The organism is Lentibacillus sp. CBA3610 (genome assembly GCF_013373365.1).
Lineage (GTDB): Bacteria > Bacillota > Bacilli > Bacillales > Amphibacillaceae > Lentibacillus.
Genome location: NZ_CP035925.1, coordinates 2,306,611 through 2,364,281 on the forward strand (window position 1 = coordinate 2,306,611; position 57,671 = coordinate 2,364,281).

The 57,671-nt window shown below is 42.9% G+C and carries 53 protein-coding genes, 2 pseudogenes and 1 riboswitch (2 of these 56 only partly in view); of the genes and pseudogenes, 17 read left to right on the forward strand and 38 right to left on the reverse strand.

The window, feature by feature from the left end:
- The 9 genes and pseudogenes from Len3610_RS11470 to Len3610_RS11505 form a co-directional block, all read right to left on the reverse strand.
- Positions 1-1,002, reverse strand: the 5' portion of a protein-coding gene (locus Len3610_RS11470) for a sodium:solute symporter family protein (RefSeq protein WP_176448067.1). 459 nt of this gene lie to the left of the window's left edge; 1,002 of the gene's 1,461 nt are visible here — the first part of the coding sequence; it begins with the start codon at positions 1,000-1,002; the stop codon falls past the left edge of the window.
- Between the two features lie 109 nt (positions 1,003-1,111).
- Positions 1,112-2,587, reverse strand: coding sequence for an APC family permease (locus Len3610_RS11475; protein WP_176448068.1), 1,476 nt, complete (start codon positions 2,585-2,587; stop codon positions 1,112-1,114).
- 273 nt (positions 2,588-2,860) lie between these two features.
- A pseudogene (gene xsc, locus Len3610_RS11480) lies at positions 2,861-4,593 on the reverse strand (sulfoacetaldehyde acetyltransferase).
- A gap of 23 nt (positions 4,594-4,616) precedes the next feature.
- The gene (locus Len3610_RS20970) at positions 4,617-5,243 is read right to left on the reverse strand and encodes a LysR substrate-binding domain-containing protein (RefSeq protein WP_369693692.1); all 627 of its coding nucleotides are present in this window, start codon (positions 5,241-5,243) and stop codon (positions 4,617-4,619) included.
- Positions 5,230-5,553: a LysR family transcriptional regulator gene (locus tag Len3610_RS20975; RefSeq protein WP_255259579.1), complete on the reverse strand. Its 324-nt coding sequence runs from the start codon at positions 5,551-5,553 to the stop codon at positions 5,230-5,232. The genes Len3610_RS20970 and Len3610_RS20975 overlap by 14 nt, the downstream gene beginning before the upstream one ends.
- Positions 5,554-5,598: 45 nt before the next feature.
- Positions 5,599-6,954, reverse strand: a complete 1,356-nt coding sequence (locus tag Len3610_RS11490) for an aminotransferase (RefSeq protein WP_176448069.1) — start codon at positions 6,952-6,954, stop codon at positions 5,599-5,601.
- A 351-nt stretch (positions 6,955-7,305) separates the two neighbouring features.
- Complete coding sequence (locus Len3610_RS11495; protein WP_176448070.1) at positions 7,306-8,028, reverse strand: GntR family transcriptional regulator; 723 nt, start codon at positions 8,026-8,028, stop codon at positions 7,306-7,308.
- Positions 8,029-8,267: 239 nt separating this feature from the next.
- A complete protein-coding gene (locus Len3610_RS11500) occupies positions 8,268-9,269 on the reverse strand; it encodes a YeiH family protein (protein ID WP_176449643.1) in 1,002 nt (333 codons plus the stop codon).
- 249 nt (positions 9,270-9,518) lie between these two features.
- The gene (locus tag Len3610_RS11505; RefSeq protein ID WP_176448071.1) at positions 9,519-10,409 is read right to left on the reverse strand and encodes a DMT family transporter; all 891 of its coding nucleotides are present in this window, start codon (positions 10,407-10,409) and stop codon (positions 9,519-9,521) included.
- A 608-nt stretch (positions 10,410-11,017) separates the two neighbouring features.
- On the opposite strand from Len3610_RS11505, the gene Len3610_RS11510 reads away from it, so the two are divergent.
- Complete coding sequence (locus Len3610_RS11510; RefSeq protein ID WP_176448072.1) at positions 11,018-11,326, forward strand: Uma2 family endonuclease; 309 nt, start codon at positions 11,018-11,020, stop codon at positions 11,324-11,326.
- Between the two features lie 294 nt (positions 11,327-11,620).
- Complete coding sequence (locus tag Len3610_RS11515; RefSeq protein WP_176448073.1) at positions 11,621-12,508, forward strand: fructose bisphosphate aldolase; 888 nt, start codon at positions 11,621-11,623, stop codon at positions 12,506-12,508.
- Positions 12,509-13,035: 527 nt separating this feature from the next.
- Here Len3610_RS11515 and Len3610_RS11520 read toward each other — a convergent pair.
- The gene (locus Len3610_RS11520; protein WP_176448074.1) at positions 13,036-13,767 is read right to left on the reverse strand and encodes an aspartate/glutamate racemase family protein; all 732 of its coding nucleotides are present in this window, start codon (positions 13,765-13,767) and stop codon (positions 13,036-13,038) included.
- Positions 13,768-14,086: 319 nt separating this feature from the next.
- On the opposite strand from Len3610_RS11520, the gene Len3610_RS11525 reads away from it, so the two are divergent.
- A complete protein-coding gene (locus Len3610_RS11525) occupies positions 14,087-15,214 on the forward strand; it encodes a glycerate kinase (RefSeq protein WP_176448075.1) in 1,128 nt (375 codons plus the stop codon).
- A 146-nt stretch (positions 15,215-15,360) separates the two neighbouring features.
- Entirely contained in the window at positions 15,361-16,197 is an 837-nt protein-coding gene (locus tag Len3610_RS11530; protein ID WP_176448076.1) for a YitT family protein, read from the forward strand.
- 216 nt (positions 16,198-16,413) lie between these two features.
- On the opposite strand, the gene Len3610_RS11535 is transcribed toward Len3610_RS11530, so the two are convergent.
- From Len3610_RS11535 to Len3610_RS20985, 7 genes are all read right to left on the reverse strand, one after another.
- Positions 16,414-19,842, reverse strand: coding sequence for an SCO7613 C-terminal domain-containing membrane protein (locus Len3610_RS11535; RefSeq protein ID WP_176448077.1), 3,429 nt, complete (start codon positions 19,840-19,842; stop codon positions 16,414-16,416).
- A gap of 75 nt (positions 19,843-19,917) precedes the next feature.
- On the reverse strand, positions 19,918-20,694 hold the full coding sequence (locus Len3610_RS11540) for a TatD family hydrolase (protein WP_176448078.1): 777 nt from the start codon (positions 20,692-20,694) through the stop codon (positions 19,918-19,920).
- A gap of 473 nt (positions 20,695-21,167) precedes the next feature.
- On the reverse strand, positions 21,168-21,719 hold the full coding sequence (locus tag Len3610_RS11545; RefSeq protein ID WP_176448079.1) for an NADPH-dependent FMN reductase: 552 nt from the start codon (positions 21,717-21,719) through the stop codon (positions 21,168-21,170).
- 142 nt (positions 21,720-21,861) lie between these two features.
- Positions 21,862-22,641: a Cof-type HAD-IIB family hydrolase gene (locus Len3610_RS11550; protein WP_176448080.1), complete on the reverse strand. Its 780-nt coding sequence runs from the start codon at positions 22,639-22,641 to the stop codon at positions 21,862-21,864.
- Positions 22,642-22,788: 147 nt separating this feature from the next.
- Positions 22,789-23,430, reverse strand: a complete 642-nt coding sequence (locus Len3610_RS11555; RefSeq protein WP_255259580.1) for a CAP domain-containing protein — start codon at positions 23,428-23,430, stop codon at positions 22,789-22,791.
- 1,116 nt (positions 23,431-24,546) lie between these two features.
- Complete coding sequence (locus tag Len3610_RS20980; protein ID WP_369693571.1) at positions 24,547-24,681, reverse strand: transposase; 135 nt, start codon at positions 24,679-24,681, stop codon at positions 24,547-24,549.
- A gap of 543 nt (positions 24,682-25,224) precedes the next feature.
- Positions 25,225-25,404 carry a hypothetical protein gene (locus Len3610_RS20985; RefSeq protein ID WP_255259581.1) on the reverse strand — a complete coding sequence of 60 codons (180 nt, stop codon included), beginning with the start codon at positions 25,402-25,404 and terminating at the stop codon, positions 25,225-25,227.
- 106 nt (positions 25,405-25,510) lie between these two features.
- On the opposite strand from Len3610_RS20985, the gene Len3610_RS11565 reads away from it, so the two are divergent.
- On the forward strand, positions 25,511-26,056 hold the full coding sequence (locus Len3610_RS11565) for a hypothetical protein (RefSeq protein ID WP_176448082.1): 546 nt from the start codon (positions 25,511-25,513) through the stop codon (positions 26,054-26,056).
- Positions 26,013-26,969: an acetamidase/formamidase family protein gene (locus Len3610_RS11570; RefSeq protein WP_255259582.1), complete on the forward strand. Its 957-nt coding sequence runs from the start codon at positions 26,013-26,015 to the stop codon at positions 26,967-26,969. The genes Len3610_RS11565 and Len3610_RS11570 overlap by 44 nt, the downstream gene beginning before the upstream one ends.
- Before the next feature lie 151 nt (positions 26,970-27,120).
- On the opposite strand, the gene Len3610_RS11575 is transcribed toward Len3610_RS11570, so the two are convergent.
- From Len3610_RS11575 to Len3610_RS11610, 9 genes are all read right to left on the reverse strand, one after another.
- Complete coding sequence (locus Len3610_RS11575; protein ID WP_176448083.1) at positions 27,121-28,287, reverse strand: MFS transporter; 1,167 nt, start codon at positions 28,285-28,287, stop codon at positions 27,121-27,123.
- Positions 28,288-28,702: 415 nt separating this feature from the next.
- Positions 28,703-29,167, reverse strand: a complete 465-nt coding sequence (locus Len3610_RS20990) for a hypothetical protein (RefSeq protein WP_255259583.1) — start codon at positions 29,165-29,167, stop codon at positions 28,703-28,705.
- Between the two features lie 92 nt (positions 29,168-29,259).
- Positions 29,260-30,315, reverse strand: a complete 1,056-nt coding sequence (locus tag Len3610_RS11580) for a sodium:solute symporter family protein (RefSeq protein ID WP_255259584.1) — start codon at positions 30,313-30,315, stop codon at positions 29,260-29,262.
- A gap of 129 nt (positions 30,316-30,444) precedes the next feature.
- Positions 30,445-30,551, reverse strand: a riboswitch (SAM riboswitch).
- A gap of 206 nt (positions 30,552-30,757) precedes the next feature.
- Positions 30,758-31,198, reverse strand: a complete 441-nt coding sequence (locus Len3610_RS11585; protein WP_176448084.1) for a hypothetical protein — start codon at positions 31,196-31,198, stop codon at positions 30,758-30,760.
- A 114-nt stretch (positions 31,199-31,312) separates the two neighbouring features.
- The gene (locus Len3610_RS11590) at positions 31,313-31,711 is read right to left on the reverse strand and encodes a hypothetical protein (protein ID WP_176448085.1); all 399 of its coding nucleotides are present in this window, start codon (positions 31,709-31,711) and stop codon (positions 31,313-31,315) included.
- Positions 31,712-31,798: 87 nt separating this feature from the next.
- Entirely contained in the window at positions 31,799-32,134 is a 336-nt protein-coding gene (locus Len3610_RS11595) for a hypothetical protein (protein ID WP_176448086.1), read from the reverse strand.
- 21 nt (positions 32,135-32,155) lie between these two features.
- A complete protein-coding gene (locus Len3610_RS11600; protein WP_176448087.1) occupies positions 32,156-33,955 on the reverse strand; it encodes a DUF6792 domain-containing protein in 1,800 nt (599 codons plus the stop codon).
- A complete protein-coding gene (locus tag Len3610_RS11605) occupies positions 33,952-34,551 on the reverse strand; it encodes a hypothetical protein (RefSeq protein ID WP_176448088.1) in 600 nt (199 codons plus the stop codon). Before Len3610_RS11605 ends, Len3610_RS11600 begins: the two co-directional genes overlap by 4 nt.
- Positions 34,552-35,736: 1,185 nt before the next feature.
- Entirely contained in the window at positions 35,737-35,904 is a 168-nt protein-coding gene (locus Len3610_RS11610; protein WP_176448089.1) for a hypothetical protein, read from the reverse strand.
- A gap of 308 nt (positions 35,905-36,212) precedes the next feature.
- On the opposite strand from Len3610_RS11610, the gene Len3610_RS11615 reads away from it, so the two are divergent.
- Positions 36,213-36,911: a copper homeostasis protein CutC gene (locus Len3610_RS11615; protein WP_176448090.1), complete on the forward strand. Its 699-nt coding sequence runs from the start codon at positions 36,213-36,215 to the stop codon at positions 36,909-36,911.
- 308 nt (positions 36,912-37,219) lie between these two features.
- On the opposite strand, the gene Len3610_RS11620 is transcribed toward Len3610_RS11615, so the two are convergent.
- From Len3610_RS11620 to Len3610_RS11635, 3 genes are all read right to left on the reverse strand, one after another.
- A complete protein-coding gene (locus Len3610_RS11620) occupies positions 37,220-37,960 on the reverse strand; it encodes a type II toxin-antitoxin system Phd/YefM family antitoxin (RefSeq protein WP_176448091.1) in 741 nt (246 codons plus the stop codon).
- Positions 37,961-38,220: 260 nt separating this feature from the next.
- Complete coding sequence (locus Len3610_RS11625) at positions 38,221-38,706, reverse strand: hypothetical protein (protein ID WP_176448092.1); 486 nt, start codon at positions 38,704-38,706, stop codon at positions 38,221-38,223.
- A gap of 755 nt (positions 38,707-39,461) precedes the next feature.
- The gene (locus Len3610_RS11635) at positions 39,462-40,379 is read right to left on the reverse strand and encodes a DUF1186 domain-containing protein (protein WP_176448093.1); all 918 of its coding nucleotides are present in this window, start codon (positions 40,377-40,379) and stop codon (positions 39,462-39,464) included.
- A 352-nt stretch (positions 40,380-40,731) separates the two neighbouring features.
- Here Len3610_RS11635 and Len3610_RS11640 point away from each other — a divergent pair, with 352 nt between their 5' ends.
- Together Len3610_RS11640 and Len3610_RS11645 are read left to right on the forward strand one after the other, a co-directional pair.
- On the forward strand, positions 40,732-42,060 hold the full coding sequence (locus Len3610_RS11640) for an IS1380 family transposase (protein ID WP_176448094.1): 1,329 nt from the start codon (positions 40,732-40,734) through the stop codon (positions 42,058-42,060).
- A 262-nt stretch (positions 42,061-42,322) separates the two neighbouring features.
- Positions 42,323-44,185, forward strand: coding sequence for a DEAD/DEAH box helicase (locus Len3610_RS11645; RefSeq protein WP_255259585.1), 1,863 nt, complete (start codon positions 42,323-42,325; stop codon positions 44,183-44,185).
- Between the two features lie 636 nt (positions 44,186-44,821).
- On the opposite strand, the pseudogene Len3610_RS20995 reads toward Len3610_RS11645, so the two are convergent.
- Together Len3610_RS20995 and Len3610_RS11655 are read right to left on the reverse strand one after the other, a co-directional pair.
- Positions 44,822-44,965 (reverse strand): annotated as a pseudogene (locus Len3610_RS20995) (IS5/IS1182 family transposase); the annotation flags it as partial.
- Positions 44,966-45,041: 76 nt separating this feature from the next.
- On the reverse strand, positions 45,042-45,266 hold the full coding sequence (locus tag Len3610_RS11655; protein ID WP_176448097.1) for a hypothetical protein: 225 nt from the start codon (positions 45,264-45,266) through the stop codon (positions 45,042-45,044).
- 649 nt (positions 45,267-45,915) lie between these two features.
- On the opposite strand from Len3610_RS11655, the gene Len3610_RS11660 reads away from it, so the two are divergent.
- From Len3610_RS11660 to Len3610_RS11670, 3 genes are read left to right on the forward strand one after another with little or no spacing between them, the layout of a single operon-like run.
- Positions 45,916-46,365, forward strand: coding sequence for a hypothetical protein (locus tag Len3610_RS11660; RefSeq protein ID WP_176448098.1), 450 nt, complete (start codon positions 45,916-45,918; stop codon positions 46,363-46,365).
- A complete protein-coding gene (locus Len3610_RS11665) occupies positions 46,359-46,505 on the forward strand; it encodes a hypothetical protein (RefSeq protein WP_176448099.1) in 147 nt (48 codons plus the stop codon). The genes Len3610_RS11660 and Len3610_RS11665 overlap by 7 nt, the downstream gene beginning before the upstream one ends.
- Positions 46,505-46,849 (forward strand): hypothetical protein, encoded by a 345-nt coding sequence (locus Len3610_RS11670; RefSeq protein ID WP_176448100.1) that lies wholly within the window; start codon positions 46,505-46,507, stop codon positions 46,847-46,849. Before Len3610_RS11665 ends, Len3610_RS11670 begins: the two co-directional genes overlap by 1 nt.
- Before the next feature lie 47 nt (positions 46,850-46,896).
- Here Len3610_RS11670 and Len3610_RS11675 read toward each other — a convergent pair whose 3' ends face one another.
- Both Len3610_RS11675 and Len3610_RS11680 read right to left on the reverse strand, forming a co-directional pair.
- Entirely contained in the window at positions 46,897-48,303 is a 1,407-nt protein-coding gene (locus tag Len3610_RS11675) for a DHA2 family efflux MFS transporter permease subunit (protein ID WP_176448101.1), read from the reverse strand.
- A 407-nt stretch (positions 48,304-48,710) separates the two neighbouring features.
- On the reverse strand, positions 48,711-49,259 hold the full coding sequence (locus Len3610_RS11680) for a transposase (protein WP_176448102.1): 549 nt from the start codon (positions 49,257-49,259) through the stop codon (positions 48,711-48,713).
- Between the two features lie 580 nt (positions 49,260-49,839).
- Here Len3610_RS11680 and Len3610_RS11685 point away from each other — a divergent pair.
- Entirely contained in the window at positions 49,840-50,763 is a 924-nt protein-coding gene (locus Len3610_RS11685) for an AEC family transporter (RefSeq protein ID WP_176448103.1), read from the forward strand.
- Positions 50,764-50,935: 172 nt separating this feature from the next.
- Here Len3610_RS11685 and Len3610_RS11690 read toward each other — a convergent pair whose 3' ends face one another.
- Positions 50,936-51,586 (reverse strand): GntR family transcriptional regulator, encoded by a 651-nt coding sequence (locus tag Len3610_RS11690; protein ID WP_176448104.1) that lies wholly within the window; start codon positions 51,584-51,586, stop codon positions 50,936-50,938.
- Between the two features lie 135 nt (positions 51,587-51,721).
- On the opposite strand from Len3610_RS11690, the gene Len3610_RS11695 reads away from it, so the two are divergent.
- From Len3610_RS11695 to Len3610_RS11705, 3 genes are read left to right on the forward strand one after another with little or no spacing between them, the layout of a single operon-like run.
- Positions 51,722-52,900: a CaiB/BaiF CoA transferase family protein gene (locus Len3610_RS11695; protein WP_176448105.1), complete on the forward strand. Its 1,179-nt coding sequence runs from the start codon at positions 51,722-51,724 to the stop codon at positions 52,898-52,900.
- 17 nt (positions 52,901-52,917) lie between these two features.
- Positions 52,918-53,808, forward strand: coding sequence for an HpcH/HpaI aldolase/citrate lyase family protein (locus Len3610_RS11700; protein WP_176448106.1), 891 nt, complete (start codon positions 52,918-52,920; stop codon positions 53,806-53,808).
- Positions 53,792-55,090: a 2-hydroxycarboxylate transporter family protein gene (locus Len3610_RS11705; protein ID WP_176448107.1), complete on the forward strand. Its 1,299-nt coding sequence runs from the start codon at positions 53,792-53,794 to the stop codon at positions 55,088-55,090. Before Len3610_RS11700 ends, Len3610_RS11705 begins: the two co-directional genes overlap by 17 nt.
- Before the next feature lie 238 nt (positions 55,091-55,328).
- Here Len3610_RS11705 and Len3610_RS11710 read toward each other — a convergent pair whose 3' ends face one another.
- Both Len3610_RS11710 and Len3610_RS11715 read right to left on the reverse strand, forming a co-directional pair.
- Positions 55,329-55,631 carry a hypothetical protein gene (locus Len3610_RS11710; protein WP_176448108.1) on the reverse strand — a complete coding sequence of 101 codons (303 nt, stop codon included), beginning with the start codon at positions 55,629-55,631 and terminating at the stop codon, positions 55,329-55,331.
- Between the two features lie 187 nt (positions 55,632-55,818).
- Positions 55,819-55,965, reverse strand: a complete 147-nt coding sequence (locus Len3610_RS11715) for an alkaline phosphatase (RefSeq protein WP_255259586.1) — start codon at positions 55,963-55,965, stop codon at positions 55,819-55,821.
- Positions 55,966-56,112: 147 nt separating this feature from the next.
- On the opposite strand from Len3610_RS11715, the gene Len3610_RS21820 reads away from it, so the two are divergent.
- Positions 56,113-56,208, forward strand: a complete 96-nt coding sequence (locus Len3610_RS21820) for a putative holin-like toxin (protein ID WP_369693572.1) — start codon at positions 56,113-56,115, stop codon at positions 56,206-56,208.
- 328 nt (positions 56,209-56,536) lie between these two features.
- Here the strand turns inward: Len3610_RS21820 and Len3610_RS11720 are convergent, their stop codons facing one another.
- On the reverse strand, positions 56,537-57,661 hold the full coding sequence (locus tag Len3610_RS11720; RefSeq protein ID WP_176448109.1) for a tyramine oxidase subunit B: 1,125 nt from the start codon (positions 57,659-57,661) through the stop codon (positions 56,537-56,539).
- Positions 57,661-57,671, reverse strand: partial view of a sodium/glutamate symporter gene (locus Len3610_RS11725; protein WP_176448110.1) — the 3' portion only. It continues 1,333 nt past the right edge of the window; only the last 11 of its 1,344 coding nucleotides appear in the window; its start codon lies beyond the right edge, outside the window — the gene reads right to left on this strand; it ends in the stop codon at positions 57,661-57,663. Before Len3610_RS11725 ends, Len3610_RS11720 begins: the two co-directional genes overlap by 1 nt.

The window sequence follows — 57,671 nt, forward strand, 5'->3', positions numbered from 1 at the left end:
CTTTGATATATTAATCGCTCCGCTGAGCAGGAAAGAGGTTGCTCCAGTTAGAAGAGCAGCTAACAGCGATACCATAAATAGACCGCCGATTGATGCTGGAAAAATCTCTACCATAAAATCTGTATAGACGTTATCAGGCATAGTATCCGAAGCTAACGTATGGATCGCCATAATACCAATCAAAATCGTGAATATTTGTAGAATACCTGATAAAATAAACCCAACGGTCACACCCCATGTTCCTACTTTTGCTGTTTTAGCAGCTGATATTCTTTGCCAGGTTGTTTGCCAAACAATGTAGAAAGGTCCAAAAACGAGAGCCCAATTTAACAATTCTTTCCATCCAATACTAAAGAAATCGAAGTAATGTGCAGACGTTTCCTCTATTAACACGTTAAAGCCACCTGTGTAATTAAGCCCTAAGATAAACATTAAAATAACACCTGCAAAAATAATGACCGTCTGAACAGCGTCTGTCCATGCTACACTATACATGCCACCCATCATTGTAAAAACAACACTAACCAGGAACCCGATTATGATGGCCCCAGTTATAGAAATGTCTATAATTGATGTCAGGAGAGACCCCATTCCAACTAATTGCATACTAAACGTAGGAGTCATATAAAGAAATGCAATGATTAAAGCAGGAATCAGAGCCGCTGCCTTACCAAATCGTCTAACGAATAAGTCAGGGACTGTGTAAAGTTTAAGCTTTCTTATGATAGGTCCAATCGTGACAACAAAAATGATTGTGAAAGACACGAAACTCATCGCGGTTATAAAATACGAAATTCCCATTTCAAACCCTTTTCCTGCTGCACCAATTAATGCTGAAGAACCCGATACAGTGGCAATCACTGTCCCGACTATAGGCATAAAGCCGAGATTGAAGTTTGCCATGACATAATCATCTGAGGTTTTAATCTTTCGAAATGATATAACGCTTATTGAAAAAATTAATACCAAAAATACGGCGATCCAAATTAACCACCAATTCATAGTCACTTCTCCCTTATAAATTTTAGACGTTTTTTTTAGCAGAGAACTTCAGAGTTGACAAAAACAAAGAGCACGTGATGACCATACAAACGTACCGGTTTTTGGGAAATTAGCCACTTTTCTTAACGTTTTTATCAGTTTCTCTCCCAAGAATAAGGTATTCAAGTCTATCACTGGGGATTTTTCTGAACTCTGGACCTTTAATAAGATAGAAAACAATTCCGAGTGTTATCCAGATAAGTAAGGCTATCAAAGAAGGTGTTCCCATGAATGCGGGCGAGCTTGGCATCAGCAGTAAACCTAAAAATACAAATCCTACCAAAGCACCTGCCATACTGAAACTTTTCTTTACGGGTGCAGCCACAATGGGTAAATTTTTATCCTGATTGATCGCCAATGATTCATTTGACCATTTAAATAACTTGAAAGCAACAACACATGCATAAATATATGCAATAGTCACTCCAACAGATGACATATCAACAATCCATGTCAACACCTCACGCCCAAACCAAGGTGAAATTAAACATACAACACAGGTGAAAATAATACCTGCATAAGGGGTTTTATATTTTGAATGTAATTTTCCAAAAACGCTCGGTATAATTTGCGCACGCCCCATCGCAAACAATAAACGACTACTTGATACAAAAAATCCATTTAACCCGGTAAACACACCCATCGATAAAGCTATTGCGAGAATTAAAATACCAATGTTCCCGAACAGGCCCGACATCGCATCACCTGTTCCCCATTGCGGCTGAGAGCTTACCAGTTCCTGCCATGGCATATACAAGGCTGTTGCGGTGATCATAATAATGTAAACAAGACCCGCACAAATAAGTGAGAAAATAATGAGTATGAACCCTTTTTTAGGCGAAAAATTAAATTCCTCTGCCGCTTGCGGTATGTTATCAAAACCCACGAATGCCCACGGCGCGATAGCAACGATAAGAATGATACTTGACCATGCTGTTAGCTCTGGATTAAAAACCGGCTGAAGATTCTCAAATGAGGTGGATGAATTCAGCAGTACTCCAACTCCTAAGATCAGCACGCCTACAATCATGCAAATCACAAATATAAACTGCAATTTCCCAGATACTGTGGCACCGCGTATATTCATGTAAGCAAATAAAATTAAGGCTATACTGGCAATAATAGCTTCTACAAAATAAACATCCCATCCAGCCAGACTATACATAAACCCTTGTTCAGCTACAGCAGGAAAAATATACTTGATCATTAACGCTAACGCGGAAGCATTTAAAGCAACAATACACATATAGCCTAAAACCAAAAACCATCCGGCCACATAAGCGTGATTACGATTGAAACCCAGAAAAGCATAAGCAAACTCCCCACCAGAGACAGGGAATTTTTCAATTAGAAATCCATAGCTTACGGCTATAACCATCATCAGTAAAGCACCTATACCAAAACCAATAATCGCTCCAAGAGGGCCTGCGTCTCCAATCCAAACTGACGGCTGTACAAACGCTCCCCAACCAATTGCCGAGCCTAACGCAATCGCCCAAACCCAATGAGGCTTCAACGTCCTAGCTAATTGCTCCCGTTCTTTCATATTCAATAATCCTCCTATACTGAATTTAAACCTGCAGAGTTATGTTACTCACATTAATGATATCGCTTACATATATAGGGGGGGTTTTCTGATTGTTTTCTATAGTAACGAAGTATATATAATTATACAATAATTTCTCTAATTTTATATAATTGCAAAATTTAATAAGAATTATTTAGAACTTTTATAGTATTGAGTAATCTCAAGGGATGAGCAGAAAATACACAATTGTAAAAAGCCCTCTGCCACGCAGGCAGAGAGCTTCTTCAAGTCTTATTGACCCCACTCACCATAATCCAGATGCTTATACTTATCCAACAAACGCGTCGGCATTTTCAAGGCATCTTTACGGAACGGCGGTGCAAGCTGCGTGCCATCAACATAAATGTTCAGCACGGCAGGCTTATGCTTTTGTAAAACTTCCTCAATTGCTGGCACAATATCTTCCGGTTTATCAATCGTATAACCGAGTGCACCCATGGATTTGGCTACTTCGGCAAATTCAGGTGCATCAATATTGGAGCCGACATAACGATCATCATAGTAGTCAACCTGGTTTTTCTTCTCGGCCGCCCATGATTTGTTATTAAAAACGCAGGCTACCACCGGGATGTTTGCTCAACGGCTGTGCTGACTTCATGCAGGCTCATGCCCAAGCACCATCACAACATGATGCAAACACGGGTGCATCGGGTTCAGCAAGCTGAGCACCAAGCGCTGCCGGATAGGCAAAGCCGGTGTTACCGAATGTCAGGGCCGCAATATGACGGCGGGTCTGGTTAAACTTCAAATAAGCATTCGCAGTGGAAGAAACATTCCCGATATCAGATGACACAATCGCATTCTCCGGCATGGCTTTTGTCATTTCCAAGAGAGCACGGCGCGGATTAATGGGATTGCCATCCTCCATGGCCAGATCCACTAATTCCTGCTCCCACTCTTCTTTCCGTTTGCTCACGGCCTGAAGACGCGCCTCATCTTTTTCCGGTGACGGCAGTTCCGATTTCAAGCGGCGATAAATTTCATCACTTGCCGCTTTCGCATCGCCAATGATGCCGACTTCGACCGGATGGGTGCGGCCAATCTGGCGCGGGTTGATATCAATTTGAATAATGTTGGCATGCTCAGGAAAATAATCGATGTCATAGCACGGCAATGTTCCAAACTGTGACAGACGTGTCCCGACTGCAAGCACAACATCTGCTCCCTGCAAAGAGTACATTGCTGCTTTAGAACCCATATAGCCGATCGGACCGACTGCCAGCGGATGATCAGCCGGGAATGCGTCATTATGCATATACGCCGTAGCAATCCACGGCGGCGAACAGAGCCGCGGCCGGAGATAATCGCCGGATTCCTGGCGTTCTTCAGAAGTTCCACAGCCCGCTCAATCGACACTTGGGATCCCCCGAACACCCCCGCTTATCAGCACGGTACTGATGCGGCTCGAGAATAGATCTCCACTCCCCATAGAACAAAATCACGCGGATATCAAACGCACCGGCCCGCTCGGCATAGGCAAATACGGAAAGCTGTTCCGCAGTTTATCAGCGGACACGAATTCTTATTGGTACCCGACTGTTTTCCTTGGTAATGTCCTTGAAAATCGATACCTGATTGGCTTCCTGGAATCCATCCAAACCAACCGCATTGGTGCCGGCAGATGGGGAAATAACAACCAGTGGGCTGTGCGCCTGATTCGCCGCTGCCACTGATGTCACCATATTAGTGATTCCCGGGCCGTTTTGACCAACAATAACACCTGCTGTTCCGGAAACACGTTCATACGCATCGGCCATATGACCGGCGCTCTGTTCATGACGCACCGGGATGAAACGGATGCCAGCTGCCGGGAATAAATCCAGCATATCCATGAACGCAGAGCCTACAATTCCATAAACTTCTTTAACATTCTCAGCCACAAGTGTTTCCACGATGGCTTCACTCGGTGTCATTTTTTGCTTCTGATTGACTGCCCGCTTCATTTCCTCTGTTTGCTTGACCATTTTGAATTCCTCCTTAGAAATTTTTAATCATCGCCATTTAACAGCTGGATCTTTGCCTCCTCTTTTTTCCTTACAATACTCCGCAATGTCTCCAGAAAAAGCTCAGTTGTCGACTTCAGCACATGCTTTTCCCGATAAGCAATATAGAAATACCGTTTAAGTTTTAAATCGGTGATGGAATAGGCTTTTAACAGTCCCAGTTCCTGTTCTTTTTTAATCGCATTTTTTGAAATGAACGAAACCCCTAATCCTGATTCCACAACTGCCTTAATCGCTTCGGTGCTCCCTAATTCCATCACAATTTGTAAATCGTCACTGGTTAACCCTGCTTTTTCCATATAATGATTGACAACTGAGCGTGTCCCTGATCCCTCTTCCCGGAAAATAAGTGGTGTTTCCTTCACCTGCTCCAACGTCAGATTCTGGTCGACATCCGAAAAATAGTCGGGTGCAGCAATTAAAACAATTTCATCCGCCATAAATGGCTCCAGATTGATCTGGTTATCCTCTATCGGAGTCTCAATTAATCCGACATCAATAAAATGATCCTTAATACTGCTGACAATCGCCTGTGAGTTTTCGATATTCACCTGTATCTGGATTAAAGGATATTTTTCTTTAAATTGCTTAAGAAACTCAGGGCAAAATATATTCGCCGATCGTCAAGCTGCACCCCATCCCTAAATCGCCATAGGTTGTGCTCTCCATATCTGTAATCTCTTTACGTGCAGAATCATTCATCTGGACAATTTCCCTGGCATATTTTAATAAAATCTTAGCTGATTGGGTCATCTCCACTTTTTTAGTTGTCCGCTCAAATAATTTTGTGTTCAGTTCTTCCTCCAGTGATTTGATTTGTGATGTAATCGTTGGCTGTGTGACATACAGTATTTTCGCAGCTTCTGAAAAACTGTTTTTTTCCGCAACAGCGATAAAGGTTTTTAACCGTTCATAATTCACGTGTATAACCTTCCCATCCACCTGATTTGACAGGATCGCCGACTTTTACATACTGTGAATGACGGTGCTGACAGTGTCAATGATAAAATCCAAGTCCTCCTCGGTACTGGTCAGAGGCGGCGCGATGATAAGAATGTTGTTGCCACCCGGTACGGTATCACCGTTCTTGCCGATGATGAGCCCTTTTTGTTTACACTGACCGACAATCTCGCCCATTTTAGTTTCCGATAACGGTTCTTTCGTTACCTTATCTTCAACCATTTCTAATCCCAGCAAGAAACCGACCTGCCGAACTTCGCCCACATTGTCGTGATTCATAAGATCATGCAGCTCAATCAGCTTTGAATTGCCGAGTTCATTAACGCGACCCACAATGTTTTCGTTCTCGATAATCTCAATATTCTTCAATGCAACAGCACATGCTGCAGGGTGACCGCCATAGGTTGATACGTGGCGCAGATGGCTATCTTTTCCTTCTGCTTTAAAGGCTTCATAAATCTCTGCTTTAACGGCTGTTGCAGCAAGTGGCAAATAACCACTTGTCAGTCCTTTCGCCATGGTTATAATATCCGGCTGCACACCGGCCGCGTGCTTAAACCCAAACATTTTTCCAGTACGTCCAAAACCTGCTACCACTTCATCCATAATGAGCAATACATTATACTTTTGGCAGATATCAGCGACACGTTGGATATATTTCATGGACGGGATAATCACGCCTCCACCGGAAATGAACGATTCCATAATAACCGCAGCGACAGTTTCTTCACCTTCCCACTGGATCATTTCCTCCAGTTCATCTGCCGCTCGCAAATCCTTTTCTTCAGGAGATCCAGAAAACAACGACCTGTAACTGTACGGTGGTGCAACGTGCAAGAACCCTGGTGCTGACGGGTCGTATTTAAAACGGCGGTTCGCCTGAGCAGTTGCACTCATAGCTCCCATGGTCGAACCGTGATAAGCCCGATAACGGGAAATAAACTTGTACTTACCCGGATTGCCTGTTTGCATATGATATTGCCGGGCTATTTTAAAAGCTGTTTCATTAGCCTCAGATCCGCTATTCGAGAAAAATGTCTGATATTCTTCACCAAGGAGCTCACTAATTTTACCAGCTAACTGAATAGCGGGTTCATGATTCATCGTCAATGGAAAATACGAAAGCTTTTTCATTTGCTCCGCAGCTGCATCGACGATTTCTTGTCTTCCATAGCCAACGTTCAAACACCACAGACCGGAAACACCGTCGAGATAGTCTTTTCCGTCTGCATCCTTAAACCAGGACCCCTCACCGGAGACAGCTATCATGGCCTTTGCATCCGGATCATAGCGGTGCATGGCATTCCATAACCGTGACTCTTTTTCAGTTACAGCCTTTTTCATATCAGCTTGCGATTTCATTGTCATCCCCCATTTCCTTAATATTGATACGAATCAAAAAGAAACCGGTTTATTCAGTAAAACATCCTTTTCATTTTTTCCTCTCCCTGGGAACTCCAACAATCATTCGAATACCTCCATTCCCATTCAATGATAAAATCAAATACATCAGGACATCCGTACCAATTTTGAATGGTTACGTATAGTATATGGGATGGAAGGTATGAAATTCAATATTTTTTGTCAATTCTGTTATTTTAAAATATGATAAGTCTAATAATGCTTTTTTATTAATACAGATTGGAGGGGAACATAACCTGGGATAAGGGGAGCTATATCCGCTTAAAATTTGGCAGCGAAAGAAAGAACATTTCAGCCAAACTTACGCGACAAATGGATCTGAAAATTATACATATCACTGCGATAATAGGCTTTTTCAAATTCAACCGTGCTTCCGTCCTGCTCTTTAATGACCCGTTCGGCAACTAAAACAGGCAGCTGTTTTGGAACATTTAAGTGGCCTGCATCCTCATCCGGTATTATACCGCCACCAATCGTTTGACTCGCTTCAGCAAACCAAATGCCAAGCTCATTTTGCTCAATCTCATAAAGCGTTACATCATTTAAATCATACTCAGAAAGTGCTTTTCCAATGGCAACCGGATAATAATGGGATTCAACCCCAACAGGTATATTGTCGGCATAACGTACCCGTTTAATGAAATATACTTCTTTACTTCCGATTTTTTCCTGGATGTAAGCTGATGGCGTCATGATATAATGATCAATTAATTTAGCGCCCGGCTCCCATCCCATCTGCCTGATCATGTCAGTCGTACTGGTTAGGTTTCCAAGCCATTGATGAATCGGTTTCAGTGATACGAAAGTACCGCTTCCATGCCTTTTTTCCAAAATACCCTCTCGGACAAGAAGATTAATAGCCTCACGTACGGTGCTCCGGCTGATATTATAATACGCCATAAATTCCCTTTCAGTGGGGATTTTCCCTGTAAGTTCCCCACTTGCAATCTGCTTTTCAATAATTCCCTTCAACTGTACATGTAATGATATCGAACTTTCATAGTTTAATTGCATGAAACAAAGACCCCTCTTCGTTGAATTACAATTGCACACTCTATGTCCTGCAATGAAATTGGTATCACAATCTTAAAAACAGACATCCGTACCAATTCCGCGATTAATAAAACTATAACCTATGACTTCAACTAATTCAATAATTTTTAATCTAAAATTTCAAACTATTATAACACTTACCGTAATTAAAAAGGCTAATACAAACATCAGCAATGTTTGTATTAGCCTAAAACGAATGTTTATATAACCGCCCAAACCAGTCCTGCCCCTACAAAAACCAGAATAACAGTGCCTGCTAAACCAGCTTTAAATGATTTCAAGCCATATTGTTTAAACGAGTTAAGATCGACATTTAACCCGAGTCCCGCCATTGCCATACCAATTAATAAATAAGAAAAACTAACAATCAAATCCGAAACTGCTGTTGGCAATATTCCTGTTGTATAAATCGCACTCGTGGCCAGGAAACCAATAATAAACCAAGGTATTGGCAATGATTTCAGCGAAAATTTCCGATCAGCTGCATTCTCCGTCCGGTTCTTTCTTGCAAACATTAAGCCAATGATAATTGCAACCGGAACAAGTAATGCTACCCGCGTCAATTTCATAATTACCGCGATATCCACGGATGTGCTGCCTCCGGGATCCGCTGCCGCGATAACATGCGCCAGTTCATGCAATGTCGCACCAGCAAAAAACCCATACGTATACGACTCAATATTCAGGAAAGGAAAAATCAGAACATAAATAAACGTAAATAACGTGCCAAGCATTGCAATCGTTGCCACACTGATGGCGACTTCATCATCTTTTGCTTTGACCTGTGGCGCAATGGCCACAATCGCTGCTGCTCCACATATACCTGTTCCGCAAGCTGTTAAAAGGCCGATATTTGGATTAAGTTCCAGTTTACTGCCAATTTTGTAGATGACAAAAATCGTAACAGCAATAACCACGACAGCTGTGATAACAACGCTAAATCCAGCTTCAACAATTGAAAGCAAGTTCAGACGCATCCCCAAGAGAATAATGCCAAGCCGTAATATTTTTTTGCTGGAAAATGTAATTCCCCCAGCCATGTAAGAAGGATAATAAAAAACGACTCTCCAAACAATCCCAAGCACAATGGCTAATACCAATGATCCAATAATTTCAAATATAGGAAGATAGGCGATAAATTGGGCAATTAAGGCCAGAAATAATGTGAGTCCGATTCCCAGAATAAATCCATTTTTTCTCATCCACGATCTTTTTTCCGTCTTCTGCTGCTGTGGCTCTTGTAACCTCAACACCCCCAATGGCGGAAATGATACTCAACAACTTCTGATATATTCCATTATAAGGAGGGTCGCCGGTAAAGTGAAATTACACTTTTTTATGTGACTTATTGTTAAATTAAATAGATGAAATGGGACAAAGGGTCAGACCCCGCGTCCCGAAAAACTGCCCCAACCATCACGATGAATAATGATTGGGGCAGCAATCGTCTTCTAAGATGTTTTCAACTGTTCCTCCTGTTCGGTTTCCTGTTTATCCAGCCGGTTGTTTTTCAGGAACATGTAGAGCGATGCACTGAATATGATGACATAGCCGATCACACTGAGCAGCGTCGGAATCTGGCCGAACAGCACGATGCTTAACAGTGCCGAATAAACGACCGTTGAATAGAAGAAAATTGAAATTTCGTTGGCCGGTGCAAATTTATAGGCGAGCGTGATACCAAACTGCCCAACTGTTGCGAATGCACCTGCCAGAATGAGTAAGACCCATTGCTGCCAGCTCATTGGTTCATACATAAAAATCGTAAACGGCAGCAGGAGCACCGTTGTAAAAAATGAAAAATAAAACACAACGGTATAATGTTTTTCCCTGCTTCCCAATACCCTGAGAAGCGTATAAGCACCGGCGGCAAACACCGCTCCGAGTACCCCAACAATATAAGGGAAAATATCCACGGAAAATTGCGGCTGAATGATGAACAATGCCCCGATAAACGCCACAAGGATGGCGATAATCTGAAACCGCTGAGCCTTTTCTTTCAGGAAAATTGCACAAAATATAATGAGAATAAACGGACTGAGCTTGTTCAGCATCTCAGCATCGGATAATACAAGGTGATCAATCGCGTAAAAGTTCAGAATAATCCCAATTGCCCCAAGCACTGAACGGGACAGCAGCAATTTCTGATTTCCTTTTTTACCGAAGATCCTTTCCTTATGACGCAAAACAATACCTAATGTTATGATAGCCGCTACAATATTACGAAAAAAAGCTTTCTGCATCGTCGGCAAATCACCGGAAAGCTTAACGAAAGCCCCCATGAATGAGAAGCCCAACGCAGATATTAATAATAAAAGTATACCTTTATTACGATTCGACATTGACTGTTCCTCCTGTTGCTAAATCCCTCATCCTAAAGCGCAGCATTCGTGCCCTGTGGCGCTGCGCTCGCACCGATATTCCCTTGACTTAAGTGATATCAGCACCAACTAACCATCCTAATATAAAAACGGGAAAATGGAAAGAAATTTGTTTAGTCAAACCAGCCGAACCGATGACACGTGGCAGATGCAGGGTTGATATACCATTTCACGCCACCCGGAATGTTTAAATTTGAACAAACATTCATCCCCAAATCTACAGCGTTTTTCCATTAATCTGCAGCGAATTTCGTCTGAACTACAGCGTTTTCTGATCGATCTACAGCGACTATTCACTCATCTACAGCGGTGCGCTGCAAACTACAGCGATTTTGCTCCGATCTACAGCGCCACCAGGAAATAAATGGAATTACGTGCATCCTATTTTGCCCTCCCTCACCCCTACAATCGAAACGAATCCGGAAAAAGTGGCATATCCGGCAAAAAAATTTTATACTTTTCATGCCCCCAAATGCATATTTCTTTCGATTGTAGGTATGAATAGAGTCCATATAAAGATACGTTTTCCAGATATAAGCTCCAATCACATCCGGTAAAAAAACGAGGATTTGAAACGAATCTACATCCTGACAAATCGCGGGATCGAGGGAGCTCCGGATCTCGTTATTGAAATTATTTCACCTTCTTCTTTGAAACGGGATAAGATCGACAAGTTAAAAACATACGCTCATTTTAAAATCCCCGAGTATTGGGTTGTTGATCCCAATCTCGGAGCGGTTGAACAATATATTTTGACAAACGAACGCTATGAGCTTATGACCATATTCCAGAACAATGAAAACATCACATCCCCAAACATTACCTGTATGCCATTTACCATGAAAAATGTGATGGACAATATCCCGCGTTTAGACTGAAGACGTCCTGTCCTGAGGGAAATTGAAAAGCCGGAATTATTTATCTCCAATCAACCGAAGTACACAAAAAGTACAGATTGATTCTTTTATCTCCATTAAACCCTCTAATCTGGTTCGATGTTCTTGTGATCTTAATCAACCAAAAACAAAAATAGTAGTGTCAAACATATATAGTACTACAACCTGACCCCCTTTTCATGATATAATGAAAAGGTAATTGACGCTATTGCCGAAATACATAAATTACCCTAATCAGAAAAAGGTAATTTTATCATGATAAAAGGAGTGGAAGTTATGAATCAAAAACACTTTGAACAAATGAAAAACGGTAATGGATTTATTGCAGCCCTCGACCAGAGTGGCGGCAGTACGCCAAAAGCACTTGCCCTCTATGGCGTTACAGAAGATCAATATAACAATGAGGATGAAATGTTTGACCTCGTCCATGAAATGCGGACCCGGATTATCACAGCACCTGCTTTCGATAACAGTCACATCATTGGCGCCATCCTGTTTGAACAAACGATGGACCGCGAAATTGAAGGCATGTATACCGGCGATTATCTGTCTGAGAAAAAAGGCGTTGTCCCATTCTTGAAAGTGGATAAAGGCCTTGCCGATGAATCCAATGGCGTACAGCTGATGAAACCAATCGACGACCTCGATGACAAGCTTAAACGCGCAAATGAGCGTCATATCTTTGGAACCAAAATGCGCTCCGTTATTAAGGAACCCAATGAAGAAGGAATCAAGGCTGTCGTCGATCAACAATTCGAAATCGGTCAAAAAATCATTGATGCAGGTCTCGTTCCAATTATCGAGCCGGAAGTGGACATTAACAGCCCGGAAAAAGAAAAATGCGAGGAACTGTTGAAAGCAGAAATTAAGATCCATCTCGATAATCTCAGCCAGGACGATCATGTGATGCTGAAGCTGACGATACCAACGCTCGCTAACTTGTACAAAGAACTGATTGAGCATCCAAATGTCGTGCGTGTTGTCGCACTTTCCGGCGGCTACGACACAGACGAGGCGAATGAAAAACTTAAGGAAAATAATAACCTTATCGCCAGCTTTTCCCGCGCACTAACACAGGATTTGAACGTCAACCAAACAGATGAAGAATTTAATAACGAGCTTCAGAAAGCTGTCGAATCCATTTACCAGGCTTCGATTACGTAAGCATGATAATCAGCAATTTTTCATGACGGCTATCGGATATAATGCTTAGACAAAACCCCCGAGGAAAATTCTGAGATGACCCCCAAAGTTAGATTTCAGTCTAACTTTTTGGAATCAGCTCATCCTCGGGGGTTTTATTGTTTGAATGTAAACATCAACGGTGAAGTATTGGTTCTATTCTTGGTAGTGGGGTGAGCGGCTCTCGCGCGAATTTGAGGGGTAATCGCACGAGTCGGCGCTGCTCCCACACGAGTTGGCGACACCCTCGCACGAGTTGAAGCCGTTCTCGCACAAGTCGGCGCTGCTCCCGCACGAGTTGGCGACGCCCTCGCACGAGTTGAAGCCATTCTCGCACGAGTCGGTGCTGTTCCCGCACGAGTTGGCGACACCCTCGCACGAGTTGAAGCCATTCTCGCACGAGTCGGCGCTGTTCCCGCATGATTTGACGTTGCCTCCGTATGGGGTTACGGGCATTTAAATTGAAAAATACGCAACAGACAAATTTAATCCAGAATGAACCTTCTTTATTAGAGATACCCATTATACACCGGCTTTCGAAACGTCGAATGAACATAGTCAATCATGGTTTTATAGTCAAATACAGGCAGTTCAACAACATCCTGAATGGCCGCTGCATATGGCGGCAGGAAACTGCACTCAAGTAATATCGCCTTAATATTCGGGTCTTGCTGAACCATATTTAGCGCTGCAGCAACGACTTCCTCTTCTATTTTGTCCTTATCCAACGTCCCGCTCTCGGCAGTACACGCATCATAAAAATACTGTGTGTTTTCCAAGCCACGGATGATGACACGCTCTGTATCAACATGGCCCATCGCCTGCAGCATTCCCGCATCAATTTGCCTGGAATCCGCTGTTATAATCCCCACCTTTTCATTGCTACTAAGCATCAGAAGCATAAACGGCAGCTGCAGCAAACTCGACAGAAAAACAGGCACATTCAGAGCGTCCCGCAGTTCTTTCTGATAATACACCAAAAAGCCACAATCTGCGGTAATCGCCTTTGCCCCGTTCTGGACAAGTTCATTTCCTCCTGTGATCAATTCCGGAAGCACAGCCCGGTCCCCGGTAGCGGCCTTATTCGCCGTAATATTGTTTAACGTGTGGTAAAGCACAGGATATGAATAGGACGTGGCATTGCCCATATCACCGGGAATCATTGGCACAAACGTATCAAGCATCAAAATACCAATCGTATGACCGTAAAACACTTGTCCCGGATTGGCCTGATAAATCATAGCACGCCACCTTTCATGTATACTAAGCTTAGTATTACCGCTGGATAAGTCATCATTCAGGAATATGAGGAGAATTCCTCACTCCCACCATTATTGGGACTCAAGACAAAACCAAATACACATATTAAAAATGAAAAATTTCATTATGAAATATTTGGAAAACAGTATATAATAAGCCTTAGATAAATAATGGTCTGATAGTTGCTGATGTTTTAGAATCATCAACAAATAACCGAATCAGAAATATGCTCAGTGTCATTAATTCCATTTATCTCATCTATTCCTTATTTTTGAATAACTTTGGTCAGGAGAGATCCCTATGAACATCGTATTAGCACCCGACTCGTATAAGGGTAGTTTAACGTCCGTTGAGGTAACAGATGTTATGAAACAGGCCATTTCATCTCTTAGTTACCATGACATAATCGTTTCAAAACCAATGGCTGATGGCGGGGAAGGAACAGTTGATACGTTACTTTCTTCAGCAGACGGTGAGCAAATTCCGGTCACCTGTATAGGTCCGTCTGGCGAAAAAACTGATACATATTATGCCATCCTTCAAGACAATACAGCTGTCATCGAAATCGCGAATATTGCCGGATTAGTCCAAGTCCCAGAGGCTGAGCGGAATCCGGATAAGACGACAAGCTACGGGCTTGGTGAAGTGATAAAAGATGCACTGGACAGGGGATGTACGTCATTTATTATCGGCCTTGGCGGCAGTGCAACAAATGACGGTGGACTCGGAATGCTGCAGGCTCTGGGAACGAAAGCCTGGAAAAATAACAGACAATTGGCAGGTATTTTTGGAAAGGACCTGTTGGATATTACACACGTCAGTTTTGCTGAAATCGACCCAAGATTGGCTGATGCATCCATTAAAGTTGCCTGTGACGTGGAGAATCCGTTATATGGCCAAAATGGTGCGAGCGACGTTTACGGCCCGCAAAAAGGTGCAACGGCTGAACAGGTAGCCAAGTATGATAGCGCACTGAAAGATGTTTCTTCGTTAATCGAAAAACAGCAAGGAAAGGTGTTCCATCATAAGGCAGGGGCAGGCGCTGCAGGAGGATTGGGTTTCGCCCTGCTTGTACTGAAGGCAGAACTCGTATCAGGTGCAAAACTTGTAGCGAATGCTTCTGACATGGAAAACGCCATAAACCATGCCGATCTTGTCATAACCGGTGAGGGAAAAAGTGATGAACAAACATTGTACGGCAAAGCACCCGGATATATAGCTGAAATTGCCCGGTCCCATGGCACACCCGTTATATTAATCTCCGGATCTCTAACCGGGGATCAGGACAAACTCCGCAGCAAATTCGATGGCTGCTTTTCGGTCATTACAGAACCGATGACACTTGAAGCGTGTATGGATCGTGCTGATGAACTTCTTTACGAGCAGACGAAGCAGGTTGTTCAGTTGATTCGCGGTGTGGGGGAATAACTAACATCTCTAATAACCCGCCTCCAACCCCAACGCTTCAACCCCATTGTCCTTGAAATATTGCTGACTTAAGACAGAACATGCTAAACTGTGTCCAATGTACAGCAGTTTGGTATCTTTCACAGTTAAACAAGGAGATGGGGATAATGAAAAAACTTACGACCGATTTGATCATGATTGTTATCGGCGCGCTGCTTTATGCTTTGGCACTGACCTTTCTGGCAATCCCGAATAACCTTGCAGACGGCGGACTTCCCGGGATGTCATTAATCCTGTTCTATGCATTCGGGTGGTCACCGGGTATCGTAAACTTTATACTGGCATCCATTATTTTACTGATTGGCTACCGGGTATTGCCAAGGCGCACCATATTCCTGACCGTGATAACAGCGCCGCTCCTGTCATTCTTCATCTTTATAACGGAACAACAGGTTGAATCATTGGGGGATCCACTTGTTTCAGCCATTTTCGCCGGTTTCTTCATTGGCATTGGCGCAGGACTTATCCTAAGAACCGGCAGTTCCATGGGCGGAACCAGTGTCATTGCACGCATGCTGCATCACAACTTCGGCTGGGATCTGACACGGACGAACTTTACGCTTGACGCATTGATTGTATCATCCGGCCTGTTGATCATCGGACCGCTTAATACGATGTATACGATCGTTTCACTATTTGTCGGCAAGAAAGCGACAGATATCATCCTGGAAGGGCTTGACACACGCAAAGCCGTCAGTGTTATTTCCGCCTATGCCCCGGAGATCACCGATGAAGTCGTTCAGCAAATGAAAACAAGCGCAACGGTGTTTGAGGGCTATGGCGGCTATATGAAAGACAATGCCGATATGGCTTATATTATCATTAACAAATACCAGATCATGAAACTGAAACGCATCATAAACGACGTCGATGACAGGGCCTTTGTTGTCATTCACGACGTTCGTGATGTATTTGGCGGCAGTTTTTCCTGGGCAAAAAAATGACAGGGACGAGATTGAGTTCCATAGACTAGAGAGGGCTTCTTGATGACGACTCCACTGCTTGTGAATGCCGTGTCAGATTCGAAAGAGCCCTCACGCTGGTACTACTATGCAAAGCAATCGCGTTCTGGTCTCCATCGGCATAATTCCCGCATTTCTCCTGCCGTATTGATCGCAAATTTTCATACTTTCCCTGATTCTTCATCCTCTTGCTCTATCCTACTCCCACCGCTTCAACCTCTCAATCACCTTCCGATAAAACGTGGACGCTAAAGTTGTTTTGCCATCTGCTGTTTTCTGCTTGTGCCATTCATTATAGCTTGCCACCGCAATTAAAATGGATCCGGCTATCAGGAGGTAAGCCCACCATGGCATGTTCCCCCAGTAGTCCCGGGTTTGCAGCAAAACGTTCAGCAGTAATACGCCTGCACCGACAAAGAAGAATGCCTTTATCTGATAAGCCATTCCACCAAGCAGCGAGGCGAGGGAAAGCACACCGATAATCAACGCATCATAAATCGTCGAGCTTGCGAGACCATCCTGGATCAGCATGAGTGACACAACGACCAGAACAGCCCATTGTAAATTGTTCACCAGCGATTTATGCTGTCTGTCAGCGATTTTTTTCAGGACAATCATGGCGGCCACCCATGGCAGGGCATACAGCTCCCGCTCAATTATATCCGGTATCTGCACATTGCCAAGCAGCACATAATAGGGCTGCAGGAAATAGACGCAAGCACTGAATGTCACCCATTTTGCCGGAACATACGGTATTCGTTTTCGCTGCCCGATCAAAAACAGTGAAATCAGCAGGCCGGGCAATAGTTTAGTCCATAGCGCTTCTGTTGTGACCGCATATAAATTAAATAACGCAACAAAACCGATGATCGAATACCAATCAATTTTATACGGTATTTCCCTATCCGTTCGCGTTTGATAGATAACCGGATACATCAGCCAACCAGCAACTGCAAGAAGCCCGGCAAATCCGACAAGTCGCACCGACATGAAATACGCCGGTGATAACAGCGCATCATCATATCGCCATAAAATACTATAAACAAGCACAAGCGGAACAACAGTAAATAGATCCCATTGTTCCCGATGCATCATAAACAGCGTCAACACAGCATAAAGCAGCGTCAAAGCAAATAACGTCACATCAAAATCCGGCACGAGCATGAATGTGAAAATGCCAAATACGGAAAAAGGAATCACGTAAAAAGCAATGCGTCTCGTCCATGCCGCTTTACTGATATACCATCCGACAGCCATCAGAATACTGGTGGCCAATGCCGCATATTGAATGGGCTCTGCCAGATCCAGCAGCACAAACCATTGAACGATTCCAATCCAAAATGTGAAAAAACCACCATATAAAAAGCATAAAATCCGCCATTCGGCACGCGCCCAGCGCAGGCTTAAACCATAAAGGGCAGCAGCGATTAAAAAGGCCCAGACCGTTTCTTCCCCAAAAAATAGGAGACTCGTCAATAAAGCGAACGGTAAGAATAGATGCCCTGCCCACCAAAAACTTTTCCTGAGACCCGTATCATGCTTGTTAATCAAGACACCGACAATCAGGAGCAGAACCGCCCCGATCACAAATTGCAGTGACTGGAAAAGGTCCGATTGAATTGTCATTTCCGAATGAATTGCGTAAAGAACAGTCATGTAAAACAACAGGGAAATACCGCTGACAACATACGATACGACCATCCAGCCCATTTTCCGGTAAAGCAAGTAAGCCATTGCCACCCCGCCCAGCATGATCACCGAGCGCAACACAGCATCGAAATCAAAGGTCAGTGTGAGCCACATTCCCAGCCCGTAAAATCCATAAGCTGTGAAAAATGTATGTTCCGCAAAAGCTTGTCGATAAACTTGCTTCCACCCAAAGCTTGCCAAGAGAACAACAAGACCTGCCAACACAAAACTCTCAGCCTCCATTGGCTCACTGCCGTATAAAGTACTTCCCCCATTTGCAGCTGCATAGAACATCATAACGGCAAGCCCCAATGATACGGCATGAAGCCACGATGAACCTTTACCCACAGTCGTCCTTTTTTCATACCGTTCCATAAGCAATGTGGTAATGCTTAGGAGCATCAGCATCGTTCCTGTCTGCCACCAATTCAGCAATAAAAAATCGGCCAGCACAGCAAGCAGCATGACAACGCCGCCGACATCGCGGGAACTTTCCTTCATCCGCTGGAAAAAAGACAAATGCATCAAACATCCAAAGATGGCATAGAGGAATAACCCTGTGACAAATATCGGCAGCATAAATTCGTCATAACCAAACCAATCCCTGCTGAACAAAACAACTTCATATAACGCACTCATCAAAAATATAGGACTTAAGTAAGCAAACAATAGCCGCTTTGTCATATTGGCAAGAAATGCGAAATTTAAAGCAATCAGCACATACGCCAGCAGCAGGACAAACGATGGTTCATTCATTCTCAGGATAATTCCCTCAAAGCTGATGTACAAAAATGCACACAGCGACACGACGGCACTTGTGTAACGAAAGATTCGTTTTAACGCATGATCATCATCAATGAATCGCGGAATGGCTAAAAATACAAATCCTAACAAAGCATAACCAATAGCACCAGCTTCCTGCAGAACCGAAAACTCAATCAGCTGATAGGCGCCATAAACAAGCATGGCACTAAAAACAAAGCTGTATTCCTTATGCTCCGTTACATAAATCATGGCAAAATAAATAACCGCCGTAAGCAGTACACTAAAGCCATACATCATCTCATGATCATAAAACGAAAGCATTAGCAATGTCGAAAGGATCAGACTGCACTGTATATAGAGAACAAATTCCTTCATAAACAACGTGATGCGCTGCTTATTTTTGAACCTTGCGTAGCCTAATAGAAGCAATCCATTAAACAGCATGATGCCAAGGTAAAAGCCATCGACCGGCAAATATAACGCCGCCAGAAGAAGCCCAGCCAAAACCGTCACCGTAATATAGGAGAACCAGACAAACAATCGCGATGACAGTTTGTCGGCAAGCACCACATAAACTGGCAGCATCACGAGACTGCCGGCAGCCCCAAATAAATAACGTCCCGCACCGGTAAATGAAAAATAAGGACCAAGCAATTCAAAATAACCGACAGATAAAATCGCTATCGGTAAAAACAAACTGCCAAGCACATAAAAAGCGAATGCCGTTTTTTCGATTTTCAAAACACGCATCGTCAGTACCGCGAGACCAAAAAATAGCAGTGAAACGATCATCATTAATCCAGATTTCATCCAATTGGCCAGCGTATCCCATGTACTTGTCGCCAGAACCAGTCCACCAATCAAAAGCAGCACAACCCCAAGATTTAATGACCAGGTAATATTGCGCTCTCGAATTTCTTTTGGCGATAATGTTTTCTTTTCTTTAACCGGATCCGTTTCCGGAAATTCACTGGATTGATCGTCATCCGTGGTCTCCATATCGTGCATTGCTTTTTCTGCTTCTGCTTCCTGTTGTTTAAGATCTGCATAATACTGATTGTGTGCTTTCACAACGTGTGTGTGCACGTCTGATGATATGTATTCAGCCTCTTCCAGCTTTTCCAGTTCTTTCTTGACTGTTTGCTGTGTTAACCTGATTTCTGACTGATCCATGAAACCTTCCCCCTTACTGTAGCCCTATTCCACCACAAGTTCCGAAATGTCATAGACCCCTTCTATATCAGAAAGTCACACCCCATAAAACCAGCTCGTATTCTCATATAAACGGTCATAAACCAACTGTAACGGTATACGTTTTATCATAGCCATTTCATAGATAGACCGGCGAATCATATCAGGGTGTGTCATTTTGCCGTCAAAAATCCCTTCAAATGACCATGGCCCATCTGTCTCCACCATCATTTTCTCAAGCGGATATTGACGTACCAGCTTCCGCGTTTTTTCCTTATATACAATATCCGGCGTGACCGACACAAAATAACCGTTTCTTGCCATCCGTTCCACCGTTCGTGCGTCTCCTTTAAACCAATGAAAGTGAGCTTTAATTGACGAATGTTTCTCCAGCAGATCGCATACCACCGGTGCATCATCATAGATTGCGTGCAGGACAACCGGTTTATCAAGCTCTACCGCTTTTTGAATGAACATTCGCAAAATCGCCATATACGCTTCCCGCTTATCCGCTTTGCCTTCCTGGCGTGAATAATACGGCAACCCGACTTCCCCGACAGCCGTCATCTCATCTTGATGGTTATCAATCAATGCCAAGAGGTCCGCAACTTCTTCATCAGACGGCAACGGTTGTTCCGGGTGGAAACCAATTGCCGGTTTAATGCGGCTATCATACCTTGCCAACTGCAGGTTTTTCTGTGCTGACAGCAAATGATTTGAGACAGAGATCAGCGCATCCACACCACTCGCTTCCATTTCGCCAAGAATCAAGGATTGTTCATCGGGTTTATATATATCCAGATGAATATGCGCATCAATTATCCGCTCAAGCATAAACATCAAGCCCTCTCAGAAAAAAATAGATACCTGTACTCCCACAGGATGCGGAATAACTTAAACCTCAACGTCTCTGTTATCCTTTTTTCATTGTATTATAATTTGTCTTCTATTTATAGTTGGTCCCTGAAAAAATAATGAAACAAGTTCGATCTGGCACAACCCGACACTTGACCGCATATAAAAAAGCTACCATCCAAACTCACGAAGGAATGATAGCTTCTAAAATTATTTTTGATAAAATATTCGATTTTTTGGGGAAGTTACAGGCACTTAAAATTTCCCCGTACGATTTGGGGTGGTTCTCGCGCAGGTCGGGGTGGGTCTCGCTCGATTTAAGCTGGTTCTCGCACGATTCAAGACGGCTCTCGCACGGTTTGAGTTCACTTTCGCGCGGTTTAACAGAAAGGTTTACAGCAGCTGCTGAAAACCAGCATTCTTTTCAATACCACCCTGCAGCCAGAGCCGACTTACCGCTCCGTCCGCTCATTAATACTCCGCTGCAAAAACAGGATTTCATCAGCAAGATTTCGCAGTCGCTTTGCCACTATGTTATCGATAATTTCTTCACTTTCCACATCGAAGCAATCATTCTGAACGAAAACATTCCCTGTCGGCACCAGCCCTTTAAAATAAGAAAGAACGGGTTTCAGCTGATATTCGGTTACAAGGAAATGTTTCTCGGACAAGCCTGTTGCGACAATGCCGGTCACCTTATTTTTAAAAGCATATTCCGGAATATGATCCAGCAAATTTTTCAATACTCCGGAGATAGAAGCCTGATAAATCGGTGTACCAAACACCAAACAATCGGCAGACATGATTTTCTCAGCCACCGGCCAGGTATCATCTTCAAAGTAAGCAAGCGGGGAACCGTCAGCGAATGATAGTTCATAATCCCTAAGATCAATGAGTTCTGTCTTCACAGATTTATCCATCAGCTTAGCAGCTTCCAGAACATCATAAACTGCTTTAGATGTCTTATTCCCGGCCAAAGTTCCTGATACGCCAACTAACTTCAATATTACGCCTCCTCGCCATCCAAACGTTTATTGTTGCGCATGCATTCTTCTCAAAATATGCAGCATATCATTGGGGGACTGTCCCTCACCGCTTTAACGCGTTACTGTGATGGGGGACTGTCCCCGCAAAATCGAACGTCCTTCACTTCAACAGTCCCGCCATCTTCAGTCCATGCCAAATACCGTCCTCATGAACACCTTTCGTCACACTGCCGGCCGCTTTTTTCACGACATCTGCAGCGTTTCCCATCGCAATACTGTTTTGAACGGATTTTAGCATTGGAATATCGTTCAATCCGTCACCGAATGCATAAATATCAGCCGCCGGGATCTGCAGCTCGCGAACCAGCTTGCTGATGCCGGCCGCTTTGGAACCGCCGGCGGGCATAACGTCCACAGAATATTGATGCCAGCGGACAAAATCGAGCTGATCAAATGTCTGGTCGTATTCTGTTTCCCCGTCAGCCGTACAGAATAACAGTGTCTGATAAACCTCGCTATTCCGGTAAAAATCCGGATTATATTTGATTTCCTGATCAATCTTCAGTGAGCCAGTTGCCTCATTAATATGCGGATGATTCCGTGTATTGGCATACCAGTCCTCATGATTGAGATGGACAAGCGGATGATTGCGCTCAGCCGCGTATTTTTCCAGTGCCGCAAGATGATCGGGTTTGAGCGGATTTTTGTAAATCGTTTCATCATTATGCACAACGTACTGCCCATTAATGCTGACATACGTGCCAATATTTAATTCGTCGAGTAATGGTAAGAACGCAAATGGCGCACGGCCTGTTGCGATTGCCACAAAATGACCGCCCGCCTGCAATTCCGCAATAGCCTGCCTCGTCGATTCCGGCAGCCGCTTCTCATCATCAAGCAACGTCCCATCTATATCAAAGAAAATCAACTTCTGCTTCATGTCTCATCCTCGTTTCATAAGTATATATTCTTCTCGGGGGGACTGTCCCCTACCGCTTTAACGCGTTACCGTGATGGGGGACTGTCCCCTACTAACATTCTATCACAAACTGGGACAAAGGGTCAGGCCGCGCGTCCCCATCCCGACCTACCTCGGTGTCATGAACATTTGTGTCCAATAGGTTCCATACTTGAGCCCGTCCGCTTCGACATAGCCAACTCCGATGTGTGTAAATCCTTCTTTTAAAATATTTTCACGGTGCCCCTCACTGTTCATCCATCCTTCTACTACTTGTTCGGGACTGCGTTGACCGGCCGCAATATTCTCGCCGGCCAGGCGGAAGGTGAAATCGAACTGCTCCATCATATCGAATGGGGAACCGTACGTTGGCGATGTATGACTGAAATAGTTGTTGTCTGCCATGTCCTGTGATTTCTTCCGTGCGAGACTGCTTAAGCGATTATCCATTTCCAGCGGCTCCAAGTCTCGCTTTTCCCGTTCATCATTCACAAGCTTCACGACTTCCTTTTCATAGGTGGAAGGATCGGTTGCATCCGTATCCGGCGTCCCCTCTTGCGTTTCCTCTCCTGATTGAATTAGCTGATTTAAGTCTTCTGTATATTCTCTGATGCTTATATCCTGATCTGTAAACCATTCTTGTATGTCCGCCGCCCATTGTTCAAAGGTATCAAATGCCAGCTTATCAGGATCCCATGTTTCCTGGACCGCAGCCGGAGTTCTGATCGATACCATAAATAAAATGGCGACCAATATGAATAACCGTTTCATTGGTTTGTACTCCTCCATTCGCAAACCTGTCCCATAGCTGAATGACGTTTATATTACAAAAGCTCTTTATTGATCTGCGAGTCTTTCACATGCCTTCTCTATTCATCCTATCTTCATTTCTATTATACACATAAACAGGCAACGCGAACAAAATCGCGGACTGAAGTGCTCTTTCTTGAACACCAGCACAAAGTATTCACATATTGCTATTCTTTTTGATTCACATTCGGGATTAAAAAAACGGGTCAACACTAAAATCTATGGTTGATATTAGTGGATAACTATGGTAACAAGACTGACTAGCGGAGGAAAAACACGGAGACTGATATGAACGAAACTGTCAAGGACCTCCGCACAATTTTTTGAATGTGATTTTTGGACAACTTTAAGCGAAGGGTCTGAATTGGGCCCTTTGTTCAATAAGTAATATGCCATAAGCAGAAATGTGCAAACTAATGCCTTCTTCTTAGCTTGCCAAACCCTCCCTCCTATATCTGAAGGATTGTCAAGTGCTCTCCTTGACGATCCTTCAGATATAGGAGATACTCATACAAAGCTAAGAAGAATGGAAGTTCCTCCTTTCTTCATAGGTTGTGAAGAAGAGAAATACACGGCATGAAGGCAAAAATCTCTGCTCCGGTAAGAAGAACTGATAATCCGTGGGTTTCTCACATTATATTCTTTCCGTATAAGGATCTGTCACGGAACTCCTGGCGTGCGTTCACCAATGGCTGGCTAGCACAAAGTCTCCCGTCGTGCGTTATTCCTTTACGGTTTTTTATCTTTGCCTCCAAGCCCTATATTCTTTCCTTTTCCCATTAATCCTGCAGTTTCAGTTTCCGAATAATATGCCTTTATACGTAACTTAATGCGCTTGAGTTTCAGTATCCGATTCATTGGCTATGGCCCAAATGAATCCTGCCAGTTCTCTTGCAACGGCCGTGATGGCTTTTCCGCTTTCCTTCCCACGTCCTAATAGGCGGAAGTATTTTTTGTGCAGGCGGTTTTGTGCTTTCCATGAAATATTCAGGATATTCGTTGGCTGTCCTTGTTGCCTCTTTTTTAGCTCACCTTTCACGGCAGGCTGGTAACGATAGCTCCACGCCGCCTCTTTTATTAATAATTCCGTACATGACGATTTCCTGCCTTGGTGATATTCCTAATCTGCGTAGTCCACCACTGGAACTTCACTGGGACCAGTCCATTGTAGGCCATAAATTGGTTAGGCGTTTGAAACCGTTCAAATGACATGATTTCCGCAAACCAAACTGGTAGCTGTAAATGACTGCCACACCTCGTAAAGTCATGAGTTTTGAAATCATTGGCGCATGGACGCCTTCGTTGGCTTGTTCCTTAATCTCCTGTCTACACTTTCAATCGTTGCTGACATTCCTTCACCTGCTGCAAATATTCTTGGATGCCACGCGAGAGGCAGAGCGTTCAATTTTTAAACTATCCAGCCATCCCAATACTTACTGTCCACCTTTTCGTACCTTGAGGCGTTTAATCTCTTTCTGAGAAGAAATTTGATCAATCGCTGTTTAGCTCTTAATCATCTCCTTTCACATCCTCACGTGCCCGACCAGGTCGCGCAAAGCTTCATCATCTTTCTGTTTGTACATAGATAGTGTTAACTCTCCGAACGATAAAGCGTCGCTAAGTTCAAGGCATCCCGCTTGGTCTGTCTTAACACGATCACCGGGCTTCTGAGGAATTAACGATGGTGCAACCACGTCACATTCAATATCCATACTCTTCAGGAGACGATAAAGTCCATACCCGGTTGGGCCAGCTTCATAACAAAAATTGAAGTTGTTCCGGCATCCCTAATTTGCTATTAATCCTGATTGCCTCTACTGTATAAGGAATCATTCCAATATACCTTGCCTTTGAGCGCCCTTCTTCCGCAACACCGACTGCAATTTTTTCCTTTGACACGTCTAATCCCACATATTTTGTGATATACTCCATCATACTAGCTCCTTTCGTATTATAGCTCTGAATTTGGTTTGGCTTACTAGTAATACAGTATGAACCAAAATTAATCTACGTTCTTACGATTAAGGGGCTAGTTTCGTTCATGATAACTCCTGCGGGAAAGCGCAGTGGGAAGACCCCGCAGAAAAAAAGCGAACTTCTTTTTTTCGAGGAGGCTCCTGCGGGAAAGCGCAGTGGGAAGACCCCGCAGAAAAAAAGCGAACTTCTTTTTTTCGAGGAGGCTGAGCTCGGGGCCCGCGGAAAGCGTAGTGTTTTTCCGCAGCGGTCACTTAAATTCATAATTACAACTAGTTTATCAATCATAGATTTTGGTGAAGAGCCAAAAAAAACATCTTCAAATCTTTTGCTTTTAACTCATCTTCTTAAGAGAAACTTACGTCCTGTTGCATGTGGGATAGATAGGCTTATTTCTTTGACAACATTTAAAAAAGCTACCATTACAGTTCACCAAGGAATGATAGCCTTCAAAAAATTTTCAACAATATACGATGGTTTTAGGGAAGTAAAAATATTATTGTCAGGACTACCACACCAGAACTTTAAGTATGATATGATAGTTAAAACAATACAAGGAGTGAGCTCAATTGCCAATTCATCACCATCATCATCCGTATATGACCATACATGACTTTAAAGCGCACAGCCACTATGGATGGGATAATTCTTTTAAACCGATTGCTGAAGTTGAATCCGGTCAAAAAGTAACCTATGAAATTACTGAATCTTCTGGCGGTCAATTTACCAAACATTCAACTTCACTGGATGTCAAAAATATGGATTTTGCAAAGGTCAATCCGGTTGCAGGCCCAGTTTATGTAAAAGGTGCCCAGCCTGGGGATACATTAGAGATCGAAATGCTCGATTTTCGCCAGCTGGACTGGGGCTGGACAGCCATTATACCCGGTTTTGGTCTGCTTGCCGACGAGTTTCAAGAACCAGCCATTAAAACATTTGATTTAACCAACCGACATAAAACCGAATTTCTTGATGGCATCGACTTATTCGTCAAGCCTTTTCCTGGCACAGTCGGAGTCGCCCTGCCTGAACAAGGTAATTTCAGTGTCGTCCCACCACGGGAAAACGGCGGCAACATGGATATACGCCATTTGACACGAGGCACCAAGCTTTACCTCCCTGTATGGGTCGAAGGAGCACTATTCTCAATCGGAGACACACATGCCGCACAGGGAGATGGTGAGGTGTGCGGTACAGCTGTTGAAGCATCGATGGAGGCAACCATCCGGTTCAAACTGCACAAAGGAAAATCCATTGCCGAGCCGCGTTATGAGATTCCCGGACCGCCAACACCGGAAGCGGACAGCAGAGGCTATTACGTCACAACCGGCCATGGTGAGGATCTGGTTGAAGCATCCCGAAACGCCATCCGCTATATGATTGAACATCTCGTGGACACCTATAAAATGAGTGAGCAGGAAGCGTATATGCTTTGCAGCGTTGCTGTTGATTTGCGCATCAGTGAAATTGTTGATATGCCGAATCATCTTGTATCTGCGTTCTTGCCTAATTCAGTTTTTAAATGACAGGAAAGTGGGACAAAGGGTCTGACCCCCTGTCCCACCCCGAGCTTTGAAATAAGAAGATGATTATTGTCGTCTAGCGAAGTAGCATAAAAAGCACCGATTCATCCCCCACTAAATGACAGATTTTGAAGGGGACTTCTCGGCGAATCTGTTAAACATAACTCACAGAAACACGCGAATGCCTCCGATAAATTTGCCACATGCCGAATACGCTAATTAACAACCAAATCGTCCCAACCGAAAACACCCCGATAGTCGTTTCTGAAAACAATCCGGTTACAAATGATCCGGCCACAACACCCAGCGAGAAAAATCCGTAAAACAGACCATACGCCTTTCCGCGTCTTGTTGCATTGGTATTGTTCGCCACCATTGCTGTCATGGAAGGGAAAATTAATGCAAAACCGACGCCATAAATTGCCATCACAGCAAACATGAGTGATTGCACCGTCACAAATTCCAGCAGGATAAGCGCCAAACTCAAAATAAGCAATCCTGTCATCAAGGTTGTTGCATAGGAAAATCTGTCGTACAGCCGGTTTGTCGGCAAAACAAAAATTAACGTTGCAACAATAGCGAATGTGCTCAACAGAATTCCGCTTAAGCTGCTGTCGAAACCGAGCGCTTCCACTTGTAGCGGCAGTGCATATGCCAGGATACCTTGTGCAAACATGAGCGAAAAAGCACCTAAGTAACTTAACTGCAATCCCGGACGCTTAAACAACACGTCGATACCACTTTCAGGGATATCTTCTTGTACCGGCTGAGCAGTTGGTTCCGCCTCCTTTTCAGGAAGCACGAAGTAGGCCAAAACCGCAGTCACAATCATTAATATACCAATTGAGACAAAAACTGTATCAGCACCGAAGTTCGAGCTGATTATCCCGCCATAAGCCGGTCCGATAATCGATGCCATCCCAACACCGGCACCGGACAAAGCCATTACTTTCCCTTTTTTCTTCCCGGCCTTTTGGTTCGCCAAATACGTGAACGCAGCCGGAACGAGCAGACCACCCGTTAATCCATGGAAGAATCGCAGCACAAGCAATTGCACCGGTGAAGTGACAAACGCATAGAACAGCAATAATACACCGGTCAGCAGCAAACCAACGCCAAGTATACCATTGATGCCTTTTCGGTCGATATATATACCTGAAATCATATTGCCCAAAACATTGGAAAACGAATACATGCCAACAATTATGCCAATCATAACCGCTGAAGCCCCAAGTCCCTGCGCATACGGACTCATAATCGGGAGCTGGGAGAATGTATCAACAAACGAAACAATTATTAAAAAATATATAAAATAAATCAAATGTGTCATCCCCTATTCTACTACTTTTATTTTACAACCACCCTCACTCTCCTGCAACGAACAATTTTGTGAACAGATTTTGTTACCTGATACATTCATCGTTGGTAACACCAGCCGCAACCTAAGCCTTTGATGGCAACTCCCTAAACAAAAACAGGCGATTGAATGGGTAGTATCGTCACCCAACTCACTGCCGTAGAGAGCCAAAAAAATCAGGAATCCGAAACAAGCTGTTCGAATTCCTGATTAATCATATTTGGTATTGGCAATAGGGAATTACTCAAACGCAATGTCTATACGTTTCAGTTCATTTTTTTCAACTTTTAGCATCCGAACTTCCCATGAAATACTGTTTTTCCATCCTGATTAATGAATCCTTGACGGCTGCCACTAACGAAGAACACTAAAAGACCACCTACAGATCCGCCACATCCCTTAGTAATTGCTCCTTCTCATTCTTCGGCCGGATAAAACGCATGACGGCTATGAAAAGACATAAAATCGATGCAAACATAAATAATCCGAACAAACCATTTTGATGGAGCGGTGAAAAATAAACAGCATTAATGCCAGCCAGAATGACACCCCCAAGCAAACCGAAATAACCAAAGCGATCTGCCGGACGTACAAACCATTTCGATCCAGGGTCAAGCAGGGTAACCAGAGTAATGCTCAACACGTTGACGCTGCTGCCGACCCAGACAGGATGTATATTCAGGAAAAATTCGTTTGGATGCCAATCGCCCAAGTAATACCATAATAAGCCACTGGCAAACCCTGTGAACAACGCGGTCACAACAGCGCGTTTGGTCACAACCGGCCAAAACAGCGCAGCTACCACTGGTGCGAAAGTGGCACTATTGCGGAATGTCCAAGCCATCACATTCCACCAGGCTGATTGTTCCGTACGCATTAAGCCAAACACTATCATCAGCACCGTTAACAACAGTAATGACATCTTCGTATATTTGATCAAGCTGATTTCGATGCGGCCGGATTTAACGCGCTGCCGACGTCCACGCCGAGACTTGTGGCACCGGAAAATTGGCACGGTCCGCCCCAGCCCAGCGCACACGCCCATACACCTAGGAAAAACAGACCAACAAGCGGTGCAGGCAGCACTTCCATTAAATAGAGCGGAACACCTATTAATCCGGTTTGGGCATCGGGAACCACAATTGCCGCCGCCATGCCGAACAGGACACCAGCCAGAATAAACGGCACAGCCATGAATCCCGCCATGAACATTCCTTTTTGCCCTTCTTCAGCGGACCGTGCAGACAGCGCCATCTGAAAGGCAGCCTGAGCCAAAATGACATTGACCAGAAATGTGGCAAACCAAACGATAATCACTTGCAAACCGGCATTGCCAAAATCAAACATGGCCGGCTGCTCCTGAGCAAGCGTTCGCAAGCCATCCATTCCCGGATTAATGAAAAAAGCCACAACGCCGATCAGAACCATCACCGTAAACAAAACGATGTTCATGGTTTGCGTAAACGCGAGCGACCACATTCCCCCAGACTGAAGATAGATGAAAAGTAAAAGCGCCGTAAATGCCACTGAAAGGGGGAGGGAAATGCCCGTAAACACATGAATGGCTGAAGCAAACGCAATAGCTGTCGCCACCGACCACATTGGAAAAGCAAAGGCAGTAATAGCTCCCGCCACACCTTTAGCCGCCCGCCCATACTGATCACCGATAAGACCGGAAACCGTCACAAGCATCTTGTTCCGAAATGGACGGATGATTAACAACGCAATAATTAAAATTTGCACAATCTCCGCAACACCATACCAAACTGCAGAAACACCGCTTAAGTAGGAAAGTTCAAGAATTGAAATATAAGAGGAACCGGAAAATAACCCCGTTATACAAAAAGCCACGATCCATTTATTAAACTTCCGATTACCGACAAAATAACTGTTTTCACTGGTCAGACGCCGTTTGGCAACCTGCCCGGCAATAATCAAGGCAGCGGTATAGCCAACCGCCAGAATTATAATCCATAGTCCGTATGAGGTCATGTTACGTTTCCCCTTTCATTAAACGATTAAATTGATATGTTTACCCCGATAAATGCAAAAAGCTATCTAAGCAATCAAAAAGCCCCCTTCCTATAAGTAAGAAGAGGGCTGAAATAATCATGACGCCTCTTCTTATCTTCCAGACACTTGTCTGATGGAATTGGCACAGTACTCCGAAAAAGAGTCCGCTGCCGAGGTTTCAAAGGGCCATTCCCCTCCACCTCTCTGGATAAGAAGTTTGTATTGCTTTTTTATGGAATTGTCTATAATCTACACCATATCACTGGACAGGTCAATGATCAATTTGAAAATGTCTGAATGAAAGCAGCACTGCCAGTCTCCTGCAATCCCGGTTGACCGTTTTATAGCAGTGACACTTACGCGTGACTTAATTGGTGTCCCCGGAACCGAAAACGTAAGGAACAACCAAGTGATTGTTCCTTCAAACGTAATCATTGGCACGGCAAAAGCGACCAATGATCCCGATATGCCCCCATGCCCGGCAGGCTTCTGTCATTCCCCAACGATAAAAACTTTTGGTAACTTCAGTTGCCAGTTCCCAGCCAACATATACAGCCATCGTCCCCAAAAAGGCCGCAATCGCTCCCGGAATGGCTTGGATCGAAATATCATCCTGTTTCAAATGATGTATTTTGTAAACATGTAATGCCTGATGAATCACGTCAATCTCAGAATCCGTTAATTCATTTGCTGCGCCTGTTTTATCAATGACAAACCAGCCATCTTCAGGAACCATATAAGAACTTATCTGTTCAAATTTAGCTTTCATCTCATCCGTCGTCATCATTGCTTCAGCTAATTCATGCCCCTGATAACGACCAGGACCTCTGTTACCGCTTGCTCTGTGGTTTTCGTTTGACACGTTTGACAACCTCCCAGAAATAGCGTTTGTTGATATCAAAATAGCATATACCGGTTTTATGGTTATGCGTTCTGTCCACAAAAGCACAATACTAAATGATTAAAAAGCTTTTCATTAAACATCAGATTCAGTTTTATTGTAATCCCTGATTAAAAAATAAGCCACAATGTATAAGATAATTGGTGCAGCGAGGATGAGCAGAAGGGGAGTTAACATCAATAATATGGAATAATCATCGGAATCAACGGCTGTTATACCTTTCGTAAAATGATACCCTACCCAAAAATTTACTAAAAATGGAATAATATAAAAGCGAAGCCAAGGCTTATTTTTACTAATAACAATCCGGTAATATGCCAACCAGCTGACTATCATGACTGTAAGCATAAAAATCATTTGAAAAATATGAGACGTTGGTGTGCTGAGTCCTTCCGTCAGCCTCAATACCAAAACTGTCGTCATATAAAGCACTATAATGGTATTAACTAAGACATACCCAATTTTATCTTTCAATCTATCGCCCTCTTTTAGGTTAATGCTTATGCCAGCAATTGGCAAGCGCTCCAAATTTGGGTTGTCAAAGCAGCCTTGAACTTATCCCTAAACATTATCCTGATATCTGATGGTGAGCCGCTGTGTTTTCATATCGTCTATCTGCTCGTTCAATTTTGTTACGGTTCGATTAATTTGACGGTTAACATCTTCAAGTAAATCAAGATTTTGACGCTGTAATTTTTTCGTTTCCTCCAGCATCGACTCGACGATTTCCCCTTCTTGATCTTCATTAATAATAATGTCATCCACTCGCTTGAAAAAGTCCGTGTCGCATTCATTAATGTTCTCCGCGTGCCGTTTAAGCGTGACTTTCTTATCGGAAAAATCCTCACTATCCAACAGCTGCTCAGTAATCGTTATAGAATGATGATCCCCTTTCATTTTTAAACACCCTCCACCGCATCAAATAAGGAAGCAATAATCAATGGCCGATCGATAGTTTTCGAGATATGTATGGCCTTTTTCCACGCTTTCATGTAAAAGGCTGATCTTGTCATCCATATTAGTATGATTGAACGGGTAAAATTCTTCATGGACATTGATACCTGTGATTGATTTATCCAATCTGGAAAAATAGACATGTTTTCTGAGCAGGTGGGTATACGTGCTGGGGCTTGCTTCCACGTCATAAATCTTATTCATGACCTTTTTTCGTTCCGTCTTGTAGCATTGCATGATTTCCCGGTCAATGGCAGCCTGGAGTCGTTTAATCTCTGCCGCTTTGTCATCAAGCAGACTTTTCCCTTCCTCATACATGCGCAGCGTGGCAGAAATATTCACCTGGATGTCCCCTTTTCCCTTGGTTGCCGTGAGAACCATATCTGTACCTAAGTAGGATTTATTCCCTTTACTCAGCGATGCCAATACACCCGTGATATCATGTCCGCCTCCGATCATTTGCAAAAGATCCCGAAATTCTTCAGTGTCCAGTTTATCGAGACTCGTCTGGATAGCTTGAGCATGAATGAAACCTTGCCATACTGCACCCGCATCATTCATAACCGGCGGAACAATACTGGACATATCACGGCTCTGTGCCATATCTGAAATTGATTCTTGTATACCTTCCAATTCAGACTGAATGGTCGTTAGTTCAGTCACAATCAGCTGTTTTTGATCACTATTGATATACCCGGCATCGACAAACCGCTGAAATATCACGTCAGCGTTTGTTGTGACCGTTTTGATTTGTGAAAGCAGCCGGGGCAGTTTATCGTTCACATCCCTGACCATCTCATCAAATTCATCTGTTATGTATGCCTGACCAAAGTTTCCAAACCCATCATTAAAAACAGACATATTCACACCCGTTAACTCCTGGATTGCAGCGTCAGTCCCGCCTTGATTGGAAGCAGTCGTATATTGGATGGCCAGTTCCTGGAGATCTTTTACAGCGTCATCCGGAATGTCATCCATGATGGAACGCAGACCTGGATAATCTGTATTCGTGTCTACAAATTCCACATCCCCAAGTGTGAAAAAACCGCGTACTCCGCTCACAGCATAAAGTGGATCATCTTCGGAAATGATTTGGTGGATGTTTTGAGCTTTGCCTTTATCTTTGTAGTAATCTATGGCGAATTCCTCAATCTGTTTCGGATTAATATCGTAAATCTTATCTGGATTTGAAATCGAGATATTGAATCTTTCTCTTATATCTTTTCTAAAATCTCTATCTGCATAAAACATTTGATAATAATTTGTTTGCGCACCATTTACACTATAAACCTCATCAAAGGTATCATATGCCAAATGTGCAGTAGTATTATTGTTATGTGCTAGCGAATGAGATAATCCCACTACTTCCAAATCTTCACCATTGTCGACTTGCTTCACAACTTCTTTTGTAAAGCTATGTGTGGCCTTGGCCTGTGTATAATCCTCTCCCGCAAACATAGATTTCAGGTTATAATCCCAATCGTTTATGTCTTTTGTTCCTTGGGAAATAACATAAACTTCATTAATATCATTCTCTCCCGAATGAAAGTGAATAGCTGTTCCATCATATGCGGAAGACGTGACGTCAGGATGCTTAGAATCAGAGGAGGATATAATTTCAATATCTGCAGGGATTGGTTTCCTATACTCTTCTATATAGATTTTTTTAATTTCTTTTTCTAACTCTTGCTCAGATAACTCTTTGTATTCCAGTTCAATAAGCCTTAATCTAATCTCATCTTTATCCAAAAACGAATCACTCATTGATTATCTCCACTTTCATTTTCATTAATAAATGTAATAGATTTTATCCACTGTTTCATTTCCTTTTGCATATCTTGCTTGGATTCCCCGCATTTCTCTGACTCTGCACATTCGGTTTCAAAAATGACATGAATGCCATCCCCTTGACTATTTACCAACATAGCGGCATATCCATAATAATCCACATTATCTTCAAAGTCAGCAATATAAAGCGTACTACCTTCTAAGGAAATCTCCTCAAAGTTGAGATTGTTATCAAATTGTCTTGATAACATATCTAATTCCACATCTTTATCTCCTATTTGGGAGTAATAATTTATTTTGATAGATGACCCGAGACCATTCCCTTGCTCTACACCAATCAGGTAACCCTCGTATTCTTCCTCTTTAAGTGCATATCCTCTTTCTCCAATCACACCACCAGCCGGAAAGTCCATCTTATATTTCCCAGTCCCTGACAAAAACGGATAATACCCATCTCTTATTTCTTCTACGGATTGCAAAAAGTCACGCGTGAATTCATCATTAAATGCTCTGACATCCGGTAAATCTTCCGGATCCATTTCCGACGGTTTTGTATTTTGATTCTGACCCATTCCACAGCCTCCTAATGTAACAACGGAAAGTATCAAGAGGATACTTATAAAATATTTCACTAAAAAGCCTCCCACTGCGACGCACATCTCATCGTTTGATAAAACATTCTTATTACGCTTAGTATACAATACATAAGTAAAGCAATGTTCACATGAATGTCAATTATTTGTAAAATAGGTATTTGGTCATATCTTACTCACTTCCCATCCTCATTTACAAACTGAATTGATTTAAACCATTCCATCGCTTGTTCTTCATATCGTTGTTTCATTTTTGTTCCCTTTCATCCCTGCAGTCGATTTTATAAATTATTTCTATCCTACCTATATTCCATTCGTTTTACATATAACCAGCATACGAACGAAACCCATACTCACAGATAAAGGTGACGTTTAGGATACATTGCAACAAAGATGATCTTGATATAAAAAGCTTTGAATGTCAGAGAAATAATTTCCTATATGCAGCATACATATGTATTAAGTTATTCCGGATACTATGAAAAATATTTGATTGGAGAGATATATCGGATGGATTGTTCAAAAAAGAAAAAAGCTCTTATTCGGCACTATTGGGAGCTTAAAAATGCTGACTTGCCCAAAATAACGCCCCCACTTATGCGCCCACCTATATGAAGATGCGAAAGCAAATCTATTCGATATAGCTTATTAAAAGGACAATGAAGAAGTTTCATAAAGAAGCTAATGTGCGAATTTTAACTATACACGGATAATTTAATAAACACCTGAATACTAAACTAATTTTTTGACCTGTATGTTCGATACAAAGGTGGCCTCTGCGATATCCTGGGTGGCATGAATCTGCTGGTTACTTTTCCTTTTTAGTGTTCAAGCGAACGATGTTTTGTGTCCACTGAAGCTTGTCTTGATTTTTTGGACTCTTGCTTAACCTGTTCAGACATGGAAGATTCCTCCTCAATTTAGCATAGAATTATCCCTATTCAAAGTATGGCGACCGTCGTGTTGCCTTAATCCCTAATAAAATATAAATGCTGCAATACAATGTCTCCATATCTCATTAACATTTTTATAGCTTCAGCATCGTATTCGTCAAATTCGTACCCCTTGTCCGACTTAAAAGGTTGTGACAATCAATAAACCTAAAAAGAATACAAGCATGAAATGAATAATTCCCAAGAAGAAAGGACTAATGAAGGACATCCACTATTCCATATGTGTACTATCCATTTGCGAGGAATTATACATTACATATGCCCGTACACCTGCAATACTGGAAAGGAAAAGTGTCAAAGCCATTCCTAAAAAATAAACCAGTTCTTTATGATTTTCAAGCCAATTAAAGAGCAGTTGTACCCTAATATGTCTTTCCACCAAATCCCCCCATCTCACTCTATTTTGTCCGTTACCTTAATAGCAACTTCTTAATATCTTACTAATAAGATAAACGATAAATAGAAAATAGACGAGAACAAATGTTCGTTATTCGTGAGCATTGAGTTCCCTGTGAATCCCTCAAAATATGCAACACAATCGCTCATTTTTTGTCATCTTTTCATAAACCATGCTATGATATATTTATTATAGAAAGATTTGGCTTGTCTGACCATATGATCAGAAGCAAGATGCCCTAAACTCTCGCATAACAGAATCGTTTATCGCAAATCAAAGGAGAGATCCCATTGAAACTGGAATTCATCGTTCAACATAAACAGGAAGCTATCGAAGCACAAAATCTGGGGGCAGATCGCTTGGAATTGGTCTCGGCCATCAGCGAAGGGGGACTGACCCCAAGCTACGGCACCATTCAACAGGTTTTATCAAACGTTGATATCCCCGTACAAGTCATGGTACGGCCACACAGCCGGCATTACGTTTATACTGATGAAGCGTTTGAGGTGATTTGTGAAGATATTAAAGCGATTCAGGAGTTGGGCGGGAACCGTATTGTGTTCGGGGCATTGAATCAAGATAAAACCATCAATCAAACAATGCTTGCCGAATTGGTCCGCTTGTTCCCTCTCCTTGACATCACATTCCATCGGGCGTTTGATGAGACGGCATCCCAGGAAGACGCCTACCGTGATTTGCTGTCCTTCAAATCAAATGTAAAGCGGATTTTAACGTCAGGCGGAGAAGCGACTTGCGAAAAAGGCGTGGCGCGACTCGCCAAGTTGAACAAACAATCACACGAGCTGGAAGGCCCGATGATTATGCCAGGAGCCGGTTTAAATGCCGGAAACATTCAAATGGTCCGCCAAATGACAGGTGCACAGGAATATCATGTCGGGAGTGCGGCACGAATCGGCCGTTCATTTGCTAACGGGTTTGATCATGTTGTGGTGGAAAGACTAAAGACGCTGCTTGCGGGAATGACCTGAAACTGTATCATTAATTGATACCCGGGGAGAAGCGCTCATTTCATCCGTCCCCCAATCTCACACTCCTGACTTGAGGAATTCAACAAATGGGTTTGCTTTTCTGGAATGTTTACATGCGAGGCAGACTATTGGTAGAAAAAAGGAACACATTTTTTGATTCACACACGACTTTTATAATCATTCATCGAAAGATTAGACAGCAACTTCAAGAAGTGACGGGCTGCCCGACTATGGGAAGCCTTGATAAAAGCTTGCTGCAAAACATTCTAAAAACTCTATTCCCCATCTGCCTTTTTGATACTTGCTTTCTATGACCGAAATATGCCTTCAAGCTCCACAGAAAGTCCCTCGAAGAGAAAAGAGTTTGCTGTTTCGGGTGGTTTGCACATGACGGTTTGTTCAATCTCATAATCTTGAAAATAATAGATAATGACTTTCATTTCAGATGGATCAACAATCCAATATTCCTTAACGCCGCATTCCATATAAAGGTCCAGCTTTTTGACCAGGTCCTTGCCTTGCGTGCTTTCTGATAAGATTTCAACTACAAGGGAGGGGACCCCGGTATAATAATCCTGGTCGTTCAGATGATCGTCCAAATCGCAAATGACCATTAAATCGGGTTGCACAACACAGGGGTCTTCATGGTTTGGCCGCTTCAGTTGAATGTCACAAGGTGCTGTAAACGGGGTGCATTGGCTGCCATGAAAATGATTAAAAAAAAGTCCAAATAATGCACCGGAAGCATATTGATGCCCTATCCTCGGTGAAGCCAGTAAATAAATTTCCCCATCAATATATTCATACCTGGTTTCCTCATCACGGGTTAATGCCAGAAACTCTTCATATGTCGCCTTTTTTGGTATATTATTATAAGGCGCAGGCATTTCGCGCACGGAGCTTTCCTTTAATGCTGCCTCCGAATGTCCCTCCACCCCTTGCAGTCTCGCAATCTCGATACCGTTCTTGGTAATGATCACTTCCTCTTTTGCTGCAAGCATTAAATACCTTCCAAAGTTATTCTTCACCTCGGTTGAACTGACAATCATAATGCCCACCTGCCATCTTTGGTATTAGCTGAATTAGCTAATTTGATTATATTCAAGTTATAAGTTTAGTTCAAGGCTCAAGATTAATGCTTAGCCTTGTTCCGGATAAAGCATTCGCGCAGGATTCACGATAGACCATTAGTGATGGCAATACAATATCTCATCAATCTTCTCCTGAATCTGTTTCGACATCGTCACTCTCTTAAAGGCAGCAATTCCGCCAAAGTTAATTTCAACTAAAACCCTCCTGTATTGTTTAATTAACCAACAATTCCGCTTATAACACACCCCGCTAACTTATTTTCGATTTTGCTGTTGCGAAACAGCCAATTCAGCAGAAGCGGTTCCGTATAAAATTCTTCCACCAATACTTTTCCTTCAACGAACAGAAGTGCATACTTGAAATGCAGCTCAATGTGTAATCCATTCCCCTTTTTTAATGTGATACGTTCAGCAGCTGTCTGATAATTGGTGATATCCGTTCCGAAAGTCTCAAAATAATAGTCTAAGTTAGGGTTTCTTTTTTCACCTAATATGGAGCCAAGAGTTTGGTAAAAACCGGCGATTTGATTACGAAAAATCGATTCATCCAACTGTCCATGCAGCCTACTCTCTTCCTCCGTAAGTGCAAAACAGTCAAGATCCAGCCGGTCACTCAAAGTCAATCGCCATTCTTCCATTGACAGGTTTTGATTTGCAGTCGCGGTAAAATCCCGGACAATACCAATAGTATAATCGGTTCCCATGCAAGTTCGCTCCTTCGTTATTTTATTTTAAATGAACAAAAATACGGTTGATGTTTTCCTGTGAAAGCCGATTACTGATGACTGAATAATACGAGAAGATCATTGTTATTCGGTGTACATTAAAAACGCTCGAGTCTGTAGTGAAGATTAGCGTTGGTGTCAATCATTATCCCTATGTACCAATCTAAGAGGATTAACTAGAAGTTTGAATTGAAGAAATAAATTTAAATGCCTATTACGATTCACCTATTATTATACACGAATACACGTTCTTGTCAATAATGAAATTTGATATTTTTAATTTTTTAATTTTTTAAATTTTTAGTAATCCTTAAGACCATGGAACTGCTGAAGAAGCATTTAATGTCAATTATGCAGTTCATCGCCTGGTAGCCAGCATGATTGGGAACATGACCGTCTATACTGCATTAACCAAACCAGGAGATAACGTAGTGAGTTTAACTCAACCTTTTGGAGGCCATTCAAGTAACCGTTACGATGGTCCGGCTGGAGTCACGGTGGATCCGGATGCATTCGAAATGGCATTACTGTTTTGAATAACGTGCTGAGCTGAATCGTATAAACTTGGCAGAAAAAGAGTCTGATTCGCACTCCAGGCTCTTTTTCATTTCAGCTTTCTCCTCAGGCAGCCTGCTTATTTTCACAACAAACACTACGGATCACTCGGAAGCTTGTTTAGAGATATTAATAAGCCGGTTTCAGCAAATTCAACAAAAGGAGCTAGCAGTTGAAATCTACACCCCGCAGCATTTCTTATATTTTTTTCCGCTTCCGCATGGACAAGGGTCATTTCGCCCTGTCTTATTCTCGTTTACAAACGGCTGATTAGTGGAAGGGAACTTTAATTTGGTTTTGTTTTTTGACATGTTACCTTTACGTTTCTTTTCTGCTTTACGATCCTTATAAAAACTGGCCCAATTTTGCATTTCATCGACTGTGCTCTCAATCAGCTGGCTGTTCGGGAGTCTGCGCTGGTTTTCCAAATATATCTCTTTGTCATTCGCCAGGTCACGATCAATATCATTCAAGGTAATGATTCCCGTTATGACAAGGTTCAGGTCATATACTTGTTTTATATCCTCGTACAATTCATCCGGATATAAATCTGAAGCACAGCAAATAATTTCAGTTACGACGTAAGGGTCAACGGGTTGATGAACAGCACGTTTCAACAATGACCTGAAATATTCCAATACCTCATCTCTTTTTAATTTACCATTCAGGACTAATATGACAAGTGCCCGCATTGCCTGGCCCCGTGCAAACTCATATGCCGTTTCATCCTCAATTAATTCTTTTAATAATCCGATATCTTCAGGCTTTTCATATAGAGAAGCCATCGCCCTGCCGCTATACTCGGTTAAAAAGTCTCCCATTAATAGATTCAAGTCATCCTTGGGTAACCTTAATAAGTCGTTGAATACCGGGTAAAACGGCTTCACGCGAAATTGCGCCAGCATAAAGAAAGCATAAATATGACCCATATAACCGTTCTTGCCCATATCCATATATTTTTCCGGGTTTGCCCGGACCTCCTCGGCAACGGATAACAGTTCAGGTATGTAAGTTTCTTTTTGTTCAATAATTGATTCCAATTCCTTCTTGGGGAAGCGCCCGTCATTGTAGCTGATTTTTTCAAACAAATTTTCCAACAAAGTTCACCTCGTTGTGTTTAATAGATTCAATGTCTTCATTATTGCCTCTGTATGTATCTTAGCACGAATAAAGCTCAAACACTTATTTTTTTTATTTGCAAACACGACCATTTGGAGTTGACAGGCACCCTTACAACCCGGTCATTCCCCCAGCTCCATCATCTATGATATAATAATCCTGAATTATTCATAGCTACACATCATACCCTTCAGTGATTCCGTTATGACGGCACTTTTGAGCATTGATACCGATCACCCAAAAAGTGAAATTGAAATAAATGAAAAAGAGCCCAACCTTTGGTAATGTTGTAAGTGACCAAACAAAAAACATACCAAGGGGGCTCCTTCTATGACTAGTGTAAACGAAACAGCCATGAACTTCAATAAACGTGTGAAAGTAAATTTTGATGGCGGTGATTTAACGGGTGATGCTGGTATCCTACTATATCAGGAGTTCAATGATGTTATCGGATTACATAAGGCCGTTGAAGAAATGGTTCACATAAAAGATGACATAACCCATCGCAGTCATGAAAACCACAATGTTATTATGCAAAAGATTTATCAGATTGCTGCCGGTTACGATGCGGACGACCATGCAGATAACTTAAAATACGACCCGGTATTTACGACAGCTTTGGATAAGTCCGAGCTCGCTTCCCAGCCCACCATGTCCCGGTTAAACCAACATTTGGACAAGAAAACCATGAAAGAGCTCCAAAGCGTCAATCGAATAATAATCGACCGTTTTCATGAACTGGAGGCCCCCGAAATATTGGTGCTGGATATTGATTCATCCAATTCATCAACCTACGGGGATCAGTATGGCAGTTCGTATAATCCACATTACGGTAAAAATGGCTACCATCCCATTTTTATGTTTGAAGGGGAGACAGGTGATTGCCTCAAAGCTTCCTTGCGTGCCGGAAACGTGTATACATCAAGACAAATCGTTGCCTTTGTAGGTCCTGAGTTAAAACGATTAAGAAAGAAGTATCCGAACATCAAGATCATCATTCGTGGGGATAGCGGATTTGCCACGCCAAAGCTTTACGACCTTTGTGAAGAACTGGGTGCGGATTATGTTATCCGCTTGAAAGCAAACCAACGCCTGCAGCGGATTGCCGGCGAATTTGAAAATGAGATACTATCTGAACCTGAAGTCGATATCTATGATGGCCGCCATCATGAATTCTACCGTGAATTTACATACAAAGCCGCCAGTTGGGATAAAAGCCGCCATGTGATGCTGAAATTGGAAAAGCCGGTTGATCAACTGTTTTTTATTCCGACCTTCATCGTAACAACACTGGGTGATTCACCGGAGGACACCGTGCAATTTTACGCTGAACGCGGCAAAATGGAAAACTATATTAAAGAAGGAAAACTCGGTTTTGCATTTGGCCAAATGAGCAGCACAGCATTTGAAATCAACGCCAACAAATTACAAATTGCGGTCTTGGCCTACAATTTGAATAATGGGCTACGTCGCCTTTGTATGCCGAAAAAGATGAAAAAGCATCAAATCCAAACCATTCGCACAAAGTTAATCAAAATTGCCGGGAAAGTAATTCGATCCGGACGCTATATTACTTTCAAATTGTCCAGTAGTTCGCTATATAAGAATGCTTTTTACAGTACGCTGAGTCGAATCCAGCAGCTTCCAATGCTGTGTTAGCCAATTTTGCGCAGGCTCAAGAAAAATTTTAAAAATGCGTTTCCCTCAACGGGGTACGTATGTCCTTTTTTAGCCCAAGTATGGAATAAATTGTATTTTATAGGGTTTTTATCAAAATGAAAAGGAAATATACAAAGATGATTGATAAAAAAGCTCCTGAATTTTTAATTTTAACTTTCATTAGTTACAGATTTTGTTTCTATGAATAATTCAGGAATAATAGAATCGATACTTAGATTCATATACAGGGATGGTGCCGCTTTTGGAACAATATCTGTTCAAACTGGACAAGGAACTGCTGGATTTACAGGCAATGGAAATGGATGATGGATTGTGCACATTTTTTAAGGACCTTAATATAACCGATGAGACGTTTGAAATGGAAAACGACCGGGGTTTGAAACGGAAATTCACTATCAACTGGGATGAACAATTGCTTCAGGGCCGAGGCATAAAAGGTTTTTTTGCCAAATATGATGCAGCCCATTTATGGATTGGGCTTTCAGATGGAGGGCAGATAAAAATAACGGCACATGAAAAACCGGAAGCCCCCGGGGAGTTACACAATCAGGAACATGCACAGTCTGTACTTAAAGAACTGACAAATTTCATCAATGATGATGACGCCTGGTTCCAGCTCTATCAATCTGCAGACAAATTTCAGCTGAACCCGAATGACAATGCATTGCTTTGCCTCCCTTATCTACGGGAAATGGAGACGTTTGATTATCAGATCAGGACAGTCAAATCAGTGCTGAGTCACTTTAAAGGCCGTGTGATGCTCAGTGATGAAGTCGGTCTTGGCAAAACGGTCGAAGCAGGTATGGCCATGCTCGAATATATCATGCGCGGCCTGGCCAGACGTATTCTGATTCTCGTCCCGCCATCACTTGTCCAGCAATGGGAGAATGAAATGAAACGAAAATTCAATCAGGATTTCACGAGAGCCGATGATCCCGCCTTTAAAAAGATGGGAGCGGATGCATGGGGCCATTATCAAAAGGTGATCGCGTCAATCGATACAGCCAAACGAAAAAACCATCGCGAGCCAATCAATGAGCAGTACTATGATTTGGTGATTGTTGATGAAGCGCACCATTTAAAAAACAGGCAAACCCAAAAGTGGCAATTTGTGAATGCCATCAATAAAAAATATATCTTTCTTTTAACAGCAACACCGGTTCAGAACCATTTGGAGGAGCTGTATAATCTCATCACCCTTCTGAAACCCGGCCAATTGAGCACCTATCGTCATTTCCGCAAAAATTTTGTAGCCGATAAAGAGGGTATTGACGCCAAGAATGTCGACAGGCTGAAAGGACTCCTGGCTGACGTCATGATTCGCAATAAACGGAATAATGTTGATGTTACCTTCACCAAACGGACGGCTTACACCAGAACGGTTACCATCCCGGAACGTGAAAAGGCGTTATATGATTCATTAAGCACGTTCATCCGCAATCATTACGAACAGCAGCATAGCATCCTCAACCGATTCCGGCTGAAAAATCTGCAGGAACAAATCGGCAGTACCATTACGGCCATCATCCCATCATTGGAAGGGCTCGCCAACAACGAAAAATTATCCGCATTCGACCGCAAAGCTATTCAGCGCTTCCTTGATGAAGCACGGTTGATTAGTGCGGATGACGCAGCAGGGCATGAAAAGGCGAAAGAAACAGCAGCTATATTAGAAGCGTTTAATGGGAAAATGATCGTGTTCACAAAATTTGCCTCCAGCCAGCGTTATCTGAGTGATTACTTGCGGGACAGCGGCTTTAAGGTTGCAGAATTTCATGGCGGTTTACGGCGAAAGGACAAAGAAGAACAAGTCACTTATTTTCGCAAAGAAGCTGACGTATTAGTCAGTACCGAAATCGGCGGTGAAGGACGGAACCTGCAATTCTGCAACGGGATGATCAACTATGACCTACCATGGAATCCAATGGCGATTGAACAGCGCATCGGCCGTATTCACCGAATCGGGCAGGAGCAGGATGTCTATGTCTACAACCTGGTCACTGAAGACACCATCGAATACTATATTCTCGATCTGCTGGATCGGAAAATCAATATGTTTGAGCTGGTCGTCGGGGAAGTTGATGCCATCCTAGAGGACCGGTGAAAAACTATATTTTTTATCCATCAAATATGCAAACCAAGACCCGGATTTTTCTTTGATACCCTTAAAAATAAGGGAAATAAAGTGATGGCGGTGGTGTCTTTCATCCCGTTTTTCAGTTTCAGCGCATGCTGAAACACCGGTCCTGGGCCCTTTGCCTTTGAACCGGCTTAACTTCTTAAGATTTTGAACGATGGCGGTACAGAGTGCTTGTTCCTGCATGAAGTCCAGCCCTCTGCTTCTAGCACGATCATGCCGTGAACTGTCTTGGCCTCAGCGATTCATGTTCACACTGGACACGCTCGTCCTGGGATATCTTGATATTTGCCATCAATCTGGATTTTGTTTTGCTTGATTTTTGGCCTTGACGTTATCGACTTTTTCCTGCCGTTTTCTTTGGTGTTCAGGGTGTGGTTTTCCTTTTGCCAAGTCGGACCTCTTCCAATTCATGGTTTCTCAGGCAATCAAGGGAATGATGCCTTGGGAAATGAGATAGGCCAAATACGCCGGTGTGCCATAGGCCTTGTCCCGATAACGTCGGATCTGGATTTGCGGATGTTGAAAACGAACAGCGTTTAGCTGTTGCTGGCTTATTTCTCTTTCAGCTGTACCGGAAGCAATGCTTGCATCAGTTTTCAAAATAATCCCTGATTCAACGTCTATCAGGTCGTGCACGAGGAAACGCGGATAAGCTTCCTGCCCTTTGCTCTTTTTGTACAAACGGGCATCAGGGTCTGTCGTACTCCGATGGGTTTGATTGGAAAATGTTTTGCCATGAAAGTCCTCATGGCTGGCATTTTCCTGAAGTTGATCCGATTGATGATTGTTCTTTGATTTCGGAGGCTGAGGAGTTTGATCATCATCGGTCGCTGTCCGTATTGTCATTGTCTGATGGAGCCAAGGATGCCTCGTCACGTTGCTTTTTATTTTCCAGATAACCTTCAATGGTTTGAACCGGGGCCAGCTCTATTTCTTCCAGACTGTGAATGGACGCGTTTGCACGCACTTGTGTGCCGTCCACACCGGCATGAACGTCTGGGCGAACGAGGCCGGAAGCAATGCACTGATTAACGACATGCATCATGATATCATCAAAAATACCGTGACGACAAAGCGCTCTTGGTCTTAAAGTGTTGTCCGATCAGGAAGAGAGACTCAATCCAGGCCGCAAACCACAGGTAGCCAGCATGCATAGGGAGCGTTTCAAATAGTTCCCGTTCCGAGTGATTAAATAGATAACTCCAGTACAAACTAGCCGCACGATCAATTCAGCATTTGTAGATGGCCGGCCTGTTTTTTCGGAGTAGAGAGGTTTCACCCAATCGTGGACAGCTGAAAAGTCGATCACATCTTTCACTCTTCTCAGGATATGGTTCCCGGGAACGAGATCCTCCATATCAATATATTGAAACATGCTGGGTTGAATGTGGTTTTGCTTCGGTGAATGCATAATCGGATCATCCTTTTATAAGTGTTCTATAGACTATATTCGACATAAAGCAAGAAAATTCCTAGTACAATTTGACTTTTTCACCGGACTTCTAGGTGATTTGGAAGAAAAAGAAGACTTTTCCGAAATGGTCATGAAAGCCTGGGTGGAGGCCAAAAGCACTGAAGACGTGGAAAAGGAACTGGGAATGGAAATCGGTTGAAAACCATGCTGCAAATAAGCAAAATAATCAAGCGGGCGGCACCTGGACGATACATTTGTTTTAAACGGAGGGGTGATGCACATGCAGCTGCAGCAATTTGTAACCGAAACAGTTGAGAACCTTGGCGGAATGGTCATGCCGGTGGAATATGCATTGTGTGACGTGCTCATCCCTGAGACCTACGCAGGCTACTTCCAGAATAAAACGGAATTGAAGCTTGCTTTTGATTACGAGGTGGCACAGGAGAACCCGGATTCCGAATTCGTTACATTTGGAAGTTATGTGCTGGAGCAATTATTGGCCATTATTCATGAAAAGGCGAAAACGGCAATGCGCTATGCTCTCATTGACCGTCTGGAACTCGGCACCCCACTGAAAAAAATTGAGGCATTTTTGCAGGATGAACATGGTAAAACCGCTATTGAATCAGAAAAACCTGTCCTTGGTGTCTGGACTGTTTTTCAGTACCTTACCACCATTGTGGCCGACGAAAAAACAGAACATAAAGACAGGTCTGGATTAATATGCTGACAAATGAAGTGGATCCCATCATGAAACAAAAACAGCATCACATCATGTATCAACAGCAGGCATCTTACGCCTATCCGATCACTGTCAAACTTGATATGGACCAAGCACTTCAAACAGCAACCACACATATAAAGAGCTAGTGACAACAGAAAAAATGCACAAATCGATGCTGCCAAAAGATATCGACCGGATCAAACCAATTATTATGATCCCTAATCGACGAAGACAACGCGCAAACCGCAAAGGCATTACCGAAGAAAAACAGAAAGAAATCAGCGACAAAACAGAAACCATCAAACTTGAACGGGACAAACAGCTGCAGGAAATCCATAACAAGGCAAATGGTGAAACCGAAATCAACCTGGAAAATGCCATCATTTATTTTGTACCCTTGCTCGAATATACCGTAAACCGTCAACTCAAAGGGAATCAGGAGCAGCTGGTACTCTATTATAATCCAATTACGAAAGACTTTTTCAGATAGCGGGACATGGGGTCTTGACCCCGTGTCCCTAATTTTGGGACAGAGGGTCAGACCCCATGTCCCTGTCTCCCGGGCTGCTTATCCCTTTTCAAAAACAGTGATAGAACCAAGCCTGTCGCCGCAAACAGAAAAGCAACGAAAAAGGCAGTTTTCACGCCAACCAGGTAATTAGCGGGATCGATTGTTTCAGACCCGCTTTGAACACCGCTGATAAACGAAATGATAAACGTTAATCCCAGTGAACCTCCAAATTGGCGGGCCGTATTGATGACCGCTGTCCCGTGCGGAATCAAATTATCAGGCAAAACATTGATACCTGCCGTCATAATCGGCATATTGATCAAAGCCACGCCGCCCATGGCAACCATGAATAAGGCCATTGTCACAGCAAACGGCGTCTCCAGACCAAGAATAAAATGAAAGCCGAGCGTACTTAAGCACAGCAGCACGAAGCCGGTAATCGCAATGATTTTGCCACCGTATTTATCAAACAAGTTTCCGGCAAACAGTGACATAATGGCAAGTGTCAAAGCACCGGGCATCACAATCAGACCGCCGAAAAATGCTGAATACTGCTGTGCGTTCTGCACATACATCGGCAGCATCGTCTCAATCGAAATGAGTAAGCTGAACGACAGAATTGAAATAATCGCAACAAGGGCAAAAACAGGTGCTTTAAGCACTCGAACTTCCAAAATAGGTGTCTGAAGCCGCAATTGCCGAATTACAAATAAAGCCAGTGCCACAGCACCCGCAATCATACTCACAAGCGCTGCCGGGTCACCGATTCCGCTCTGCTCCATTTTGTTGAAAGCATAAAGTATACCGCCAAAACCCACAGTTGACAATAAAATGGATGAAAAATCGATATTCGTTTCCCGCTGTTCTGTAACATTTTGCATAAACAGGAAAATCAAAAGCAAAATACCTGCCGCTACCGCAAGTGTTAATACAAACAAAGCACGCCAGTCGAAATAGTTGGTTATAACACCGGATATAGGCGGCCCAACCGCTGGCGCAACGTTAATCACAAGCCCGGCCAATCCCATCGCGAATCCTCTTTTTTCCCTGGGATACATCAGAAACAAAATCGTTTGCATTAACGGAATCATAATGCCGGAGCCCATTCCCTGAAAAATACGTCCCATCAGCAATATCGGAAATGTTGGTGCCACTAAACAGATCAATGTCCCTGTCACAAACAAGAACATGGCACTCATCATTAAATGGCGTGTTTTAAGCGTATCAATAAAATAAGCCGTGATCGGGATCAGAACGGCAATCGTCAGCATATAGACCGTTGTCAGCCACTGAACTTCAGTCGAATTAATCCCAAACTCATCCATGATCTTTGGAAAAGCCGTAATGAGCAAAAACTGCGTCAATACAGACAAAAAAGAAGCCGACAACGTTATCGCCACAATTAAGCGTCTATGTAAACGTGATAGATGCATTATTAACCTCCTCCTCCCTCTCGGTCACAGTGACGCCCCGAAAAATGTCGAAAGTGTCAGGTTACAATGGCGCCCGTAGTTTATTCCATCTGTCGTAATTTCTCCGCCGATAAAATAACCAAAAACGTCAACAGCACACTATTTCTATTCTTATGAAGATAATGCTGCTTTCTTCACACGACTATTTAAAAGTGCATTTTTCCTGATAAAGCATTTAATAATCCTATTATACGTGTTGGTTACGCTTCAAACAAACAGAGAGCGCTGAACTGTTTTTCCAACAGAGTATAAAACGGGATAATAATGAAGAAAAGAGCAGTGCGATAAGACATTCACTGCCCCCTTCCTGTTTTTCATTTAAATTGTAAATAGCACCAAAAAGCAGCTATTCGACAAATTTCGGGGCGTCACTGTGACCAAACTGCATTGCAATACTTCTCCCGTTTCTGCCTCTCTGTTCCATCAAAGAAATCCAGTAAACTTGCTAAATTCATAAATACGGGCATTTTATTATCCTTATTTTTGTAATACCTATAGCTGCTCCATGGGTAATTTTCCGGAAGTTTTACTATTTTTGCCTCTATCGGGTTGAGGTGAATATAACGGCTGACTTCCAGCATCCCCGCTCTGTCATCAATCATTTTGTCAAAAAAGCGTTTTTCATACACATGGCCTGACAAACTATATTTTGTATTATAATAATTCGCATACCGCTTATTAATGAGCGCCATTAACTTGGAGATCGATATTTCCTTTGACCTGATTTGTAAATGATAATGATTGGTCATGAAGCAATAGGAGGCAAGTTCAAAGGGGTGTTTTTCGTATAGCTGAAGCAGGATATGGAGAAAAGCCCGATAATCACCGACATAACGGAACAAGGGATCACGTCGATTTCCCCTGCTGACAATATGATAAAAACGCTCCGGTACATAGACCCTTTTCTTATACGGCATTATGTTTCCCTCACAATCACTTGATGTTTACATGAGACACCATCTTCATGTCGTCGCGCCACAAATTAAATAAAGTTTATCCTGGCAGCTGAAAGACTTATAGAAGACGATTGCTTCCATTTTATTAGCAGAGACATATATAAGTATTTCTGTCCTGCTGTCAATAGACTTGTTGGTCGTCTTAACTTCCAATACGTATCTGTGAAACCCCACCTCCTTATGTGCACGGTATCCATCCAACCGCACCTCGGACATTTTTAGTTTTTCATCATAGAATGAGAATTTGAATAACGACATGATAATATAGAGAAAGAAAAAGTGAAACGGAGTAATCGAAGTAAAAATAGATGTCCCTTGAAGACAAAAAAATCACCTATAATCAATCTATTCGACAAAACAAACCAATATCCTGCAAAACAACCAATTAAATTTTAAATAGACAATAAATCAATCGACAAAATTCGGGCCGTCACTGTGACCCCCAAACACCGCTTTTCTTTTTTTTCCGATTTCTGTTATTTTATAATATATTAGCATTATTTCCTGCATTACAGTACATCATAGAAAGGACGTTTGCGACATGACTGAATTATTGACTATTTTAATTGATATTCTTCTTCCTATCTTTATCATTATGGGCATTGGTTATTTCATGCAGAAAAAATTTGAACTTAATTTGCAGACGCTTGCCAAGTTGAATATTTATTTCCTTGTTCCGGGTTTCATTTTTGTCAAGCTCTATGAAACCGAATTTTCGCTACGAGTATTTTCGCTCGTCATCCTGTTTTTCTTGTTATATATATTCATATTATTCGTTTTATCCAAAATACTCATTAAACTGCAAGGGTTCGACCATGCCAAAGGGACAACATTTTCCAACAGTGTAATCTTTTTCAACTCGGGAAATTATGGGGTACCTGTCAATGATCTTGTTTTCAGGGGCGATCCGTTTGCAATGTCCATTCAAGTCATTGTGCTCACCATGCAGAATATCCTGACTTTTACATATGGGATTTTTGCACTGCAGTCCGTCAGTGTTGGCAAGTTGAAGGCGCTTCTCGGTTATTTCAAGATGCCCGTTTTGTACGCCATGGCGGCTGGTATTATCCTAAATATATCAAACATCTCTGTTCCGGAATTTATATGGACTCCAGCTAATTATATTTCTGATGCCATGATTGCGATCGCCCTCATTCTGCTGGGTGCTCAAGTCGCACAGATTAAAATCACATCAGCATTGACATCCGTTTATTTCAGTTTGATGCTGCGGCTTCTCGTCGGCCCGGCCATTGCACTTGCTATCATTTTCGTATTCGGAATCGATGGCGTTGCAGCACAAGCCCTTTTCATTGCATCAGCCATGCCGACATCCGTTAACAGTTCAGTCATCGCTCAGGAATACAATAATCACCCGCATTTCGCGGCCCAGATTGTTTTATTTTCAACCTTATTCAGCGCCGCAACCGTTACAGGTGTCATCTATCTTGCACGCGTCCTATTTTAAGAAAAACTCAGGCCCAGCCTCGTCTTTCCAGAAGCCAGAAGTCAGAGGCCGGAAAGATTGGATGAAGGATGAAATCGGCGAGAGATCCGGTTTCTTTGATAAAACAGCCCTGAATTTTATATTTTCCTATCCTATAATAGAAAAACGCCGGAATAACCGGCGTTTTCCATAACTACTCTTTTAATTTTAAATGAAAATGATCCAGAAAATCTGATTTCGAGCGGTTCACATGGTATTCCATATGCTCCCGGGCTGCTTTAGAATCCCGATTTAAAATAGCTTTTAAAATAGCCTCATGTTCCGTCAACGCCTTGCCGACCTGGAAACTGACAAATTCCGGGAACTGCGGCTGCAGGCCATTCCATAAGTCTGAAAGGATGGCATACAACCTGGGACTATTTGATGCCCGCCAAATAGCTTGATGAAATGCCGCGTTCAACTGAATATACAGGTTGCTGTCATTGTTTTCAGCTGCCTGATTAACTTGATGATGGATGTCCTCTAATTCCGCAAAATAATCGGGACTGTCACATGCCTTTTCAGCTGCCATGCCTTCAAGAAAAGCGCGAATCGTATAATGATCACGGACATCATCTTCTGTTAAACCTATAACGGTTACACGCCGATTATGATGAATTTTTATAATACCTTCCCTATCCAATATCTGGAATGCCTCACGGACAGGCATACGCGAGACTCCTAACCTATTAGCAATTTCTTCCTGCCTGATTTCTTGTTCAGGCTGCAAATCACCATTAAAGATAGATTTGCGGAGCGCACTGAGCACCTGTTCCTTCGCTGACACACGTTTGATTTTTTGCATCTTTTTCCCCCCGAATAAATGCCTATGTCTCTATTATAACGAATTTGACAATTTTGTTAATGAAAAATATAATGTAAATACTATTTTTGGATACAAAATACATTATACAAAATACAAAATAAAAGGGGGAATAACATGCTACCACTGGAAGGTATTAAAGTGGTATCGCTCGAACAAGCCGTTGCAGCACCATTTGCATCAAGGCAACTTGCCGATATGGGTGCTCGTGTCATCAAAATCGAACGGCCCGGTGATGGTGATTTTGCCCGTTATTATGATCAGACAGTCAACGGTATGTCCAGTCATTTCGTGTGGCTCAATCGATCCAAGGAGTCACTGTCACTTAACATGAAAGCAGATGATGGCAAAAGCATTTTCACGGATCTGATTAAAGATGCTGATGTTTTAATCCAAAATCTGGCACCAGGGGCCATTAACCGTTTGGGTTTCAGTGATGAAGAACTTCACAATATTAATGAGTCGCTGATTATCTGTCATATTTCCGGATATGGTTCCAACGGTTCCTATGTCAGTAAAAAAGCCTATGATTTACTCATTCAATGTGAAGCGGGATTTCTGTCTATTACCGGCCATGACGATGCTCCTGCCAAGGCGGGCATTTCCGTCGCAGACATTGCAGCCGGCATGTATGCTTACAGCGGTATTTTGAGCAGTCTGATTAAACGTTCAAAAACAGGTCAAGGTGACATTCTTGATATTTCCATGCTTGAAGCGCTCGGAGAATGGATGGGTTATCCGATGTATTATTCCTTATATGGCGGATACGAACCGAAGCGCACAGGAGCACAGCATGCGACGATATATCCGTACGGCCCCTTCCCTGTTAAAAACGGGAAAACAGTCTTTTTTGCCATTCAAAACGAACGGGAATGGGCAAGATTCTGTCGTGATGTATTAAACAAGCCTGATTTGGCCAACGATGAGCGTTTCAACAGCAATTCACGACGTGTCGACAATAAGGCTTATTTAAAGAACATTATTGAAAACGTTTTAGGGAAGATGCCGCTTCAAGACGTCATGCAGAATCTTGAAGACAACAAAATCGCCAATGCACAGCTGAAAAATATGAATCAATTTGCCAATCATCCACAGCTTAAGGATCGTGATAGATGGATAGATGTGGACACATCAGCCGGCCGAATTCAATCCCTTCTGCCGCCAGCCATCGCAAACAAGGGCGATATGCAGATTGGACCGATTCCTGACGTCGGACAACATACCCAAAAAATCCTTAATGAATTGGGATTATCAGAAGACACAATCGGCAAGCTGAAGAGCAACCATACTATCTAAAAGAGCGAGGTGATGATATGCTCACTAGATCGTTACTGTTTGTACCGGCTGATAAGGAAAAAATGCTTTTGAAAATTAATCACCTGGAATCAGATATTGTGATCATTGATCTTGAAGATGCTGTAGCGCCTGATGATAAACAATATGCCAGGAATCTATTAAAAAGGCATGCTCCAAGTTGGAACAGACCGGTTTTTATTCGGATCAACAGTACCGGAACAACTGATTACGACCAGGATATCAACTTAATCAATAGTTTCGGGAATGATGTTGACTTAGAAGGTGTCATGCTTCCAAAAGCCTCTTGTCAGGATGATATTATAAAACTCGCAAATTATCTTGAGAAGATAGAGCAGCGTCATCATCTGACAACTAGCTATCAAATCATGCCATTAATTGAAAACGCTATAGGTGTCAAATACGCTGATGAGATAGCCAGTGCCAGCGAGCGCATTTTCAAACTTGCATTTGGCGGCGTTGATTTCATAAATGATATCGGTGCACAAGAAACAAAGCAGGAGCACGAGCTCTTACATGCACGCTCCGAGATTGTGATTGCCTCACGAATCGCCAACATCGGCCAGCCGATTGATACGGTTTATACCGATTTTCAAAACAGTGAAGGTTTTATGGAAAGCAGCCGGTTTGTCAAGTCACTGGGTTTCAGCGGGAAACTTCTGATTCACCCGGCACAGATCGAACCGGCCAATAAGGTTTTTTCACCTTCCCGTGAAGAAGTCGATGATGCTGAAAAACTAATCAGCCAACTGCGACACCAAAGTGGAACCTTTCAGCTTGGCGGGAAGATGGTCGATAAACCAGTAATTGAAAAAGCATACAGAGTGCTGAATGATCACAAAGCAATCTTGAATCAAAACAAGGAGGAAAATAATGGATCAACGACTTGAACAAGAAGAAACGGAACAGAAATCGATTTGGCAGCGTATAAGTATCTTTAACATACCTGTCATTTGGTTCGGCGTTATAACGATATTAACACTAATAGCTATGTACACGGATAACCTTCCAGCTGGCATCATCGGCAGTCTGCTGATCATGATGGTTCTTGGTGAATTGTTCGGATGGATCGGTGATCATACCCCGATTATAAGAAGCTATCTTGGCGGTGGCGCTATTTTAGCCATCTTTGGCTCTGCCTTGATGGTATATACCGGATTAATGCCGGAACAAACGATTACGATGATTGACGAGTTTATGACCTCAGGCGGATTCCTGAACTTTTATATCGCTGCCCTGATTACAGGAAGTATCTTGGGCATGAATACGGCGACATTGAAAAAAGCAGGTGCCAGGTTCGCTTTACCACTGCTTGCAAGTGTTCTGGCTGCAATGGGCTTGGCCGGTTTTATCGGTCTTATTATTGGCTATGGATTCAGGGATGCCATTCTGCTTATTGCCATGCCAATCATGGGCGGCGGAATGGGAGCCGGGGCAGTACCCATGTCCCAGGTATATTCAGAACTGTTAGGAAATGATCCATCCTATTATATTTCGGTTTTAGTCCCTGCATTGGCTCTCGGGAACGTATTTGCCATTATTCTGGCCGGAATACTGAATATGGTTGGCAAAAAGTTGCCGAGCTTGACCGGGAATGGTCAGCTAATGGCAGGATTCCATGTTGAGTCAAAGAAAATAACGTATGACATTAATCAAATGGGAATTGGTGTGATTGCTGCTCTCTTATTCTATGTTATTGGTCAAATGCTAGGCGTTTTTATTCCAATTCATCCATATGCCTTAATGATCATTACCGTCGCTGTCTTTAAAATAGCCGGATGGCTGCCGGAAATCGTGGAAAACGGCGCCAACCAGTGGTATCAATTTGTCGCCAAGAACTGGACATTGGCATTGCTGATTGGTATTGGTGTCGCGTACACAGATATGGAAGCAGTGATTAACGCACTCACAGTCGAATACGTGCTGCTTGTTGCAAGTGTCATTGTTGGAGCTGTTTTAGGTGCAGGACTTCTCGGAAAAGTTGTCGGTTTCCACCCAATCGAATCGGCTATAACAGCAGGACTCTGTATGGCAAATATGGGTGGTACGGGAGATGTTGCCGTCCTGTCAGCTTCAAGACGTATGGAACTCATGCCATTTGCACAAATCTCATCCCGCCTTGGAGGCGCATTAATTCTATTAATTGCAAGTCTGATTGTGCCACTGTTATAGCGGGTAAGGGAGTTTGCGAGAGGAAGTTAATTCTTCCTCTCTTTTTGTATTTACAGCTGCGGGGAGAAGTAGGTGATGGGATTGATTATTTGGAATACTGACAAACCCTGGGAACAGGATGAATGAATTTTTAATTACAGGAGGTGCACACCGGGAATGTTTTAACAGTATAGAGACGAGGATGTTCTCGCACGTTTCAAGATCTTTCTCGCACAAGCCCATATTTTGCTTCTCTGGCTCATGTTTCGCTTTTCTGGCCCATGTTGCGGCGTTCCGGCCCATATTTCGCTGCTCCGGCCCATATTTTGCTTTTCTGGCCCATGTTGCGGTGTTCCAGCCCATATTTTGCTTCTCCGGCCCATGTTGCGGTGTTCCGGCCCATATTTTGCTTCTCCGGCCCATATTTTGCTTTTCTGGCCCATGTTTCGTTGCTCCAGCCCATATTTTGCTTCTCCGGCCCATGTTTTGCTTTTCTGGCCCATGTTCCGCTGCTCCGGCCCATGTTTCGCTGCTCCAGCCCATATTTTGCTTCTCTGACCATATTTCGCTTTCCAATTCAAGATTTAAGCCTAGCCACGTCTTCCAGAGGCCAGAAGTAAGAGGTTGGATTGGGTAAAATCGGCGAGGGTCCCGATTTCTTTGATTAAACAGCCCTGAATTTTATACTTTCCTAGCCAATAAAAAAGCCTACCCCTCAAGGTAAGCTCTTTCCACAGGCGAATAGACAATCAATCACCCAATTCAACGTCCAATGCTTCAGCCATAATTTTCGGTAAATCGGTATTGTCCAAATAACCTGTAAATTTATCAGCTTGCGGGCCGTACGCGTATACCGGAATATAGACGGCGGTGTGGTTCGTGCTTCGGGACGTCACTGTGACAGAGTGAATTTAACTACTGTTAAATTGATAGTTTTGTTATAATAACATTGAGTTGTATAAGCAGGATGGGGCGGCGGATCCTTTGCTGCTCGTTTGTAGACATTGGCTATGTCACAACGGGGAGGGGGGGTGATACCGTATATGATTACTATATATCAAACACTAATGCTCATGATCAGCTTTGGGTCATTACTCATGGCTGTCGTGACATTAATTGTCTTGATTATAAAAAAGTAATCCCCACCTGCAAAAATGGAACTGGTTGGGGATTACCTTCTGCCATTCCACCGCAACATCATGCGGCGCAACTCATCAGAAGTCCGACATGCCAGTGTCGGGGTTCTTTTTAGTAATATGCTTTCTAACTTTATTATATGCCAGGAATGACTGAATTGCAAGGTGTCGTGATGGGATTTGGCTGATACCTGTGTTCTTGGTCGATGTATGCCCTCTCTGTTTGATGCTATCTGGTTTGATGTTACTGTTATATTTCCACAACACTTAACGTATTAAACATATAAGAAAAACCAAGGGTATAATTCGGAATGTCACTGTGACCGCATGTCTACTTCATCAAATATGAGCTATCCCACAACGGAAGCTTTGTGCCAATATTATTTTCCAACGCGTTCTGATAAACTTTATAACCCCATGCGACATCTTCTGTCGGAAGCCCTCCTGTCATACAGATAATGACTTCATCATCGGATTGTCGGCCTTCTTTTTCCCCTGCAATGATGTCGCCAATATCGTCAACTTGGCTGCCGTCATATTCGCCGTTATGGATCTTCTCCAATAGTTCGCCTGACATTGTCCAGCTTGTGATGCTTGAAATGCCATCAGGGTGGTTCAAGCCGTCTTCCAGCCATTTCTCGTGCATCGACCACATGTCTGCAACAACGCGATGATTTTGGTAGGACGTATCAGAAAAGCTTGCCGCTCCTGTCAAAATAATCAGGGCACCCGGTTTAATGCTTTCTTCTTTTATCACCGGCTTCGTTTTTCCGGATGTTGCAACTGTCACAATATCGGATTGCCTCAAGCATACATCGATATCATCTACCACTTCAACCGGCAGATTAATCTGTTCTTCAAGCTTTTGAGCAATCTGTCTCCCTTTTTCGACATTAATATCGAATAGGACGACTTTTTCGAGATCATTAACAGTCGTCGTGATGGCATCGATACAGGACTGATTGATGGCGCCCCCGCCTATTGCACCGAGTACCTTTGATTCCTTTTTAGCAAGGTGTTTTGAAAACACGCCGGGAACTGCTCCGGTTCTGGCTGAGCTAATCAAATTTCCGGCCATGATGGCAAGCGGCGCACCAGTATCCTTATCATTCAGCGTAAACGTGTGGACCGAACGGGGAAGTCCTTTATTCAGATTTTCAATATTGGACCCGTACCACTTGTTGCCCACAACATCGAATTCACCGCCCAAGTAAGAAATCAGGGACATAAACCGTCTGTCCGGCCCTGCTTTCGGCATATTTTCGAAAGGCTCTTCCTCGTTAAACCAGAGCATCAGGCCATGATCATTCCTGTTTGGTCCGCCCATGATAAAATCGCCTTTACCAATCAGTCTGAACATCTCTTCAATTGTACTGATACAATTTTTCATGTTCAAAACACCGGCTTCGATCACTTCTTCCTCTTTAAGATAAAGTAATTCCAATTTTTCGGACATTAAGCATTCT

What these genes read in the sequence shown, in the direction of transcription:
- Len3610_RS11530 (WP_176448076.1), top strand. Translation starts at nt 15,361, where the DNA reads ATGAAAAAACTTACGACCGATTTGATCATGATTGTTATCGGCGCGCTG.
- Len3610_RS11675 (WP_176448101.1), bottom strand. Translation starts at nt 48,303, where the DNA reads ATGCATCTATCACGTTTACATAGACGCTTAATTGTGGCGATAACGTTG.
- Len3610_RS11660 (WP_176448098.1), top strand. Translation starts at nt 45,916, where the DNA reads ATGCAGCTGCAGCAATTTGTAACCGAAACAGTTGAGAACCTTGGCGGA.
- Len3610_RS11625 (WP_176448092.1), bottom strand. Translation starts at nt 38,706, where the DNA reads ATGGGAACCGATTATACTATTGGTATTGTCCGGGATTTTACCGCGACT.
- Len3610_RS11520 (WP_176448074.1), bottom strand. Translation starts at nt 13,767, where the DNA reads ATGATTTATCAGGCCAATCCGGGACAAGTGTTTTACGGTCATACGATT.
- Len3610_RS11655 (WP_176448097.1), bottom strand. Translation starts at nt 45,266, where the DNA reads ATGATGCATGTCGTTAATCAGTGCATTGCTTCCGGCCTCGTTCGCCCA.
- Len3610_RS11665 (WP_176448099.1), top strand. Translation starts at nt 46,359, where the DNA reads ATGCTGACAAATGAAGTGGATCCCATCATGAAACAAAAACAGCATCAC.
- Len3610_RS20980 (WP_369693571.1), bottom strand. Translation starts at nt 24,681, where the DNA reads ATGTCATTTGAACGGTTTCAAACGCCTAACCAATTTATGGCCTACAAT.
- Len3610_RS11690 (WP_176448104.1), bottom strand. Translation starts at nt 51,586, where the DNA reads ATGCAAAAAATCAAACGTGTGTCAGCGAAGGAACAGGTGCTCAGTGCG.
- Len3610_RS11490 (WP_176448069.1), bottom strand. Translation starts at nt 6,954, where the DNA reads ATGAAATCGCAAGCTGATATGAAAAAGGCTGTAACTGAAAAAGAGTCA.
- Len3610_RS11500 (WP_176449643.1), bottom strand. Translation starts at nt 9,269, where the DNA reads ATGAGAAAAAATGGATTTATTCTGGGAATCGGACTCACATTATTTCTG.
- Len3610_RS11605 (WP_176448088.1), bottom strand. Translation starts at nt 34,551, where the DNA reads ATGGGTCAGAATCAAAATACAAAACCGTCGGAAATGGATCCGGAAGAT.
- Len3610_RS11680 (WP_176448102.1), bottom strand. Translation starts at nt 49,259, where the DNA reads ATGCCGTATAAGAAAAGGGTCTATGTACCGGAGCGTTTTTATCATATT.
- Len3610_RS11620 (WP_176448091.1), bottom strand. Translation starts at nt 37,960, where the DNA reads ATGATTGTCAGTTCAACCGAGGTGAAGAATAACTTTGGAAGGTATTTA.
- Len3610_RS11705 (WP_176448107.1), top strand. Translation starts at nt 53,792, where the DNA reads ATGGATCAACGACTTGAACAAGAAGAAACGGAACAGAAATCGATTTGG.
- Len3610_RS20990 (WP_255259583.1), bottom strand. Translation starts at nt 29,167, where the DNA reads ATGGCTTGGACATTCCGCAATAGTGCCACTTTCGCACCAGTGGTAGCT.
- Len3610_RS11475 (WP_176448068.1), bottom strand. Translation starts at nt 2,587, where the DNA reads ATGAAAGAACGGGAGCAATTAGCTAGGACGTTGAAGCCTCATTGGGTT.
- Len3610_RS11695 (WP_176448105.1), top strand. Translation starts at nt 51,722, where the DNA reads ATGCTACCACTGGAAGGTATTAAAGTGGTATCGCTCGAACAAGCCGTT.
- Len3610_RS11600 (WP_176448087.1), bottom strand. Translation starts at nt 33,955, where the DNA reads ATGAGTGATTCGTTTTTGGATAAAGATGAGATTAGATTAAGGCTTATT.
- Len3610_RS11565 (WP_176448082.1), top strand. Translation starts at nt 25,511, where the DNA reads ATGATAACTCCTGCGGGAAAGCGCAGTGGGAAGACCCCGCAGAAAAAA.
- Len3610_RS11550 (WP_176448080.1), bottom strand. Translation starts at nt 22,641, where the DNA reads ATGAAGCAGAAGTTGATTTTCTTTGATATAGATGGGACGTTGCTTGAT.
- Len3610_RS21820 (WP_369693572.1), top strand. Translation starts at nt 56,113, where the DNA reads ATGATTACTATATATCAAACACTAATGCTCATGATCAGCTTTGGGTCA.
- Len3610_RS11555 (WP_255259580.1), bottom strand. Translation starts at nt 23,430, where the DNA reads ATGAAACGGTTATTCATATTGGTCGCCATTTTATTTATGGTATCGATC.
- Len3610_RS11495 (WP_176448070.1), bottom strand. Translation starts at nt 8,028, where the DNA reads ATGCAATTAAACTATGAAAGTTCGATATCATTACATGTACAGTTGAAG.
- Len3610_RS11700 (WP_176448106.1), top strand. Translation starts at nt 52,918, where the DNA reads ATGCTCACTAGATCGTTACTGTTTGTACCGGCTGATAAGGAAAAAATG.
- Len3610_RS11525 (WP_176448075.1), top strand. Translation starts at nt 14,087, where the DNA reads ATGAACATCGTATTAGCACCCGACTCGTATAAGGGTAGTTTAACGTCC.
- Len3610_RS20985 (WP_255259581.1), bottom strand. Translation starts at nt 25,404, where the DNA reads ATGATGGAGTATATCACAAAATATGTGGGATTAGACGTGTCAAAGGAA.
- Len3610_RS11505 (WP_176448071.1), bottom strand. Translation starts at nt 10,409, where the DNA reads ATGTCGAATCGTAATAAAGGTATACTTTTATTATTAATATCTGCGTTG.
- Len3610_RS11710 (WP_176448108.1), bottom strand. Translation starts at nt 55,631, where the DNA reads ATGGTCAGAGAAGCAAAATATGGGCTGGAGCAGCGAAACATGGGCCGG.
- Len3610_RS11535 (WP_176448077.1), bottom strand. Translation starts at nt 19,842, where the DNA reads ATGGATCAGTCAGAAATCAGGTTAACACAGCAAACAGTCAAGAAAGAA.
- Len3610_RS11640 (WP_176448094.1), top strand. Translation starts at nt 40,732, where the DNA reads ATGACTAGTGTAAACGAAACAGCCATGAACTTCAATAAACGTGTGAAA.
- Len3610_RS11595 (WP_176448086.1), bottom strand. Translation starts at nt 32,134, where the DNA reads ATGAAAGGGGATCATCATTCTATAACGATTACTGAGCAGCTGTTGGAT.
- Len3610_RS11515 (WP_176448073.1), top strand. Translation starts at nt 11,621, where the DNA reads ATGAATCAAAAACACTTTGAACAAATGAAAAACGGTAATGGATTTATT.
- Len3610_RS11540 (WP_176448078.1), bottom strand. Translation starts at nt 20,694, where the DNA reads ATGCTTGAGCGGATAATTGATGCGCATATTCATCTGGATATATATAAA.
- Len3610_RS11720 (WP_176448109.1), bottom strand. Translation starts at nt 57,661, where the DNA reads ATGTCCGAAAAATTGGAATTACTTTATCTTAAAGAGGAAGAAGTGATC.
- Len3610_RS11685 (WP_176448103.1), top strand. Translation starts at nt 49,840, where the DNA reads ATGACTGAATTATTGACTATTTTAATTGATATTCTTCTTCCTATCTTT.
- Len3610_RS11580 (WP_255259584.1), bottom strand. Translation starts at nt 30,315, where the DNA reads ATGACCTCATACGGACTATGGATTATAATTCTGGCGGTTGGCTATACC.